Origin of the sequence: Peribacillus sp. R9-11 (assembly GCF_031345095.1) — a bacterium.
GTDB lineage: Bacteria > Bacillota > Bacilli > Bacillales > DSM-1321 > Peribacillus > Peribacillus butanolivorans.
Genome location: NZ_CP133763.1, coordinates 4,242,007 through 4,299,677, shown reverse-complemented (window position 1 = coordinate 4,299,677; position 57,671 = coordinate 4,242,007). Strand labels below are relative to the sequence as shown.

The 57,671-nt window shown below is 40.2% G+C and carries 55 protein-coding genes and 1 riboswitch (1 of these 56 running past the window's edge); of the genes, 47 read left to right on the top strand and 8 right to left on the bottom strand.

The window, feature by feature from the left end; genetic code table 11:
* Window positions 1-70: 70 nt before the first annotated feature.
* Window positions 71-180: riboswitch (TPP riboswitch) on the top strand.
* Between the two features lie 131 nt (window positions 181-311).
* From RE409_RS20925 to RE409_RS20905, 5 genes are read left to right on the top strand one after another with little or no spacing between them, the layout of a single operon-like run.
* On the top strand, window positions 312-1,316 hold the full coding sequence (locus tag RE409_RS20925; protein ID WP_309558004.1) for an ABC transporter substrate-binding protein: 1,005 nt from the start codon (window positions 312-314) through the stop codon (window positions 1,314-1,316).
* Window positions 1,317-1,327: 11 nt separating this feature from the next.
* On the top strand, window positions 1,328-1,612 hold the full coding sequence (locus tag RE409_RS20920) for a thiamine-binding protein (protein ID WP_053347303.1): 285 nt from the start codon (window positions 1,328-1,330) through the stop codon (window positions 1,610-1,612).
* Window positions 1,609-2,391: an ABC transporter permease gene (locus tag RE409_RS20915; RefSeq protein ID WP_201186194.1), complete on the top strand. Its 783-nt coding sequence runs from the start codon at window positions 1,609-1,611 to the stop codon at window positions 2,389-2,391. The genes RE409_RS20920 and RE409_RS20915 overlap by 4 nt, the downstream gene beginning before the upstream one ends.
* A complete protein-coding gene (locus RE409_RS20910) occupies window positions 2,375-3,118 on the top strand; it encodes an ABC transporter ATP-binding protein (protein WP_057219336.1) in 744 nt (247 codons plus the stop codon). Before RE409_RS20915 ends, RE409_RS20910 begins: the two co-directional genes overlap by 17 nt.
* Window positions 3,119-3,136: 18 nt before the next feature.
* Window positions 3,137-3,907, top strand: a complete 771-nt coding sequence (locus RE409_RS20905) for a TatD family hydrolase (RefSeq protein ID WP_309558003.1) — start codon at window positions 3,137-3,139, stop codon at window positions 3,905-3,907.
* A 41-nt stretch (window positions 3,908-3,948) separates the two neighbouring features.
* On the opposite strand, the gene RE409_RS20900 is transcribed toward RE409_RS20905, so the two are convergent.
* Window positions 3,949-4,749, bottom strand: a complete 801-nt coding sequence (locus RE409_RS20900; RefSeq protein WP_056529366.1) for an NAD kinase — start codon at window positions 4,747-4,749, stop codon at window positions 3,949-3,951.
* Window positions 4,750-4,954: 205 nt separating this feature from the next.
* Between RE409_RS20900 and sppA the strand changes: the two genes are divergently transcribed.
* From sppA to RE409_RS20855, 9 genes are all read left to right on the top strand, one after another.
* A complete protein-coding gene (gene sppA, locus RE409_RS20895) occupies window positions 4,955-5,956 on the top strand; it encodes a signal peptide peptidase SppA (protein WP_201186191.1) in 1,002 nt (333 codons plus the stop codon).
* A 12-nt stretch (window positions 5,957-5,968) separates the two neighbouring features.
* On the top strand, window positions 5,969-6,511 hold the full coding sequence (locus RE409_RS20890) for an RDD family protein (RefSeq protein ID WP_201250579.1): 543 nt from the start codon (window positions 5,969-5,971) through the stop codon (window positions 6,509-6,511).
* A 100-nt stretch (window positions 6,512-6,611) separates the two neighbouring features.
* Complete coding sequence (locus RE409_RS20885; RefSeq protein ID WP_201250580.1) at window positions 6,612-7,304, top strand: DUF2953 domain-containing protein; 693 nt, start codon at window positions 6,612-6,614, stop codon at window positions 7,302-7,304.
* 15 nt (window positions 7,305-7,319) lie between these two features.
* Window positions 7,320-7,784 carry a GerW family sporulation protein gene (gene ytfJ / locus RE409_RS20880; protein WP_201186188.1) on the top strand — a complete coding sequence of 155 codons (465 nt, stop codon included), beginning with the start codon at window positions 7,320-7,322 and terminating at the stop codon, window positions 7,782-7,784.
* A gap of 182 nt (window positions 7,785-7,966) precedes the next feature.
* Window positions 7,967-8,467 carry a thiol peroxidase gene (tpx, locus tag RE409_RS20875; protein WP_053347295.1) on the top strand — a complete coding sequence of 167 codons (501 nt, stop codon included), beginning with the start codon at window positions 7,967-7,969 and terminating at the stop codon, window positions 8,465-8,467.
* A 411-nt stretch (window positions 8,468-8,878) separates the two neighbouring features.
* Complete coding sequence (locus RE409_RS20870; protein ID WP_053347294.1) at window positions 8,879-9,865, top strand: class I SAM-dependent methyltransferase; 987 nt, start codon at window positions 8,879-8,881, stop codon at window positions 9,863-9,865.
* Between the two features lie 180 nt (window positions 9,866-10,045).
* Window positions 10,046-11,260 (top strand): acetate kinase, encoded by a 1,215-nt coding sequence (locus RE409_RS20865; RefSeq protein ID WP_201223399.1) that lies wholly within the window; start codon window positions 10,046-10,048, stop codon window positions 11,258-11,260.
* 257 nt (window positions 11,261-11,517) lie between these two features.
* Window positions 11,518-12,360: an EcsC family protein gene (locus RE409_RS20860; RefSeq protein ID WP_201186184.1), complete on the top strand. Its 843-nt coding sequence runs from the start codon at window positions 11,518-11,520 to the stop codon at window positions 12,358-12,360.
* A complete protein-coding gene (locus tag RE409_RS20855) occupies window positions 12,357-12,869 on the top strand; it encodes a MogA/MoaB family molybdenum cofactor biosynthesis protein (protein WP_201223401.1) in 513 nt (170 codons plus the stop codon). The genes RE409_RS20860 and RE409_RS20855 overlap by 4 nt, the downstream gene beginning before the upstream one ends.
* A 57-nt stretch (window positions 12,870-12,926) precedes the next feature.
* Here the strand turns inward: RE409_RS20855 and RE409_RS20850 are convergent, their stop codons facing one another.
* Window positions 12,927-13,241, bottom strand: coding sequence for a hypothetical protein (locus RE409_RS20850; protein WP_201223402.1), 315 nt, complete (start codon window positions 13,239-13,241; stop codon window positions 12,927-12,929).
* 214 nt (window positions 13,242-13,455) lie between these two features.
* Here RE409_RS20850 and RE409_RS20845 point away from each other — a divergent pair, with 214 nt between their 5' ends.
* Both RE409_RS20845 and argH read left to right on the top strand, forming a co-directional pair.
* Window positions 13,456-14,661: an argininosuccinate synthase gene (locus tag RE409_RS20845; protein WP_201186181.1), complete on the top strand. Its 1,206-nt coding sequence runs from the start codon at window positions 13,456-13,458 to the stop codon at window positions 14,659-14,661.
* Window positions 14,658-16,037 (top strand): argininosuccinate lyase, encoded by a 1,380-nt coding sequence (argH, locus tag RE409_RS20840; protein ID WP_056529342.1) that lies wholly within the window; start codon window positions 14,658-14,660, stop codon window positions 16,035-16,037. Before RE409_RS20845 ends, argH begins: the two co-directional genes overlap by 4 nt.
* 51 nt (window positions 16,038-16,088) lie before the next feature.
* On the opposite strand, the gene RE409_RS20835 is transcribed toward argH, so the two are convergent.
* Both RE409_RS20835 and RE409_RS20830 read right to left on the bottom strand, forming a co-directional pair.
* Complete coding sequence (locus RE409_RS20835) at window positions 16,089-16,544, bottom strand: universal stress protein (RefSeq protein ID WP_056529338.1); 456 nt, start codon at window positions 16,542-16,544, stop codon at window positions 16,089-16,091.
* 96 nt (window positions 16,545-16,640) lie between these two features.
* Complete coding sequence (locus RE409_RS20830) at window positions 16,641-17,738, bottom strand: M24 family metallopeptidase (protein WP_201186179.1); 1,098 nt, start codon at window positions 17,736-17,738, stop codon at window positions 16,641-16,643.
* Window positions 17,739-17,858: 120 nt separating this feature from the next.
* Here RE409_RS20830 and RE409_RS20825 point away from each other — a divergent pair, with 120 nt between their 5' ends.
* The 3 genes from RE409_RS20825 (at window position 17,859) to RE409_RS20815 (ending at window position 20,448) form a co-directional block, all read left to right on the top strand.
* Window positions 17,859-18,539 carry a metal-dependent hydrolase gene (locus RE409_RS20825; protein ID WP_057219329.1) on the top strand — a complete coding sequence of 227 codons (681 nt, stop codon included), beginning with the start codon at window positions 17,859-17,861 and terminating at the stop codon, window positions 18,537-18,539.
* Window positions 18,540-18,832: 293 nt separating this feature from the next.
* Window positions 18,833-19,057 carry a hypothetical protein gene (locus RE409_RS20820; protein WP_201223405.1) on the top strand — a complete coding sequence of 75 codons (225 nt, stop codon included), beginning with the start codon at window positions 18,833-18,835 and terminating at the stop codon, window positions 19,055-19,057.
* Window positions 19,058-19,128: 71 nt separating this feature from the next.
* Window positions 19,129-20,448 (top strand): DRTGG domain-containing protein, encoded by a 1,320-nt coding sequence (locus RE409_RS20815; RefSeq protein ID WP_201186175.1) that lies wholly within the window; start codon window positions 19,129-19,131, stop codon window positions 20,446-20,448.
* 32 nt (window positions 20,449-20,480) lie between these two features.
* Here the strand turns inward: RE409_RS20815 and RE409_RS20810 are convergent, their stop codons facing one another.
* Window positions 20,481-20,783, bottom strand: a complete 303-nt coding sequence (locus RE409_RS20810; RefSeq protein ID WP_201186172.1) for a YtpI family protein — start codon at window positions 20,781-20,783, stop codon at window positions 20,481-20,483.
* A 169-nt stretch (window positions 20,784-20,952) separates the two neighbouring features.
* Between RE409_RS20810 and RE409_RS20805 the strand changes: the two genes are divergently transcribed.
* Entirely contained in the window at window positions 20,953-21,891 is a 939-nt protein-coding gene (locus RE409_RS20805; protein ID WP_201186170.1) for a DHH family phosphoesterase, read from the top strand.
* A 154-nt stretch (window positions 21,892-22,045) separates the two neighbouring features.
* On the opposite strand, the gene ytrI is transcribed toward RE409_RS20805, so the two are convergent.
* Together ytrI and RE409_RS20795 are read right to left on the bottom strand one after the other, a co-directional pair.
* Entirely contained in the window at window positions 22,046-22,549 is a 504-nt protein-coding gene (gene ytrI / locus RE409_RS20800; protein ID WP_201186169.1) for a sporulation membrane protein YtrI, read from the bottom strand.
* The gene (locus RE409_RS20795) at window positions 22,546-22,881 is read right to left on the bottom strand and encodes a sporulation membrane protein YtrH (protein WP_053347281.1); all 336 of its coding nucleotides are present in this window, start codon (window positions 22,879-22,881) and stop codon (window positions 22,546-22,548) included. The genes ytrI and RE409_RS20795 overlap by 4 nt, the downstream gene beginning before the upstream one ends.
* A gap of 181 nt (window positions 22,882-23,062) precedes the next feature.
* On the opposite strand from RE409_RS20795, the gene dnaE reads away from it, so the two are divergent.
* The 10 genes from dnaE (at window position 23,063) to aceA (ending at window position 37,312) form a co-directional block, all read left to right on the top strand.
* Complete coding sequence (gene dnaE / locus RE409_RS20790) at window positions 23,063-26,422, top strand: DNA polymerase III subunit alpha (protein ID WP_397444131.1); 3,360 nt, start codon at window positions 23,063-23,065, stop codon at window positions 26,420-26,422.
* A 112-nt stretch (window positions 26,423-26,534) separates the two neighbouring features.
* A complete protein-coding gene (locus tag RE409_RS20785) occupies window positions 26,535-27,776 on the top strand; it encodes an NADP-dependent malic enzyme (RefSeq protein WP_201186167.1) in 1,242 nt (413 codons plus the stop codon).
* A 5-nt stretch (window positions 27,777-27,781) separates the two neighbouring features.
* A complete protein-coding gene (locus tag RE409_RS20780; protein ID WP_309558001.1) occupies window positions 27,782-28,411 on the top strand; it encodes a FadR/GntR family transcriptional regulator in 630 nt (209 codons plus the stop codon).
* Between the two features lie 90 nt (window positions 28,412-28,501).
* Window positions 28,502-29,365 (top strand): acetyl-CoA carboxylase, carboxyltransferase subunit beta, encoded by an 864-nt coding sequence (gene accD, locus RE409_RS20775; RefSeq protein ID WP_201186165.1) that lies wholly within the window; start codon window positions 28,502-28,504, stop codon window positions 29,363-29,365.
* Window positions 29,362-30,360 carry an acetyl-CoA carboxylase carboxyl transferase subunit alpha gene (accA, locus tag RE409_RS20770; RefSeq protein WP_309558000.1) on the top strand — a complete coding sequence of 333 codons (999 nt, stop codon included), beginning with the start codon at window positions 29,362-29,364 and terminating at the stop codon, window positions 30,358-30,360. The genes accD and accA overlap by 4 nt, the downstream gene beginning before the upstream one ends.
* Window positions 30,361-30,636: 276 nt before the next feature.
* The gene (gene pfkA, locus RE409_RS20765; protein ID WP_057219326.1) at window positions 30,637-31,596 is read left to right on the top strand and encodes a 6-phosphofructokinase; all 960 of its coding nucleotides are present in this window, start codon (window positions 30,637-30,639) and stop codon (window positions 31,594-31,596) included.
* A 133-nt stretch (window positions 31,597-31,729) separates the two neighbouring features.
* Window positions 31,730-33,490 (top strand): pyruvate kinase, encoded by a 1,761-nt coding sequence (pyk, locus tag RE409_RS20760; protein WP_056529314.1) that lies wholly within the window; start codon window positions 31,730-31,732, stop codon window positions 33,488-33,490.
* 81 nt (window positions 33,491-33,571) lie between these two features.
* Window positions 33,572-33,964: an FxsA family protein gene (locus RE409_RS20755; RefSeq protein ID WP_309557999.1), complete on the top strand. Its 393-nt coding sequence runs from the start codon at window positions 33,572-33,574 to the stop codon at window positions 33,962-33,964.
* 426 nt (window positions 33,965-34,390) lie between these two features.
* On the top strand, window positions 34,391-35,983 hold the full coding sequence (aceB, locus tag RE409_RS20750) for a malate synthase A (protein ID WP_201186161.1): 1,593 nt from the start codon (window positions 34,391-34,393) through the stop codon (window positions 35,981-35,983).
* Between the two features lie 45 nt (window positions 35,984-36,028).
* A complete protein-coding gene (aceA, locus tag RE409_RS20745) occupies window positions 36,029-37,312 on the top strand; it encodes an isocitrate lyase (protein WP_053347272.1) in 1,284 nt (427 codons plus the stop codon).
* A gap of 89 nt (window positions 37,313-37,401) precedes the next feature.
* On the opposite strand, the gene ytvI is transcribed toward aceA, so the two are convergent.
* The gene (gene ytvI, locus RE409_RS20740; protein WP_201186159.1) at window positions 37,402-38,529 is read right to left on the bottom strand and encodes a sporulation integral membrane protein YtvI; all 1,128 of its coding nucleotides are present in this window, start codon (window positions 38,527-38,529) and stop codon (window positions 37,402-37,404) included.
* Between the two features lie 188 nt (window positions 38,530-38,717).
* Between ytvI and RE409_RS20735 the strand changes: the two genes are divergently transcribed.
* The 17 genes from RE409_RS20735 to dnaI all read left to right on the top strand — a co-directional run.
* Window positions 38,718-39,179 carry a DUF441 domain-containing protein gene (locus tag RE409_RS20735; protein ID WP_201253820.1) on the top strand — a complete coding sequence of 154 codons (462 nt, stop codon included), beginning with the start codon at window positions 38,718-38,720 and terminating at the stop codon, window positions 39,177-39,179.
* Between the two features lie 537 nt (window positions 39,180-39,716).
* Window positions 39,717-40,832: a citrate synthase gene (gene citZ / locus RE409_RS20730; protein ID WP_201186157.1), complete on the top strand. Its 1,116-nt coding sequence runs from the start codon at window positions 39,717-39,719 to the stop codon at window positions 40,830-40,832.
* Window positions 40,833-40,981: 149 nt separating this feature from the next.
* Window positions 40,982-42,253 (top strand): NADP-dependent isocitrate dehydrogenase, encoded by a 1,272-nt coding sequence (icd, locus tag RE409_RS20725; RefSeq protein WP_053347268.1) that lies wholly within the window; start codon window positions 40,982-40,984, stop codon window positions 42,251-42,253.
* 125 nt (window positions 42,254-42,378) lie between these two features.
* Window positions 42,379-43,314, top strand: a complete 936-nt coding sequence (gene mdh / locus RE409_RS20720) for a malate dehydrogenase (protein ID WP_201186156.1) — start codon at window positions 42,379-42,381, stop codon at window positions 43,312-43,314.
* A gap of 291 nt (window positions 43,315-43,605) precedes the next feature.
* The gene (locus RE409_RS20715) at window positions 43,606-44,337 is read left to right on the top strand and encodes a response regulator transcription factor (protein ID WP_201186155.1); all 732 of its coding nucleotides are present in this window, start codon (window positions 43,606-43,608) and stop codon (window positions 44,335-44,337) included.
* The gene (gene pnpS / locus RE409_RS20710; RefSeq protein WP_201253819.1) at window positions 44,321-46,099 is read left to right on the top strand and encodes a two-component system histidine kinase PnpS; all 1,779 of its coding nucleotides are present in this window, start codon (window positions 44,321-44,323) and stop codon (window positions 46,097-46,099) included. Before RE409_RS20715 ends, pnpS begins: the two co-directional genes overlap by 17 nt.
* Window positions 46,100-46,353: 254 nt before the next feature.
* The gene (gene hflK, locus RE409_RS20705) at window positions 46,354-47,370 is read left to right on the top strand and encodes an FtsH protease activity modulator HflK (RefSeq protein WP_201187983.1); all 1,017 of its coding nucleotides are present in this window, start codon (window positions 46,354-46,356) and stop codon (window positions 47,368-47,370) included.
* A complete protein-coding gene (gene hflC, locus RE409_RS20700) occupies window positions 47,367-48,299 on the top strand; it encodes a protease modulator HflC (protein WP_201186152.1) in 933 nt (310 codons plus the stop codon). Before hflK ends, hflC begins: the two co-directional genes overlap by 4 nt.
* Window positions 48,300-48,425: 126 nt before the next feature.
* Window positions 48,426-51,050, top strand: coding sequence for a DNA polymerase I (gene polA, locus RE409_RS20695; protein WP_201186151.1), 2,625 nt, complete (start codon window positions 48,426-48,428; stop codon window positions 51,048-51,050).
* Window positions 51,051-51,070: 20 nt separating this feature from the next.
* Window positions 51,071-51,901 carry a DNA-formamidopyrimidine glycosylase gene (gene mutM, locus RE409_RS20690; RefSeq protein WP_201250583.1) on the top strand — a complete coding sequence of 277 codons (831 nt, stop codon included), beginning with the start codon at window positions 51,071-51,073 and terminating at the stop codon, window positions 51,899-51,901.
* A gap of 80 nt (window positions 51,902-51,981) precedes the next feature.
* On the top strand, window positions 51,982-52,614 hold the full coding sequence (gene ytaF, locus RE409_RS20685) for a sporulation membrane protein YtaF (RefSeq protein ID WP_201186149.1): 633 nt from the start codon (window positions 51,982-51,984) through the stop codon (window positions 52,612-52,614).
* A gap of 24 nt (window positions 52,615-52,638) precedes the next feature.
* Window positions 52,639-53,238: a dephospho-CoA kinase gene (gene coaE, locus RE409_RS20680; RefSeq protein ID WP_309557997.1), complete on the top strand. Its 600-nt coding sequence runs from the start codon at window positions 52,639-52,641 to the stop codon at window positions 53,236-53,238.
* A 159-nt stretch (window positions 53,239-53,397) separates the two neighbouring features.
* Window positions 53,398-54,435, top strand: coding sequence for a glyceraldehyde-3-phosphate dehydrogenase (locus RE409_RS20675; protein ID WP_201223413.1), 1,038 nt, complete (start codon window positions 53,398-53,400; stop codon window positions 54,433-54,435).
* A 390-nt stretch (window positions 54,436-54,825) separates the two neighbouring features.
* Window positions 54,826-55,206: an adenosylmethionine decarboxylase gene (speD, locus tag RE409_RS20670; RefSeq protein ID WP_053348147.1), complete on the top strand. Its 381-nt coding sequence runs from the start codon at window positions 54,826-54,828 to the stop codon at window positions 55,204-55,206.
* A 259-nt stretch (window positions 55,207-55,465) separates the two neighbouring features.
* Window positions 55,466-55,927, top strand: coding sequence for a transcriptional regulator NrdR (nrdR, locus tag RE409_RS20665; RefSeq protein WP_053347258.1), 462 nt, complete (start codon window positions 55,466-55,468; stop codon window positions 55,925-55,927).
* 58 nt (window positions 55,928-55,985) lie between these two features.
* Window positions 55,986-57,404 carry a replication initiation and membrane attachment family protein gene (locus RE409_RS20660; protein ID WP_190271063.1) on the top strand — a complete coding sequence of 473 codons (1,419 nt, stop codon included), beginning with the start codon at window positions 55,986-55,988 and terminating at the stop codon, window positions 57,402-57,404.
* A protein-coding gene (dnaI, locus tag RE409_RS20655; RefSeq protein ID WP_053347256.1) for a primosomal protein DnaI crosses the window boundary here: on the top strand, window positions 57,391-57,671 show its start. Its footprint extends 658 nt past the window's final position; the window shows 281 of its 939 coding nt (coding positions 1-281); its start codon is at window positions 57,391-57,393; its stop codon lies off the right edge, out of view. Before RE409_RS20660 ends, dnaI begins: the two co-directional genes overlap by 14 nt.

Genomic DNA, 57,671 nt, shown 5'->3' with positions numbered 1-57,671 from the left:
TTAGAAGAAGCAAATTAGTATTCCCTTTTCTGTATGAATTGATATAATGAGAGAGAAAAGTTCATATGTGCAAGAAATGTAGGGGAGCCGGTATTGCTGGCTGAGATTGCGTCCTTAAGATGCTGACTCTTTGAACCTGATCTGGATGATGCCAGCGGAGGGAACATATTATGACTGACTTTCTGTTTTGTATGTTAACGTCCGAATTCATCCTCGGGCGTTTTTGTTTTTTAATCTATTATTTGGATGGGGACTGGCACCCAATAAAGTTTCGGCATATGGACCTTATATAATGTGTAGGAGGAAAAATAGTGAATAAATTATTGCCACTGATAACTTTGTTATTCCTTTTAGCTGGATGTGGTGCTGGCGGCACTACTGAAAAGGAAGAAGCAGGTAAAAATGAAGACAATAAAGAATTAAAAAAGGTTTCGGTTGTTCTCGATTGGACACCGAATACAAACCATACAGGATTGTATGTAGCGAAGGAAAAAGGGTATTTTAAAGAACAAGGCCTGGATGTAGAAATTATCATGCCAGGTGAGGCAGGAGCTGATAAGCTTGTGGCTTCAGGGAAATCAGAATTTGGCGTGAGCTACCAGGAGGGCATTACACAGGCTCGTGTGCAAGGCGTGCCGATTGTTTCGTTAGCGGCTGTCATCCAGCATAATACCTCAGGATTCGCTTCTCCTGTGGCTAAAAATATTAAAACACCTAAGGATTTTGAAGGGAAAACGTATGGTGGCTGGGGGTCTCCAGTTGAAAAGGCTATCATCGAATCTCTCATGACAAAAGATAATGCGGATGTAAATAAAGTGGAAATAGTAAATACAGGCGACTCGGATTTTTTCACTTCAGTGAAAAGAGATATTGATTTCGCTTGGATTTATTATGGATGGACAGGTATTGAGGCTGAATTGCGAAATGAAAAGCTGAATATGGTTTACTTAACTGATTACTCAGATAAGCTCGATTACTATACGCCTGTTTTGACCACAAATGAAAAGATGATTAAAGAGGATCCAGATACTGTTAAAGCGTTCGTAGAGGCAACTTCGAAAGGGTACCAGTTTGCGATTAAGAATCCTGATGATGCGGCAGACATTTTAATCAAGGCTGCACCAGATCTAGATAAAAAGCTAGTGAAGAAAAGCCAGAAGTGGCTTGCATCTAAGTATCAGGATGATGCTCCTAGATGGGGTGAACAAAAGCTTGAAATTTGGAAGAATTATAGTGAGTGGATGACTGAAAATAATCTTCTTGAAGGTGATTTCGATCCTGAGAAAGCATTTACCAATGAATTTTTACCACAATAGGAGGAACTACAATGGCAAACTCATTAATTAGTATACAAATTATTCCTAAAGGGGAAAATGTCATCCCCTTAGTCGATGAAGCGATCAAAATCATCGATGAATCAGGTGTCAAGTACGAGGTGCACCCGCTTGAAACAACAATGGAAGGTGAGCTTTCTGAGCTTCTGGCCGTTATAGAAAAAATGAATGTGAGAATGATTGAAATAGGTTCGCCGAATGTCATTTCCCAAGTGAAAATATTGTACCAGCCTAGCGGAATCACGATGGATACGTTAACGGAGAAATATCGGCCATGAGCGGAAGAAAGATTTGGAAGAAGGGGGCTCCCTTCTTTCTTTTATTATTGTTGCTAATAGTGTGGGAGTTAGCAACAGGCTTATTAAAGGTTGAAAAATGGCTACTTCCTGCTCCATCAGCCATTTTTATCGAGGGAATAGAGTCGTTTCATAGCCTTTTTGGACACCTTATATCAACTACTAACCTTGCATTATCTGGTTTTTTTATTGGAAGCTGTATTGGCTTAGTAATTGCTGCTCTCTTACACCTTTTTCCTGGTGTAAAAGATGCGGTTTATCCGCTTCTCATTCTATCACAAAATATTCCTATCATCGTTTTGGCGCCGCTTCTAGTCATCTGGTTTGGCTTTGGTATGCTGCCGAAGCTGATTGTGATTTCTCTCGTATGTTTTTTCCCTCTCGCTGTTGCTTCATTGGACGGTTTTCGCCAGACTCCTTATGAACTTAAGCATTATTTCAAGATGATGGGAGCAGGGAAAATGCAACTATTTTGGAAGCTAGAACTTCCTCACTCGATTCCGTTCATTTTCTCTGGACTGAAAATTTCGGCCACTTACAGTGTAATGGGGGCGGTTATTTCGGAGTGGCTTGGGGCTAAATCGGGGATAGGTGTTTATATGACGCTCGCATCCTCTTCATTTAGGACAGATCGGGTGTTTGTTTCCATTTTTATCATTATGGGACTGAGTCTTCTCTTTTTTGGAATCATTACCATACTTGAAAGATACTTTGTTTCATGGAAGAGAAAGGAGGGTGAAAAGGATGAAGCTGCAAATTAAAGATGTCTCCTATTCTTTCGATGGTAAACAGAATATTTTAGAGAATATAAATTTCTATGTGGATGATGGAGAGTTTGTAACCATCCTTGGGCCATCTGGCAGTGGGAAAAGTACATTGTTTCACCTAATCGGGGGCATTTTGAAGCCGCATCATGGCATCATTTCACTGGACAGTAAAAAAATAAATGGCTTAAAGGGTCATATAAGCTATATGCCTCAGCAGCCATCCCTTTTACCTTGGAGAACGGTATTAGAAAATGTTTTGCTAGGAAGCGAGCTTTCGGGGGTTAAAGATAAAGAAATGGCAAAAGCTCTATTGATGAAAGCCGGATTAGAAGAGTACGAGAAAGCATATCCGCACGAATTATCTGGCGGCATGAAGCAAAGAGCTGCGTTTATTCGAAGTATTTTAAGTCCACAGGAATTGATGTGCTTGGACGAACCCTTTTCTGCCTTGGATGAACTGACAAGATTGCAAATGCAAAAATGGCTGATGTCTGTTTGGGAAGAAAATCGGAGGTCGGTGCTTTTTGTTACGCATAGCATTGATGAAGCGGTTTTCCTTTCCGATAGAATATACGTGTTATCAGCAAAACCAGCAACTGTCATCAAAGAAGTTGTAGTTCCATTTCCAAGGCCAAGAAGTGAGGAACAGCTTCTTAGTGATGAATTTTTCAATTTGAAGAGAGAATTATATGCCGCACTAAAGCCAACTTTTACTACTTAAGTTAGGAGGGAATATAAAATGAAAATCATCGACAGCCATATCCATTTGGATAGGTATGATGAAAGTAAGCAGAAGCAGATTCTCACTGATATGGAAAAGGCACAAGTGGAATCCTTGCTAACTGTTTCCATGAATTTGACCTCGTCCATAAAAAATTATCAGCTTTCCATCAAAGATTCACGTATTAAGCCTGCCTTTGGTTTTCATCCTGAGCAGTCCCTCCCAAGTGAAGAAGAAGTGAATGATTTATTGAGTTGGATGCGGGGACATAGGCACAATATGTTTGCTGTAGGTGAGGTAGGGCTGCCATATTACTTAAGGCAAGAAAATCCCATTATAGATACGTCAGAGTACATAGAGATACTTGATAGGTTCCTTGCTTTTGCGAAAGAGTTTGAAAAACCAGTTATTCTTCATGCGGTCTATGATGATGCGCCTGTTGTTTGCGACCTATTAGAGAAAAATCAAATTACAAAGGCCCATTTTCATTGGTTTAAAGGGGATATCCAGACAGTAGAAAGAATGGTCAAAAACGGGTACCACATTTCCATCACACCTGATGTTTGTTACGAAGAAGAAATACAGGAGTTAGTTTCGGTTTATCCGCTTAAGCTGATGATGCTTGAAACGGATGGCCCATGGCCGTTTGAAGGGGTTTTCAAAGGGGAATGGACCCATCCGGGCATGATGCATGACAGTGCACGTCAAATTGCGTCAATTAAAAACTTACCAATTGAGATTGTATATGAAACCCTTTATCAAAATACCAAAGATTTTTATCGTATCTAAAAAGGTACCAGATATTATATCTGGTACCTTTTTAGGGAGTTTTATAAAAAAGTCCGTTTTACTTTTTCCCAAAAGGAGTTGTCTTTCAGCTTAACGGTTTTGATGACTTTACCGCTTAATCGGATCTTGACCTTTTCTACATAACTAATGCTCAAGGCTTCATTGTCCAGGCCAATGATTGGATAGCTTGGTCCGTTTTGTTCAAGGTGAACAGTCAATGTTTTATCGCCGCTTAGGATGAATGAAGAACCCAAGGTCCGATAGGTATTGTTATTGATTGAAGCGAGCTCACTTACCTGAAAGCATGGGAGAAGCGGGTCCACAACGGCCCCATTGACCGATTTATTATAGGCTGTGCTTCCGGTCGGTGTCGCTATAATGATTCCGTCCCCACGGAAGGTTTCAAAATGGATTTGATCAATGAAAATATCCATGATGAACGTTTTGATGATAGAAGTGCGGATACTGAGTTCGTTGAGGGCATAAAAGGAAGGTTGGTCATCTAGTTGAATATCAATAGTTGGGTATTTGCGCACCTCGATTTGCTCTCTAGTCATGGCATCAATCATTTTGTTTGTATCTTCTAGGTGGAAATCACAATACATATTCAAATTTCCTGTGGTGGAAACGCCAGCATATAAACAATCTTCTCTGAATCCGGTTTTACGGACTGCCTGCAAAAAGGTGCCGTCATCACCAATACTTACGATAATGTTGGCTTTTGTGAAGTCTTGGACGATTTCATACGAATATTGCTTTGCTAACTCGGCTAGACGTTCGACCTTGTTTAGCATCTCTGCATTTGAAGCATGGAAAAAATAAATATTTTTTCGAGTGTTCATCATGATCCCCCTAGTATGTATAGTGATGAAAGGGCTTTCTTTTTTTCTGTATAAGGGAAAGCCGATATTACAAAGTGTACCTTCTCATTTCCAATTAGAGGATTATTTGCTACAATTTTATATGTCTTAGTTTATCATGGATTGAAACATTTTTGTATGCAGTTCGTATGGTAAGAAGGATATATATATTTAAGGGGGAACACAGATGAATGGAAAGCGTTGGGCAGCACTTGGAATCGCAGCCGTTTTATTTTTTGTCTCTATTATTGTAGGGACGGCTACGACTGTATTTACAGCTGATACGGAAAATATTATTGATGAATTATTTGCTTCCGACAGCGAGTTTTACGAAGAAGTTATAGAAGGCGAAGATTTCTCAAATGTTATTGCGGTATTTGATGTAGAAGGTACAATCCAAGATACTGGAGAAGCTTCATTACTTAGTTCAGCAACATATAATCACAGAGCCTTCATGGATAAGTTGAAAATGGCTGAAGAAAATGACGATATTAAAGGAATTATCTTGCGTGTAAATTCTCCTGGCGGCGGTGTTGTGGAAAGTGCTGAGATTTATGATAAGATCCTTGATATTAAAAAGGTGAAAAAACCAGTTTATGTTTCTATGGGTTCAATGGCAGCTTCTGGCGGATATTATATTTCTGCTCCAGCTGATAAGATTTATGCTAGTCCAGAAACAATGACGGGTTCACTTGGGGTCATTATGCATGGGTATAATTACGAGAAACTAGCTAAAAAGTATGGAGTTGAGTTTGAAACAATCAAAAGCGGTCCACACAAAGATATTATGAGTCCGTCTCGGGAAATGACTGATGAAGAACGCGAAATCCTCCAAAATATGATTGATAATTCTTATGATCAATTTGTTAAAATCATTGCCGACGGGCGCGGTATGACAGAGAAGGAAGTACGTAAAATAGCTGATGGCCGGATTTATGATGGACGTCAGGCGAAAGAAAACCATTTAATTGATGATTTCGGCCATTTGGATGATGTAATTGCCGCGATGAAAACGGATATCGGTAAAAAAGACGCGCAAGTAATCCGTTATACAGATGAGGCAGGTTTCGGTTCATTATTCAGTATGGGAGCGCAAAAAATGTTGGGCAATGATGTGGAAACGGCTGTTTTGACAAAAATCCTTTCCTCTTCAAATTCTCCACGCTTAATGTATTTGTATGCGGAATAGGGGGGCTGAAGGATGACGGAACGAAATGAAAACAATGAACAAATCGATTCATCCAATCTAAATACAAAGCAAGAAGAAGAAATCGTTCAGCAAGAGCTTTTACCAGCACAGGCAATCGTGGATGATGGCGAAGTGAAGGTAGTTTACTTTGCTGGTTTTTGGTTGAGATTTTGGGCATATTTAGCGGATTTGTTGATTATCGGGAGCTTAAACCGGATTTTGATTCATCCCATTTTTAAGTTTTATAATGGTACAGACGATCTTTGGTTTTCGGCAGAGGCTTTCTTAACGGGGCTTGTATTCTTTATTTACTTCGTATTGATGACCAAATACTTAAACCAGACGTTGGGTAAGATGATTTTTGGACTGAAAGTTGTGGCATTGAAAGAAGAGAAAGAGGCTATTTCTTGGGGTACAGTATTGTTCAGGGAGCTGATTGGCCGCTATATTTCAAAAGTCACGTGGGTTGGCTATGTGTTGGCGGGCCTTTTACCAAAGAAACAGGCTTTGCATGATGTCTTTGCAGACACAAGTGTTGTTTTAGTTAGAAGATAATTTGTTTTAATTATGAACCTGTAAGAGCGTAATTTTCGCTTTTGCAGGTTTATTTTTTTTTGCCCAAGCCGATAATGATAGGCTGAAAGGGCGTGGATGTATGAAGTGGCTTTTGCTAATTTTGACTATTCTCATTGTGGTGCTGCTTCTTCTTGTTTTTACGAAAATAAGAGTGCACTTTGACTACAAACGTGTTCATAAAAATGACATAATTCATATAAAAGCATCAGCATGGTATGGACTTTTTCATTATACCTTCAAGGTACCTGTCATCAAGAAGGACGATGACTCGGCATCGATAGTAGTAAAGAAAGAAAAAGGAATGAAGGAAGAAACTAAAAAAGAAGGATTAGATAAAATTACACCGGAAGATTTACGGGATGGAATGGCTGACATGAAGACACTGCTTCAACATATAGTCAATTTTCATCGGGTCATTCGTCATTTCTTAGGCAAAGTTCAAGTTATAGAATTTGCCTGGCATAGTATGGTCGGTACTAAAAATGCCGCACACACCGGGGTCTTAACAGGTGGCTGCTGGGCGCTTAAAGGTTCCATCATTGGCATATTAACAACCTATTTAAATTTTAAAATCATGCCCTCTTATTCAATTACACCTGACTTTCAGAGGAAGCAGGCTAATACGTCGATTTCCTGCATATTACAATTTAGAATCGGGCAAGCTATGGTGACTGGAATAAAACTGCTTCGATACTGGAAAGGCGGAAGAGTGAAGTTTAAGTCTAAGAAATTAGCGAAGCTGTCAGGTGATTCCAACAAACAATCGTTTTAGAGTGGAGGAATTTAGATGTCAGATCATCCGATCCAAGGGTTGATGAAAGAGGCAATGGAAAATCTGAAAGAAATGGTTGATGTGAATACGATTATCGGAGATCCGGTGGAAACTCCAGATGGTAGTGTCATATTAACCGTATCCAAAGTTGGGTTTGGGTTTGCAGCTGGTGGCAGCGAATTTGTGATTGACGAAAACCATCAAGGCCAGCAGGGCGCTTCCAAGCAGCCTTTTGGGGGAGGTAGCGGTGGTGGAGTATCCATTACACCAATTGCCTTTCTGATTGTCGGTTCACATGGCGTGAAAATGATTCATCTGGATGAAGGGACGCATCTTCTTGAAAAAATGATGGATTTAGCGCCACAAGTAGTCGATAAGATTCAGTCCATGCTTTCTAAAAAAGACAGTAATCAAAAGCAAGGCAGCAGTCAACAATCTACAACGAAATATCAAGAGCCTAAACAGAATTTAGATTTCTAACTGCGACTCGGCATCCGCCGAGTTTTCTTTTTGCGTATATTTTACAAAATTATTGAAAGGCTTGGAACGTTTAAGTTTAACGCATAGGGATTTTCACTTTTCTCAATTCAATTAATTGCAAAATTCCGGTAAAACAAATATTATTAGGCTTGTACATAAAGCAGAAAAAGGAGGAATTTTTAATGGCTTCAGTTACATTTAAAAACAACCCGGTCACTTTAGTAGGACCAGAACTAAAAGTGGGGGACAAAGCTCCTGATTTTACCGTATTGGCTAATGATTTATCACCCGTTACATTAAGCGACTCTAAAGGGTCTGTCCGCATTATCAGTGTAGTTCCATCTGTCGATACAGGTGTATGTGATGCACAAACACGTAAATTCAATGAAGAAGCTGCAAAATTGGATAATGTGAAAGTACTGACGATCAGTAATGATCTTCCTTTCGCACAAAAGCGCTGGTGTGCTGCAAGTGGATTGGACAATGTTCAAGTACTTTCCGATCACCGCGACCTTTCATTCGGTGAAGCTTACGGTGTCGTTATGCAAGAACTTCGTCTATTGGCGCGCTCTGTATTCGTTGTGAACAGCAACGATGAAATCACATTCGTTGAATATGTTAGTGAGGGTACAACTCATCCAAATTACGAAGGTGCAATCGAAGCAGCTAAAGCAGCAAAATAAGATACGAATTCATAGAAACCGGGCTCATTGTGCCCGGTTTTTTGTTTTAAAGTTTAAAAGGAGGAAATTGTTCATAGGTTTTTAAATTCTAACCATCCAAGTGAAATCACAAAGATAATCCATAGAACAGTAAGTAGTCCGTATAGACAAATAAAAACATAAAATCCCCACTTTAGAATCATCAAAAAAATACAACCCCTCCAGTCATCAACACTATTAAATTAACATATTTACCTTATATTTACTAAGGGTGAAAAAAAGGATGGCTCGCGCGAGATTCCTTATATGCGGACTTTCAAATAGGAAAACAGTACGTTAAACAAGCGAAGAATGATAAGCAGGACGTACGACTTGTATCTCTTTCTTCTTACCTATAAAATAGGGACAGAAGCAAACAGGAGGAATAAATAAGTGAAGTCTACCCCAGTTGAACAATTATTTTATGAATTTGATGAAACAGCCCAAATATTGCAAAGTGAACTATCATGTACATATCTGGATGCCTTAGGAGAAACCGGAGAGAATTTCTTCCAAGGGAAAGTACTACAAGAGGAAATTAGTGAAGTATCGAAGAAAAGGTTAGCAAAGCAATATGCGGATTTTTCACCGGAGAAATATGAAAAGGAAGCCATTCGTAAAGCGTACCAGCTAGCAATATTAAAAGGTATGCAGCAGAGCGTACAGCCGAATCACCATATGACGCCGGATGCAGTAGGTATGTTTGTCAGCTATTTAGTTGGTAAATTTACGAAGAATCAAAAAGAGTTAGTCATGCTTGATCCTGCCGTCGGAACGGGTAACTTACTATTTGCGATTTTGAACCAACTAACGGACAAAGCCATCGCGTCATATGGTGTTGAGATTGATGAAACCTTGATTAGGCTTGCTTATGCAGGTGCCAATCTACAAGAACACCCGCTGCAATTTTTCAATCAGGACAGCTTAGAGCCGCTCTTCATTGATCCTTCAGATGTTGTGGTCAGTGACTTGCCGATTGGTTATTATCCGAATGATGTTCGTGCAACTGAATATGAGTTGAAGGCTGAAAACGGACATTCTTATGCGCATCATTTATTTATCGAGCAAAGTGTTAAGCATGTGAAGGATGGCGGATATTTATTCTTCATTGTTCCGAATAACTTATTTGTCTCGGAAGAAGCCCCTAAGCTCAATGATTTCTTGAAAAAACATACACATATCCAAGGGATGGTTCAGCTACCGCTTTCCATGTTTAAAAATGAAGAGGCTGCGAAAAGCATTCTTATTCTTCAAAAGAAAAAAGAGGATATCGAAGCACCGAAGAAGGCCCTTCTCGTACAACTTCCGAAGTTATCGGATTTCGAAGCGACAAGGTCTGTTATGCAACAGATGGATGATTGGTTTAAAGAGGAAAAATAGATAATAAAAGCTGGTGCCACAGGCATTGGCTTTTATTTTTAGGGAAAAGTGATTATTTTAAATTTTTAAATTTTTATTGGTTGTATCCGCTTACCATGATAAGATTATACAATATACTGCACGTTTCGTAGTGATGATCATAGGAATTGTAGACTAGCTTAGAGTAAAGGAGCAGGATGGATGTCTAAAATTATGGCTATTAATGCAGGCAGCTCTTCTTTGAAGTTTCAGCTTTTTGAGATGCCGAGTGAACAAGTAATTACAAAAGGTCTTGTAGAAAGGATCGGCTTGAAAAATTCCACGTTTACTTTAAGCGTTGAAGGCAAAAAGGTTTCTGAAACGCTGCACATACCCAATCATGAAGTAGCTGTCGGGCTTTTATTAGAAAAACTGATTCACCATCGCATCATAGGCTCATTTGAAGAGATAGATGGTGTAGGGCATCGTGTTGTGCATGGTGGTGAGGTGTTTAGTGACTCAGTCTTGATTACAGAGGATGTAATAGAGGAGATTGAGAAGCTTTCAGATTTAGCTCCCCTTCATAATCCTGCTAATAGCACTGGAATTAAGGCATTCCGGCAAATACTAAGCGAAGTTCCAGCAGTAGCTGTATTCGACACTGCTTTTCATCAAACCATGTCAGCAGGTTCATATATGTATAGCTTACCATTTGAATATTATGAAAAATATGGAATCAGGAAGTATGGGTTTCATGGTACTTCACATAAATATGTGTCCCAGCGTGCCGCAGAAATGATTGGTCGGCCGATTGAACAGCTCCGATTAATATCCTGCCATTTAGGAAATGGTGCAAGCATTACGGCGATTAAGGGCGGAAAGTCGATTGATACATCGATGGGGTTTACTCCATTGGCCGGAGTTACAATGGGCACGCGTTCAGGCAACATTGACCCTGCATTGATTCCTTATATCATGGAAAAAACAGGGAAAACAGCTGATGAAGTGCTGGATGTCTTGAATAAGAAAAGCGGCATTCTAGCTCTTTCTGGCTTTTCCAGCGATTTGCGCGACATCCAAGTGGAAGCAGATAAAGGCAATGAGCGTGCGGAACTCGCACTTGAAGTGTTTGCTGATCGGATCCACAAGTACATAGGTTCCTATACAGCGAAAATGGGAGGTGTGGACGGCATCATTTTTACAGCGGGTATCGGTGAAAACAGTCAAACCATTCGGGGAAGAATCTTGGATGGCCTCGAATTTATGGGCGTATACTGGGATGAGGATCTCAATCGTACCTTGGGTGAGGAAGCGTTTATTAACGCACCGTATTCCCCGGTGAAAGTGATGGTCATTCCAACCAATGAAGAAATCATGATTGTTAGAGATACTGTAAAAATAGCTTTGAGTGAAAGCATTGAAAACGTGACTTCTTGAATCATAGAAAATCTCCTTACCTATTAATTTTTCGGGTAAGGAGATTTTTCTATGATTGCAATCAACCTATTTGTTAAAAGGTGATTCAATAGATTTGAATCCTCACATGGACCTTCGTATAACTTTTTGATATCTTATCAGTTAACATATCCGCGAGTACTGAATCCTCATACCAATCATCTAAAGGTTCTTGAAAAGTCTACCTATGGTATAATTAAGGGAGAATCCACCAATTCTGTACATAGGAGGCTTGATGCATGGAATTCACGAATCGGGAAATAACAATTTGGAATGAAATTAGTGAATGGCAGGAAAACCTTTATCAATATGAGCCAACAGACCTGGCAGCATTGTATGATAAATGGCTAGAGCAGGGTTTTTCACTGCTCCCAGAAAACGTCCAACAGCAGTTTTTTGAAAAGCTTGATACCTGGCTTTTTCATCTGCATGCCATGGTTCAGAGCTCACAAGTTCAAATAGATGCAAGAGAGCAGATTTTAGCATCAGCACGGATGTTTAATGAAGATATCGAGACACTTAATGACCTAAATCTCTTGACGATCGATCAGTTGAATTACATAGCGAATCAGCATATTGCTAAGCACCGCTTATATTCTTTTGCACAAGGCGGAATAAGCGGGTCCGGCGGGCTACTTTTACTTGGAAGTGATATCCCGGCCATGACAGTCATCAATGTCAGGACTGTACAGTTGATTGCGATGTCCTATGGTTTTGAAGTGAATACGCCCTTTGAAATGATGCTGGCTTTAAAGGTATTTAATGCAGGAGCAATGCCGAAGAGGCTTCGAGGAACAGCTTGGGAAGAATTGATTCGGGAAGTTCAGACTGCAGAAGATGACTATTTTTATTTGGGAATTGAAGAACTTACAAATCCGACCTGGATGGAACAGCCACTTAAGCAGCTGCTGAAGGCCGTATCTATTACTATTTTTCGAAAAAAACTAGTTCGGGGCATCCCATTTATCAGCATGGCCATCGGGGCTGGGTCCAATTATCAAATGACCCGCAATGTAAGTGAATTTGCCCAAAAGTTCTATCAGTATCGGTATTTACAGAAAAAGAAGGCTGATGAAGAATGAGTGTCAAGGAACACAAAAAAGCCATCACGGAGGCGATTCGCTGTAAGGTGATAACCGTTAGTGATACACGTAATAAAGAGACTGATAAAAGCGGCGCTCTAATGATTGAATTATTGAAATTAAAAGGGCATGAAGTGACGGAATATGAAATTGTCAAAGATGAACGTGGTGCGATTCAAGGGGCGATTACTGCTGGCTGTGAAAACAGCCAGGTAGATGTCATCCTAACTAACGGAGGCACTGGCATTGCCAAAAGAGATGTAACAATCGAGGCAGTTAAAGAATTGATGACAAAAGAAATCCCTGGTTTTGGTGAATTGTTCCGGATGCTTAGTTATCAAGAGGACATTGGTTCGGCGGCCATTTTATCGAGGGCCATTGCCGGAGTAGTGAACAACAAGGCAGTTTTTTCCACACCCGGATCTTCGGGTGCGGTTCGGCTGGCGATGAATAAATTGATTCTACCGGAATTGGGACATGTCGTTGGTGAACTTCGGAAGGATATATAAGAAAAATGTAAAAAAGCCTCAGCTTTCAAAGCTGTGGCTTTTTGCATGGAATCGGCCTTAATTATGCATCTTTTCACTCACGCCTTGATTAGCTCGATACCAAAGCCATAAGTCATTGATGATAGAAGCAAGTTCGGCAATTTCAGAATTGAGATGGCAGGATAATACGAAATTACTTTCGTCAGAGAGCTGTAGCTGTTTCCGGTTAATGAAGGATTCTAGTTCCTTAATGCGATCTGGGATGTTGCCCCGGATATTTTCCCATTGCACGAGTATTTGCTGTTGCTCGCTTTTCGTATATTCATCCCACTCCCGGGACAGGTCAGGAATGGAGATGCCAAGCCGTTCATCATACGTAAATAGCTCTTTCATATTTCCCCCCCTTTTCGAATTTTCATACTTCTAGTTTACTATATTTTAGCGGATGCATCCATTATGTGTGGGCCTTAAAATATTAACAAATTATTTAGCAGAATCTTTAAAATACCCCTTGTATTCCGTTTGTAAAAATGATAAAGTACTAATCATAGATTGAATAAAAATAACAACGAATGAATTTTTATTCATACGAAAGGGACGATAAAATATGGGAAATCAAAAAGTTGTATTAGCATATTCCGGAGGACTAGATACTTCCGTTGCAATTAAATGGTTACAAGATCAAGGATACGAAGTTGTGGCATGTTGCTTGGATGTCGGTGAAGGAAAAGATTTAGATTTCATTAAAGAAAAAGCAATCACTGTTGGTGCGGTAAGTTCATATGTGATTGATGCGAAAGATGAATTCGCTGATGAATTCGCATTAACGGCTCTTCAAGCCCATACTTTATATGAAGGAAAATATCCATTAGTATCAGCTCTATCACGTCCACTAATCGCTAAGAAACTAGTAGAAGTGGCTGAAGCAGAAAATGCGGTAGCAGTTGCGCACGGTTGTACGGGAAAAGGAAATGACCAAGTGCGTTTCGAAGTATCCATCTCAGCTTTAAACCCTAATTTAAAAGTTCTTGCACCTGTTCGTGACTGGAAATGGTCTCGTGAAGAGGAAATTGAATATGCAGCGAAAAATGGCATTCCGGTTCCAATCGGCTTAGCAAGTCCATTCTCGATTGACCAAAACCTTTGGGGAAGAAGTAACGAATGCGGAATCCTAGAAGACCCATGGGCAGCTCCGCCAGAAGAGGCTTATGATCTGACAACTAGCCTTGAAAATACGCCAGATACTGCTGACATCATTGAAATTGGTTTTGAGCAAGGTGTACCGGTTACATTGAATGACAAAAATTATAAATTGGCTGACTTGATTGTTGAATTGAATCAAATCGCTGGTAAACACGGGGTCGGACGTATCGATCACGTAGAAAATAGATTAGTAGGAATCAAATCTCGTGAAGTATACGAAGCTCCAGGTGCTATGACATTAATCGCTGCACATAAAGAGCTTGAAGATATCACACTTGTAAAAGAATTGGCTCACTTCAAACCAGTAATCGAGAAGAAAATGACTGAATTGATTTATGAAGGTCTTTGGTTCTCTCCACTTCAAAAAGCATTGGCTGCATTCTTGAAAGAAACGCAAGTGAATGTAACAGGTACAGTTCGTGTGAAACTTTTTAAAGGCCATGCGATTGTTGAAGGAAGAAAATCTGAGTACTCTCTATATGACGAAAAATTAGCGACCTATACAAAAGCAGACGAATTCGATCATGATGCAGCAGTTGGATTCATTAAATTATGGGGACTTCCAACGAAAGTGAACAGCATGGTCAATAACAAGAAGGTGACAGTGTGAGCAGCAAGCTTTGGGGAGGAAGATTCACAAAGTCTGCAGAAGAATGGGTAGACGAGTTTGGAGCTTCTATTTCCTTTGACCAGGAACTTGTCCTTGAAGATCTTCAAGGCAGTCTGGCTCATGTAACCATGTTAAAGCAGTGCAGCATTTTACCCGAAGAAGATGCAGATCAGATTATTTCAGGTCTGAAAAGTTTACAGGAAAAAGCAGAAAAGGGCGAATTAACTTTTAAGGTTGAGATGGAGGATATCCATCTTAACCTAGAAAGTATGCTTATTAACGAAATTGGACCAGTTGGCGGAAAGCTGCATACAGGCAGAAGCCGTAATGACCAAGTTGCAACAGATCTTCATTTATACATGCGTAACCAAACGAAAGTCATTGTGGAACTCATTAATGACCTGCAAGAAGCGATTTTGGAACAAGCTAAGAAAAATGTGGAAACACTTATTCCAGGTTATACACATCTACAACGGGCACAGCCGATTTCATTTGCACATCATTTAATGGCCTATTTTTGGATGCTTGAGCGGGATAAGCAGCGCTTTACAGAAAGCTACAAAAGAATAAATATTTCACCATTAGGTGCAGGGGCGCTTGCTGGGACAACTTTCCCTATTGACCGCGCTCTAAGTGCCGAGCTACTGGGCTTTGATGGTATCTATGAAAACAGTCTGGATGCTGTGAGTGACCGTGACTTTGCCATCGAATTCATGAGTAACAGTGCGACTATGATGATGCATTTATCTCGTTTCAGCGAAGAAATCATTCTTTGGTCAAGCCAGGAATTCCAATTTGTTGAATTAGACGATGCGTTCTCGACGGGAAGCAGTATCATGCCACAAAAGAAAAACCCTGATATGGCGGAATTGATTCGTGGTAAAACAGGACGGGTTTATGGGAATTTAACAGGATTATTGACAGTATTAAAAGGACTGCCGCTTGCTTATAACAAAGATATGCAAGAAGATAAAGAAGGCGTTTTTGATACGGTTAAAACTACTGTTGGCTCACTGAAAATTTTTGCAGGTATGATTTCGACAATGAAAGTGAAAACAGATGTCATGGAAAAAGCAACAAAAAATGACTTCTCTAATGCAACGGAATTGGCCGATTACCTTGCTTCAAAGGGTATGCCTTTCCGTAAAGCGCATGAAGTTGTCGGCAAACTTGTATTATTCTGTGTCCAAAATGGCTGCTATTTGGTAGACCTTAGCATAGAACAATTTAAGGAAGCTTCAGAGTTGTTTGAAAATGATATTTACGATGCATTAAATCCTTACGAAGCAGTTAAACGTCGTAATAGCGCTGGTGGTACAGGCTTTGCGCAAGTACAGCTGGCGATTGAAAAAGCGGAAAAACTGGTTAGTAAATAACATCAAAAAAAGCTCGTTCACCAATTTCGGTGAACGAGCTTTTTTTGACTATTATTTTTTATCAATATTCGTACGCACGACGATTACATCGCAGTTTGAATGGCGAACGATGCCTTCAGACACACTGCCGATCAAGAAACGTTCGACAGCATTAAGACCTGTTGCACCGCATACAATCAAATCGATTGTATGTTTTTTCGCTAAATCTCTTGGAATTTGAACTTTAGGAGAACCATATGCCACTTCAGTTTTTACGTTGGCAATCCCGGATGCAATGGCTTCCGTTTTATACTTTTCCAATAATTCATTGGCAAAGGTTTCAGAGTGATCACGGATAGTCATATCATAAGCTTCAATAGTAGGGAAATTCCTTGTGTCCACGATATGTGCAAGCACAAGGGTCGCGTCACTGAGTTTTGCTAAATAGATTGCCTTTTTTAAGGCCCACTCTGCTTCTTCCGAACCGTCCACTGCTACTAGAATATTTTTATAATCTATACTATTCATAGTGAATCTCCTCCTTCTATTTCATTCCTATTATATAATGATTTACCAGGTGCATCCTGTCTCAATTGTAACAAATTAGCGAATGTTTCAATCGTACTATCTTAAGATTTGCAGACTCTTTGGATATTTCGTCAAAACTTCACAGCCTGTATCGGTGATATACAGATCATCTTCAATCCTGACCCCTGCAACATTTGGTACATATATACCTGGTTCAATCGTATAAACCATTCCTGCTTGCAGTTCGAGTGAATTTGTTTCCGTTAAGGACGGGTATTCATGGATACTGATGCCGAGTCCGTGACCAAGGCGGTGCGGGAAGTATTCACCGTATCCTTGATTTCTGATAATATTTCTGGCTGTCAAGTCAATCTCCGAACAGGAAACACCAGGTTTACTGGCTGTAACCGCAGCCTCTTGAGCTTTTCTTACCGTTTCATAGATATCTGCTTGTTTATCATTGATGTCACCGTAAGCAACAGTTCTAGTGATGTCAGAGCAGTATCCTTCAAAGACGACGCCTAAGTCAAAGAGGACAAGGTCGCCACGCTGAACTTTCGTAATACCTGGTGTACCATGAGGAGAAGCGCCATTTTTACCTGTCAGGACCATGGTAGAGAATGACATTTGGCTCACTCCAGCCTTTTTCATTTCGAATTCAATAGCTGCGAGAATCTCCATTTCCGTTTTACCCTCATGGATTTCATTGACACCCACTTCAATTGCAACGTCAGCGAGACGACATGCTTCACGGATTTTGACCATTTCCCCTTCTGACTTGATCATCCTCATCCTTTGAAGTTTTTCTTCAGCTGAAACGAGTTTTGGTGCAGCAAAGTAGTGCTGAACTTTTTCATAGCGTTCTACATTCATATGTTCTTTTTCAATGGCCATTTTTTTCATGGTTAGTCCACGTTTGCTAACTGCTTGCTGAACTTTTTCCCATGGATTTTCAATATCGGTGTATCCAATGATGTCTCCATTCCATCCAGCTTGTTTAGCATCCGGAACTTCCATTTGCGGACAGACCAGGAATGGTTCGGCGTTGCCAAAAATGGCAAGTGCAAGAAGTCTTTCATGCGGATCGCTTAAAAAACCGCTGCAATAGAAGATGCTATCTGGAGATGTAAGCAAGGCTGCTTCAATTTCATTGGTTTGCAGCCAATTTTGTAATTCATTCAAACGTTCATTCATGACTATACCTCCATTAATAAGATATAATTACCTTAGCAATATATGAAAAAATAGTAAATGGCAAAGCCTTAAGAACTTATTGATTAATAAAATAATGGGTATCAGAAGGGAGCATCAGAAATGAAAGTATCTTTTCATGGACATGCAATTGTAAAAGTTGAAACGAAAGGAAAAACAATTTTATTTGATCCGTTTATTACAGGAAATGAATTAACTGATTTGAAGGTAGAAGATGTGAAACCGGATGTGATTATCTTAACACATGGTCATAATGACCACGTTGGTGACACGGTTGAATTGGCGAAGAAGCATGATGCACTTGTCATCGGCATTGCCGAAATTGCCGACTATTTAGGAGCTCAAGGCGTTCGGACCCACGGAATGAGCATCGGTGGTGCATTCGAGTTTGAATTTGGAAAAGTGAAGCTGACACCAGCGTTTCATGGAACAGGTTTCACTACAGAAGACGGCCAAATTATCTATTTAGGGATGCCAGCCGGCGTGTTACTTACTGCAGAAGGAAAAACAATCTATCATGCAGGTGATACAGCAGTGTATTCTGACATGAAACTGATAGGCAAACGACATCCAATTGACTTGGCATTTCTGCCAATCGGCGACAATTATACCATGGGACCGGAGGATGCAGCACTTGCAGCGGAATTCCTTAAGGCCAAGCAAGTAGTGCCGATTCATTACAATACGTTCCCTGTCATTAAACAGGATCCGAACAAATTCATTGACTTGCTTGAAGAGGAAAATGGACTAGTCATGAAAGTCGGAGATGAAATCGAATTATAAGAGGAACGGGAGCCCGAAGGGGCTCCCGTTTTTATATGTGTGAAAATTAGCCGAATGGATGGTGGAGGAATTAGGTTTAGATAATATCGGTAACAAAAAAGGAGCTAGAGAGAATTATCTGACAATTAACTGGAAGTGGTCAGGATGTTTTTTCATAATAATAATAATTTTATATTTTGAGCAGAAGTCATGAACATAAGGAGAAAATAAATCTAGTTCATTCATATATGAGTCAAGATTCTTTTTTTCTTTTGTAGGCATAAAATGAATAGATGGAAAAAAGGAGGGATTGGATGAAACAGAGGTTATTTTTGTGCTTGCTTTTGTGCGGGGTGATGCTGTATTATGCAGTGCCGCGTCTGTCGCTGGAAAGCGGCGGATTGGAGAGCTTGTTTGCTGGATCTTGGTTGTTGTTTGCGTTATTGGCGGTAGCCGGAAACTTGACGGGGATTCTATATTCTCCTAAGAAACACAAAGTCAAACGGAAGGTGGAATACAAAAGGTTGCGTCAATATTAGTAGTTGTTTGATAAACTAGGCTCTTTGACCTTATAATGGAGAATAGGAATACCGTGAAAAGGGTGAAGCGCTTGGCTACAAAGCATGAACAAATATTAAAACATATCGATGGACTGCCTGTTGGGGAGAAGATTTCCGTCCGCCAAATTGCTAAAGCATTGAATGTAAGTGAAGGTACGGCGTATCGAGCAATTAAAGAGGCAGAGAATCAAGGCTATGTAAGTTCCATTGAGCGGGTTGGTACGATTCGTATTGAGAAAAAGAAAAAAGAGAATATTGAAAAGCTCACGTTCGCTGAGGTAGTTAATATTGTAGACGGACAAGTTCTAGGTGGGAAAACGGGTCTTCATAAGACATTAAATAAATTTGTTATTGGGGCTATGAAGCTAGATGCCATGATGAGATATACAGGTGCAGGAAATCTACTGATTGTAGGGAACCGTACCCAGGCCCATGAGCACGCGTTAAAAGCGGGTGCCGCGGTGCTGATTACCGGTGGTTTCGATACTGAAGATCCTGTTAAAAAATTAGCCGATGAATTGGAAATGCCAGTCATTTCTACGAGTTACGATACATTTACCGTAGCAACCATGATCAACAGGGCGATTTATGACCAATTGATTAAAAAGGAAATTTTGTTGGTAGAGGATATTTTGACTCCTGTTCAAGAAACGACCTTTTTAACAGTAGGTGACCGGGTTCAGACTTGGCATGAACTTAATCAGGAATCAGGGCACAGCCGTTTCCCTGTTGTGGATGAGAATATGAAGGTTCAAGGTATGGTCACATCAAAAGATATTATGGGTCAGGAAGAGTTAACGCTCATTGAAAAGGTGATGACGAAAAATCCGATGACCGTAGGCGATAAGATGAGTGTCGCGTCTTCTGCCCATATGATGGTGTGGGAAGGCATCGAGTTGATTCCAGTCGTAAACGACAGTCATATTCTAAAGGGAATAGTGAGCAGGCAGGATGTACTGAAGGCACTGCAAATGAGTCAAAGGCAGCCGCAGGTGGGCGAAACGATTGACGATACAATTACGAGTCAGCTTGTTATGACTTCGAATCGCGGGAAGGGCGAGGAAGTGTATAACTATGGCGTCACTCCTCAAATGACCAATTATCTTGGTACCATTTCAAGCGGGGTTTTCACGACTTTGGTTACCGATTCAGCAAACCGGGCACTTAGAAGCTATAAGCGTGGTGACTTAGTCGTTGAAAATATGACAATTTACTTCATCAAGCCAGTCCAGATCGACAGTACGCTTGAAATCCATCCGCGAGTGCTTGATGTGGGACGTAAATTCGGAAAAGTAGATGTCGAGGTGTTTAACCAAGGCAAACTTGTCGGTAAGGCGATGCTTACTTGCCAATTGCTCGATCGTTCGTAAAAAACTAAATCAAAAAGGATAATCGAATTCGATTATCCTTTTTGATTTGCAGCTTCTTCAATCGCATGTGGAAGGTAAAATTTATACATTTTATAGCCTCCCCAGATGCTGAATACTCCAACGAAGATGAAAACGGCAGAAATGATATAAGTTGTTGTCGTGTGGAATAGAAAAAGCTGATTGACTCCGAATAGAGAGACAAAAGCACCGAGGGCAATGGAAGACTTTCCAGAAATCCACTTTTTCTCCATCGGCATTTTTGTACGCACCGATTTAATTTTATAAAAGAAATAGACTCCTAGTGAAAGAACAATCAAGGTGACAAGAATAGGCATTGTTAATAATTCCCCCAATTTAACATATGTACCTTATTATTGTAGCGGGAAACTTAGAAGAATGCCACCGTAAACAAGATGACTCTTCCTATTTCTCCAATTTTTTGATTAAATAAAATATATCATCTTTATATTAAGCACGATAATACATATATAGAAGGAGAATTATATGAAAGCTGAGATTTTAGCAGATATTAAGCGTTACGATACTATTATTATCCATCGTCATGTCCGTCCGGATCCGGATGCTTATGGTTCCCAAGGGGGACTGGCGGAAATTCTGAAAGCATCTTTCCCTGAAAAACAAATTTTCACGGTTGGGAAAGAAGAACCATCATTGAATTATTTAAGAAGGCTCGATGTGATTTCAGATGAAACGTATCAAGGTGCTTTGGTCATCGTGTGTGATACCGCAAATACAGACCGGATTTGTGATAGACGTTACACGACGGGAGATAAATTAATTAAGATTGATCATCATCCTAACGAAGATCCATATGGCGATATGCGTTGGGTCGATACATCTTCAAGTTCTACGAGTGAAATGATTTATGAATTTTATCTGTTCGGCAAAGACCAAGGCTTGAAGATGAGTGATGAAGCAGCCCGTCTTTTGTATGCAGGCATCGTTGGCGATACAGGGCGTTTCCTATTCCAAAGCACGACTGAAAAAACATTTGCTTTTGCTAGTGAGCTTATTCACTATTCATTTTCCCGTCCGCAGTTATATCAGGAGATGTATGACGTTAATGAAAGTATCGTCCGGTTAAATGGCTACGTGCTGCAGCATTTCGAAATCCTGCCATATGGCACAGGGAAAATGATCATCACGAAAGATATCCTTGAAAAATTTCATGCGTCGACTTCTGAAGCATCTCAGCTTGTCTCCTCACTTGGTTCAATTAAAAATGTGAAATCATGGGTCTTTTTCATTGAGGAGGAAAATGAAATTCGGGTTCGTTTCCGCTCTAAAGGGCCAATCATCAATACGATTGCCCGGAAATATAACGGCGGAGGCCATCCGCTTGCAGCAGGGGCTTCCATCTATTCTTGGGATGAAGTGGACAATATCCTTGCTGATTTAGAAGAGTTGAATAAAGCAGAATAAAAAAAAGTAAATAGTTTTGTAGTGCAAAGCAATAATTGAATAATATTTTAAGACCAAATCACATATGGATTTGGTCTTTTATTTTGGTGGATATTTAATATTGGATTCATCATTCACCTACCAAACAGACGTACAGAATTATTTCGTCTTCCTATTAAGAAGTAGTCCTCTTTAGTTTGATTTCAATATTCATTTTCGTATAAAACATGATTTCCACGACTTCAAGCTTATAACGCTTTTTATTGATGTCCACGATTTTATTTTCTATTGATTTTTTTAGTAGCATTTTTCCGTTATATACGCTTACGATATCCTTGGCGAGAAGGGAGGAAAGGTCGTCCTCTATCACATCCTCTGCTTCAGCGATACTCAGCCGATCGAGACTGTATTTTCCATTCGTAATCGTTACTTCCACTTCTTGAATCGTTAAAATCTCTTCGTTTTGCTGGTTTAATTTTTTATATTCCTGCTCCCAAATCGCAATTTCTTCGTTCAGATCCTTGATCTCTTCTCTTTGGTCGTGAATGATTCTAATCTGTGTTTCTTGCTGGACCCCATACATATAAAAGAAAATCACCCAGCTGATCAATCCGCCAAGTGCAGCCCCGGCAAAAAAACGCTGCCAGGTGGGGGACCGGTGAAATGGAGGAATCCTCATGAGGATATATGCTCCTGAGTGAACCAGTTGATGATCAGCGCTCCTGTCTGTGCTCCGCCAAGAGCAGAAATAATTAGTAGAACCTGTTTGACAATATCTTTCGTTTCCCCGTGGAAAATACCGCGTTCGAAATTATAGACCATATCAAAAGTACCTCCGATGGCAGCAACAATCGCCCAAATACGCAGGCTGTCTGATAATCGAAACACAGTCGTCATCGGGGCTTGTCCCGTGAAAAAAGCAGCTAGCCCTCCGATAATCGACCCGCCAAGCAAAACTCCAAGCGATATGAAAAAACTGTTGATAAATGCCGGAACAAAGGCTTCATTCATGTATCATCATCCTTTTGGCTTTATATTCTTCTACTCTATTTATATGGGAAGTACAGAGGTAATATGATAGTGGGGCAAAATCATGGGATAAAAAGATACTGGCAATGAGAACATATTTTCTTTTTTTGAAATAAACACTATAATGAAAAGAAACATGCCTTACAAAGGTGGGAGAAAAAACGTGTATACTCATCTCCATATTCAGAGCGGATACAGCCTGCTGACAAGTACGGTGAAAATCAGTGAACTAGTGGCCAAAGCGAAAGCGGATGGCTGTACAAGTCTTGCTTTAACCGATCGAAATGTTATGTACGGTTCAGTCTATTTTTATAAAGAATGTAAGAGACAGGGGATAAAGCCGATTATCGGTATTCTTGCAGATGTTCTTGATGAACAGGAAGCAGCACATCGCCTTCTTTTATTAGCAAAAAATCTTCAAGGATATCAAAATCTGCTTAAAATAAGCAGTGCCATAAAAACAAAATCTCCGTCAGGACTTCCAATGAACTGGCTTAAAGCCTATTCACGGGGATTGATAGCCATCTCTCCAGGAGCGGAGGGGCAAGTAGAAGCGCTTCTGAGGGAAGAAAAGCCGGAAGAGGCTCAAAAGGCAGCTGAACAATATCTGCAGATTTTTGGACATGATAACTTTTATTTTTCCCTTCAAAGACTTTCAATTGCAGAAGAAGAGAAACAAAACGAAGCCATCAGTCTGTTGGCGAAAGAATTAGAGATAAAGATTGTAGCGACGAATCCAGTCTATTATTTGAATGAAAGTGATGCCCTCGCTCAAGAAGTGCTGCTGGCCATCGGAAATGGTGACAAGCTGGCAGATGAGACACGGACGGTGCTTGCATCCAATCAGTATTATTTAAAAAGTCGAGCTGAGATGGCAGAATTATTCCATGACAGGCCGGATGCACTCGAAAATACGCTCCATATTGCCACGCAATGCAATCTCGATATTCCGTTTCATCGTTCCCTGCTGCCAAAGTACCCTACTGAAGCTGGAGTTACGGCTGAAGAAATGCTTGAAGCTGTCTGTTTCCAAGGATTAAAGAAAAGACTGTCTGAGCCATCCGCCGATTACGAAGAGCGCCTTCGGTATGAACTGGATATTATTAATAAGATGAAATTCAGCGATTACTTTTTAATCGTATGGGACTTCATGAAATTCGCCAAGGACAATCAGATTTTGACCGGCCCTGGAAGGGGATCTGCCGCAGGTTCGATGGTTGCTTACGTATTATCAATAACGGATGTCGATCCGATTGAACATTCCCTGCTGTTCGAGCGTTTTCTGAATCCGGAGCGAGTGTCGATGCCGGATATCGATATTGATTTTCCTGATAACCGTCGTGAAGAAGTGATTGCCTATGTCGCGAAAAAATATGGGGAATTTCATGTAGCACAAATCATTACATTCGGAACATTAGCTGCCAAAGCTGCGCTGCGTGACACTGGACGTGTGTTCGGCTTGAATCCGAAGGAACAGGAAGCTGTATCGAAAATGATTCCGAGTCGGCTTGGCATCACGCTTCCTGAAGCTTTCAAAGAATCCAAGTGTCTTCAGGAATTCGTTAATGAAAGTGACCTAAATCAGAAGCTATTTCAAACAGCATTACTGCTTGAAGGGCTGCCACGTCATACTTCGACCCATGCGGCCGGCGTTGTCATCAGTGACCAGGCTTTGACCGAGCATATCCCGATTCAAGGAGGGCATGAGGGCATCCACCTGACCCAATATCCGATGGACATCCTCGAGGAACTAGGTCTTCTTAAAATGGATTTTCTAGGACTTCGCAATTTAACGCTCATTGATAATATTTTAAAAAACATCAAAAAAGGAACTGGGAAAAAGCTGGATTTGGCCAACATACCGATGGATGATTCTGAGACGTTATCTCTGTTAGGACGAGGCGAAACAACGGGTGTATTTCAATTTGAATCTGATGGTATCCGGAAGGTTTTAATCAAGCTGAAACCGAACCGTTTTGAGGATATTGTCGCGGTCAATGCTTTGTACCGTCCAGGTCCAATGGAAAACATTCCGCTGTTTATCGAGCGGAAACATGGATTAACGCCAATTGACTACCTGCACCCGGATTTGCAGGATATCCTTGAACCTACATACGGAGTCATCGTTTATCAAGAACAAATTATGCAAATTGCATCTCGCCTTGCCGGATTCTCACTTGGGGAAGCTGACCTATTACGCCGGGCTGTCTCGAAGAAGAAGAAGGAAGTTCTAGACCAGGAGCGGCAGCATTTTGTAAGTGGTGCTTTGAGCCAAGGATATTCTGAGAAAACGGCTGAAGAAATTTATACGTTAATTGTTCGCTTTGCTAACTATGGATTCAACCGGAGTCATGCAGTGGCTTATAGTGTCATAGCCTATCAACTAGGTTACTTAAAAACCTATTATCCAGAATATTTTATGGCAGCCCTTATGACATCGGTCGTCGGGAATGATGAAAAGATTTCACAATATGCCCGTGAGGCTAAAAAGAAAGGGATTAAGGTTCTACCTCCTTCTATTAATCAAAGCGGCTTCCCGTTTTTACCAGAAAAGGAAGGGATCCGTTTTAGCCTTGGGGCCATCAAAGGAATAGGCGGTACAGTTTTAAAAGAAATATTTGCGGCCAGGCGCCAAAAGAAATTCGCTGATTTATTCGATTTCTGTTTGCGAGTTTCCGGGAAAATTGTCAATCGAAAAGTGTTGGAGGCGCTTGTCCATTCAGGTTCATTTGATGAATTTGGTGAAGACCGTGCTACATTATTAGCGAGTTTGGACGTAGCAATCAGCCATACCGAATTGGTTAATCCAGATGATGATTTATTTGATATGTTTTCGGATGGGGAGTTTTCACTCAAACCCAAATATAACCATGTCGACCCTATTCCCGTTGAAGACAAACTTTCCTTGGAAAAAAGTGTCCTGGGACTTTATCTTTCAAATCATCCAGTGACAAGCTACAGAGATCTTTTTCAGTATTTCGGTTGCTTAACCATTGACGAAGCAATTAATAAAAAAGAGTCAAAAGTCCTACTCGGAGTATATATAACGGCGGTTAAAACCATTAGAACAAAAAAAGGCGATGTTATGGCCTTTTTAACCGTTAGTGATGAAGAAGGGGACATTGAAGCAGTCGTATTCCCAAATGTGTATAAAAATCATTCTGCGGTCTTGAATCACGGGCAGCTTGTTATGCTTAAAGGGACATTGGAAGAGCGGGATGGGAAAACCCAGCTCATTATCCAGCATGTATACCCGCTTGAACAAGTGAAAAAGATGAAACAGGGGATAAATGGAACACTATTCTTGAAAATTGAAGCTGAAAAGCAAACAAAGGATACTCTTCAAAAAATAAAAAAAATTTTAATGCAACATAGTGGTGAAACGAAGGTCATGCTTTTTTATCAGCGGGAAAATCGCTATGTACAGCTATCTTATTGGGATTGGGTCAATCCTACAGACAGTCTAATTCAGGCATTAATTGACATGGTCGGAAAAGGGAATGTAGTCTTTAAGAGAGAATAACTGTTTTACAACTTTAATAGTTATGTTATATTGAAAATAGGCCGCTGTGGTCTGACCACTAGATTTCAGCATATATATTTCGGTTTGACCAATTCGTTCAAGGAGTGAAATTATGACGTTAAGAGAAGAAGCATTACATATGCATCGCTTGAATCAAGGAAAGTTAGAAACAGTTTCAAAGGTACCTGTTAGGAATGCCGAAGATTTAAGCTTGGCTTATTCTCCTGGTGTCGCGGAACCGTGTAAAGAAATTTACGAGAAGCCTGAGACTGTTTATGACTATACGATGAAAGGGAATACTGTGGCTGTCATTTCTGATGGAACGGCTGTGTTGGGACTAGGAAACATTGGACCAGAAGCTGCTTTGCCAGTTATGGAAGGTAAAGCCGTTTTATTTAAGAGTTTTGCAGGAGTTGACGCTTTTCCGATTTGTTTAAAAACGACAGAAGTGGATAAAATTGTAGAGACTGTTAAATTACTTGAGCCTACATTCGGCGGAGTGAACTTAGAGGACATTGCTGCACCGAATTGTTTTGAAATTGAAGAACGGCTTAAGAAAGAAATGAATATCCCTGTTTTTCATGATGATCAGCACGGGACAGCAATTGTAACTGTTGCCGGTCTTGTAAATGCTTTACGCCTTGTAAATAAATCAATATCAGAAATTAAAGTGGTAGCAAATGGAGCCGGTGCTGCTGGCATTGCAATCATTAAATTGCTTTATAGCTATGGAGTACGTGACATTATTATGTGTGACACGAAAGGTGCCATTTTTGAGGGCCGTCCGACAGGCATGAATGAGATAAAAGCACAAGTGGCCAAAGTAACCAATAGAAATAGGGTTGAAGGACCTCTAGAAGTAGTTATTAAAGATGCGGATGTCTTTATCGGTGTTTCTGCAGCTGGCGCGTTAACCAAAGAAATGGTTTCCACCATGAACCGGGATGCAATCATTTTCGCTATGGCTAATCCTGATCCGGAAATCATGCCGGAGGAAGCGAAAGCAGCTGGTGCCAAGGTAGTTGGGACAGGACGCTCCGATTTTCCGAACCAGGTCAATAACGTTCTTGCCTTCCCTGGGATCTTCCGTGGGGCTTTAGATGTACGTGCGACCCATATCAATGAAAAAATGAAGGTAGCTGCTGTTCAGGCAATTGCCGGTTTAATACAAGAACATGAGATTCACGAAGACTACGTTATTCCTGCTCCTTTTGATGAAAGAGTAGCACCTGCCGTTGCGGCGGCTGTGGCCAAGGCAGCGATGGAAACAGGAGTGGCTAGAATTAAAGTGGATCCAGAAGAAATTAAAGAAAAAACAAGAAAATTAGCGATCATTGGAAAAAGTGAGGAATAATTATTTTGGCGGATCGTACTTCTTCATCCAAAATTTATCTCGATGTTGTTGAGAGCCTACGTAGCATGATTGAAGTGGACAGCCTTTTACCAGGAGATAAAATTCCTTCTGAACGGGAGTTATCGGATCGACTGAATGTGGGACGTTCCTCTGTCCGTGAAGCATTGCGTGCCTTAGAGCTATTAGGATTGATAGAAACAAGACGTGGTGAAGGGACGTTTATCAGGGATTTCCAGGAGCATAAGTTAGTAGAGCTTCTGGGAACCTTTTTTTTGCAAGACAAAAAGGTACAAGAAGATTTAGCTGAGACGAAAAGATTGATTGAAATTGACTGTTTACGGATTGTAGCCTTTTTCGCTACAGCAGAAGACATTAAACAATTAATCGTCTGGGTCAAAGCTGAAGAGTTTCTTGATGATGATTTCTTCTTAAGAATTGCCATATTAAATCGCAATCGATTGCTTGAAAGAATTTGGCGCATTGTCAACAGTTATGCTAGAACATCAGAGTTGGTACTGGGTAATACAAAAAAGGAAGATTATCTTGCATTACTTACATATTTGCTCGAACGAGATGAAGAAAAAGCCATTGAAACGTATCTAATTAGAATTAGAAATATGTCGAAGGACGAGTGACACCTTTTTACACGATACTAATTTTATTTTTGATATAGTTTGGGCCAAGTATCATAATATAGATAATTGGTGGTAAAGGGAGGATTAAGCTTGCTTAAAGAGCTATTTGCGAAGTCTAAGAAGAAATATGCAACGGTTCCTTTAGATCGTGAGAAACAAGATGTACCAGAAGGAATTATGACTAAATGCCCCGGCTGTAAAAAAATCATGTATACAAAAGAATTAGTGAAAAACCAGAAAGTCTGTCTGCATTGCGGATTCCATCATTCAATGTCCTCTCATGAGCGGATTGAATATTTATTTGATGCCGGTAGTTTTAATGAATTTGATAAAGAAATGATTTCAGTTAACCCACTTCAGTTCCCAGATTATCTGGAGAAGCTGGAAAAGGATAAAAAGAAAGCCAAGATTAATGAGGCAGTGGTCACAGGGGTAGGAAACATTAATGGCTACCAAGTTTCCACGGCTATCATGGATTCCAATTTTAGGATGGGAAGCATGGGCTCTGTCGTTGGGGAAAAAATCACCCGGGCGATTGAACGGGCTGGAGAATTGAAGATTCCGTTTATCATATTTACAGCATCAGGCGGCGCGCGGATGCAGGAAGGTGTACTTAGCTTGATGCAGATGGCTAAGACCAGTGCTGCTCTAAAGATGTTCAGTAATGAAGGCGGTCTGATTATTTCGATGATGACACATCCTACTACAGGCGGAGTTTCAGCAAGTTTTGCGTCCCTTGGGGATATTAACCTTGCTGAACCTGGAGCCCTAATTGGCTTTGCGGGACGTCGAATCATTGAACAGACGATCCACGAAGACCTTCCAGAAGATTTCCAAACGTCTGAATTTTTGATGAAGCACGGGCAATTAGATGCGGTAGTTAAACGTACGGAATTAAAAGAAACCTTGACAACAATCCTTAAAATCCATGCCCCGGGTGGTGAATGGTTATGATTTACGAATTAGAATTTGAACGTCCTGTTACAGAGCTTCGAAGTAAGATTAAAGAGTTGAAGGAAATAACGAAGGATGCGGATGTAGACCTGACGGTTGAAATCGAAACTTTGGAAAAACGTCTCGAGAAGTTAGAAGTCGATATTTATAATCATTTAAAACCATGGGATCGTGTACAGATTGCTCGACATCCGGCTCGTCCAACAACGCTTGATTACATTCCGCTTTTATTTAATGACTTCATCGAGTTTCATGGTGATCGTTATTATGGAGATGATGAGGCAATTGTGGCTGGTATCGCCGAGTTTGAAGGACGAGCTGTGACCGTCATCGGTCATCAGCGTGGGAAGGATACAAAGGAAAATATCCGTCGTAACTTTGGTATGCCCCATCCAGAAGGCTATCGAAAAGCTTTGCGTCTAATGAAACAGGCTGAAAAATTTAATCGTCCGATTATTTGTTTCATAGATACGAAGGGGGCTTTCCCTGGTAAAGCGGCAGAAGAGCGCGGACAAAGTGAAGCCATCGCGAAAAACCTTTTTGAAATGGCAGGACTGAAGGTGCCAGTTATCAGTATTGTCATCGGTGAAGGGGGCAGTGGTGGTGCTTTGGCTCTAGGAGTTGGAGATCGAATTTTCATGTTAGAGAATTCAACGTACTCAGTAATCTCTCCTGAAGGGGCTGCTGCTTTGCTTTGGAAGGATGCTTCCCAGGCTAAACGGGCCGCGGAATCAATGCAAATCACGGCTCCTGACTTAAATCGCTTAGGGGTCATTGATGAGATTATTCCTGAAGTGAAAGGCGGCGCCCATCGAGATGCTAATGTACAGGCTGAAGCCATTAAGGATATTCTGAAATGTTCATTTAATGAGTTGCTTCCTTTGGATAGCGATGAACTGATCAATCAACGTTATATGAAATTTAAGAAAATTGGTGAATATGAATTTGAAAAACAACCAGAGGGGAAACCTATGGAAGTTGAACAGCATTCATAAGCATTTAGCAACTGGAAAAAACGTGCTGCCAAGGGCAACACGTTTTTTTCAGCCTTACTAGGGAAGCATACATACATATATATATCTGTTTGAGTGAAGAATCCAAACTTTTACGCCATTTTACTTCAATTTCTGAAGAGAATCGGTTAGGCTTAGAACATCAAGTAAGCAAAAGTGAAAAAGTGATTGCTTATTGAAGGTAGAAAAAGGGTACAATGTAATAACGAAAGTTAATGTGAGCTTAATTTTGATTAGTGCTGTAGAGAGGTGACAATAATGAAAAGAATAGGTGTATTAACCAGTGGAGGAGATTCTCCAGGTATGAACCCGGCAGTCCGAGCTGTTGTCCGGAAAGCGATTTTTCATGAGATGGAGGTCTTCGGAATTTATCATGGCTATCAAGGTCTGATAAATGGAGATATAAGGCAACTTGAACTTGGATCAGTCGGTGATATCATTCATCGCGGCGGTACAATGCTACATACGGCTCGCTGTCCGGAATTTAAGACTGAGGAAGGTCAGCTAAAAGCTATTGAACAATTGAATAAGTTTGGTATTGAGGGCATTGTTATTATAGGTGGAGATGGTTCCTACCGGGGAGCTAAGGCATTAACTGAAAGAGGCTTTCCATGTATCGGGGTTCCTGGAACGATTGATAATGATATTCCAGGTACAGATTTTACAATTGGTTTTGATACGGCTCTAAACACGGTAATCGATGCTATCGATAAAATTCGGGATACAGCAACTTCTCATGAAAGAACTTATGTGGTTGAAGTAATGGGAAGAAATGCGGGCGATATTGCTCTTTGGGCAGGTCTTGCTGGCGGAGCAGAAACGATTCTATGTCCTGAATATAAATACGATATGGAAGAGTTGATTGGTAAGTTGAACCGCGGACATGACCGGGGGAAAAAGCATAGTATCATTATTGTCGCTGAAGGTGTTGGAAGCGCCGTTGATATTTCCAGACAAATTGAAGCAAAAGCAGGTTTTGAAACGCGTGTTACAGTGCTTGGCCATGTTCAGCGCGGCGGATCTCCCTCAGCAATTGATCGAGTGTTGGCAAGCCGACTCGGAGCACGTGCTGTAGAATTGCTTCTTGAAGGCAAAGGCGGCAAGGCTGTCGGGATAGAACAAAATATACTAGTTGATTATGATATCATCGAAGCACTTGCGAAACAGCATACAATTGACAAGAAAATGTACGATCTATCCGCAGAGTTATCAATTTAATTGGTACTGGTTAATGAAAAAAATCAGTGCTGAGATAGTATTCAAATATTAGAAAAAATAAGCTTATAACTACTACGCCCTGTCTGCCAAAAGGTGGACAGTCGGCGAGTTTTTCTTAGAGGAGGTTGACACCATGCGAAAAACCAAGATTGTTTGTACAATTGGTCCCGCAAGTGAAAGTATAGAAAAGCTGGTTCAATTAATAGAAGCAGGAATGAATGTAGCTCGGCTGAATTTTTCTCATGGCAATCATGAGGAGCATGCCGCTAGAATCCGCAATATTAGGGAAGCGGGAGAGAAAGCAGGGAAACAGGTTGCTATCCTTTTAGATACAAAAGGTCCGGAAATAAGGACGAATAATATGGAGAACGATGCTATAGAGTTGACTGCTGGTGATGAAGTCAGTATTTCTATGAATGAAGTCCTTGGAACGCCTGAAAAATTTTCTATTACGTATGAGGGACTTCTCTATGATGTCCATCCGGGATCCAGAATTTTGTTAGATGATGGTTTAATTGGTCTTGAAGTGTTAAAGGTGGATGAAGTCAAAAAAGAAATCCATACGAAAATTTTAAACAGTGGAACACTTAAAAATAAAAAAGGTGTAAATGTGCCAGGTGTTTCAGTTAACCTACCAGGCATCACGGAAAAAGACGAACAGGACATCCTATTTGGAATTGAACAGGGAATTGACTTTGTTGCTGCCTCTTTTGTTCGTAGGGCATCTGACGTCCTAGAAGTGCGTGAACTTCTGCAACAGAATGGAGCGGAACATATTCAAATCATCCCTAAAATTGAAAATCAAGAAGGCGTCGACCGTCTTGATGAAATCCTGGAAGTGTCAGATGGTTTGATGGTAGCTCGTGGAGACCTAGGAGTGGAAATTCCTGCAGAAGAAGTGCCACTAGTCCAAAAACAAATGATCAAAAAATGTAACAATGCCGGGAAACCAGTTATTACAGCTACGCAAATGCTCGATTCGATGCAGCGTAACCCACGGCCAACCCGTGCAGAAGCAAGTGACGTGGCCAATGCCATTTTTGATGGAACTGATGCCATCATGCTTTCCGGTGAAACAGCAGCTGGGACGTACCCTGTTGAGGCCGTTCAAACGATGCATAACATTGCTTCTCGTGCAGAAACAGCCCTTGATTATCGGGAAATATTATCAGTAAGAAGCAAAGTGAATCGTCATAATGTCACTGATGCTATTGGCCAGTCTGTTGCCCATACGGCGCTTAATCTAAATGTCGGCGCAATCATTACGCCTACCGAGAGCGGTCATACGGCACGGATGATTTCTAAATATCGTCCTAAGGCACCGATTATCGCTGTTACATCTAATGATCATGTTTCAAGAAGACTTGCATTGGCCTGGGGAGTTTACCCGCAGATTGGACCAAAAGCGACGACCACGGATGAAATGCTCCAAACGGCAATCGATGAAAGCCTGCATTCCGGATTAGTATCCCATGGAGACTTAGTTGTCATTACAGCTGGTGTGCCCGTAGGTGAAACAGGAACGACTAACTTGATGAAAATTCATGTATTAGGAGAGGTTCTTTTGAAGGCTCAAGGAATCGGCAGGAAATCTGCGAAAGGTGAAGTGGTTATAGCTAGGAATTCCAAGGAAGCTTTGGAAAAAGTAACTGAAGGATCTGTATTAGTTACAATTGGTTCTGATCGGGATATGATGCCGGCAATTCAAAAGTGTGCTGCATTGATTACTGAAGAAGGCGGTTTGACAAGCCACGCAGCTGTTGTGGGAGTCACTTTGGGCATTCCGGTTATCGTTGGAGCAGAAGATGCGACCAAAATCTTTAAGGATAAACAAAGAATTACGGTCGATGCTAGTCGCGGAATCATTTATGATGGACATGCTAACGTTTTATAGAACGAAATTTTGGATGATTTCGGTCCAATGAGGTAAGATGAGTGTACCGCACCATACGTGGGCTGTGCAGGAGGAATGTAGATGAAATATTTTTTATTGTTTATCATTGCGATGCCGGTCATTGAGATTATTGTCTTATTGTTGTCAGGCAATGTGATTGGTTTTTGGCCAACACTGTTCCTGATTGTATCTACCGGTTTAATCGGTGCCTATTTGGCCAAGCGGCAAGGAATGGAAACATGGAAAAAGGCGCAGGAACAGATTCGATACGGAATGATGCCAGGAAATGAAATCATTGATGGAATCTGTATCTTTCTTGGAGCTGCATTGTTGCTGTCACCGGGACTTATCTCGGATATACTAGGATTAATCCTAGTATTTCCGCCAACCAGGAATCTCCTCAAACCGATCGTTATCCGGTTTATTATGAACAGGATGAATAAAGGAAAAGTAACGATTATTCGCCATAAATAGTAAGAGGCTGTCTAAAAGCTAAACTTTTTAGACAGCCTCTTTTGGTTAGAGAAATGAATTAACATTAGCATCCCCGGTATTTCTAAGGATGCTTTTTTGCGTTTTTACTGAAAAGGCTCTTGCATTGTTTAAGTTTTAAATTATTGAGGCCAAACATGAGAGAAGTTTTTGGGGTGAGATTTTGCCTGTTTCACTGATCAAGAATTGATTTTTGGAAGTAAAACTAGTATAAAATATCAGAATATTTTAATTATTTTTCAAGAGAAATGTTGTTATACCAGGCTTTTCCAAGTTAAATATTCTCTTTTTTAATTTTTTTTAGAAAAAACTGGTGACAAATTTACACAGTGTGTTATATAATACAATCAAGAAAAGAAACAACTGTATTATAACATAAAAGAGCTTGAAAGGATGTGGAGAAGCAACATGATTACTGAAGCAAAAGGCTTACAAATTACAGGTACTATTAAGCCTGGATATGAACAAATACTTACAACGGAAGCTCTTCAATTTATCGAAAGAATTGAACGGCATTTCGGTGAAAGAAGAAAAGAACTTTTAGAACAACGTAAAATCGTTCAAGAGGACCTAAATCAAGGCAAGCTACCTAATTTTCTTGAAGAAACGAAGCATATTCGTGAAAGTGATTGGACAATTGCGCCCCTCCCGAATGACTTGCAAGACCGCAGGGTTGAAATCACTGGACCGGTTGACCGTAAGATGATCATTAATGCTATGAACTCAGGTGCCAATGTTTTTATGGCTGACTTTGAAGATGCCAATTCACCCACTTGGGAAAATTGTATAGATGGTCAACTGAATCTACGCGATGCAATTCGCGGTACCATTTCATTTGAAAATCCAAATGGAAAAGTATACGCATTAAATGAAAAAACAGCTGTTTTAAAAGTAAGGCCTCGCGGCTGGCACTTAGAAGAAAAGCATGTTCTTTTAAATGGACAGCCAATATCAGCTAGCTTTTTCGACTTTGGACTATACTTTTATCACAACGCAAAAGCATTAATCGAAAAAGAAAGCGGTCCATACTTCTACTTACCGAAGATGGAAAGCCATATCGAAGCAAGATTATGGAATGATGTCTTTGTTTATGCACAAAACGATTTAAGAGTCCCGCAAGGAACTATAAAAGCAACTGTCTTGATTGAAACGATTCTTGCAGCATTCGAAATGGACGAAATTCTGTACGAGTTGAAAGATCATTCCGCAGGCCTGAACTGTGGCCGCTGGGATTATATCTTCAGCTTCCTGAAAAAATTCCGTCACTCGGATGATGTTATCTTCCCTGATAGGTTACAGGTTACGATGACTGTCCCGAACATGAGAGCGTATTCCTTATTAGCAATCAAAACATGCCACACTCGTAATGCTCCGGCAATAGGCGGGATGGCAGCACAAATTCCAGTCAAAAATGACCCGGTCAAAAATGACGAGGCGTTTGCTAAGGTACGCGCTGATAAAGAGCGCGAAGCGAGAGACGGTCATGATGGTACATGGGTAGCCCACCCAGGCATGGTAAGTACAGCAAAAGAGGTGTTTGACCTCCTTGTTCCAAAACCGAATCAAATCTATCGGAAACGTGAAGATGTTCAAGTATCAGCAGAAGAATTGCTAGAAGTACCAGAAGGAACGATAACAGAAGCTGGATTACGGACGAACATTAACGTAGGCATCCAGTATATTGCATCTTGGCTAAGTGGAAGAGGCGCTGCTCCTATTCATAACCTAATGGAAGATGCAGCAACAGCTGAAATCTCACGTGCTCAAGTTTGGCAGTGGATCCGTCATCCAAAAGGTATTTTAGAAGATGGTAGAAAAATCACCGAAGAATTATTCCATCAGATTAAAGAAGAAGAATTAGCAGTCATTAAATCAGAGGTAGGAGAAGAAGCTTTCAAATCAGGGAAATTTGAAGAGTCTACTAAACTATTTGAAGAACTGATTGCAGCAGATGACTTTGCGGATTTCTTAACAAATCCGGCATATGAACAATTATCTTAATATTTAGTTAATTAATATTTTAATATAAATTAGGAGGAAATTATAATGACTAATGAAAGAGCGCAACAACTACAACAAAGCTGGGAAAATGACGCACGCTGGACTGGAATTAAACGGCCTTATTCTGCTGAAGAAGTTATCAAATTAAGAGGTTCTATCGATATCGAGCAAACATTAGCTCGCCGAGGTTCTGAAAAACTATGGAACCTTTTAAATACAGAGGATTTCATTAACGCACTAGGAGCATTAACTGGTAACCAAGCAATGCAACAAGTAAAAGCTGGTTTAAAAGCAATCTACTTAAGTGGCTGGCAGGTAGCTGCTGATGCTAATATCGCTGGACAAATGTACCCTGACCAAAGCTTATACCCAGCTAACTCTGTACCACAGGTTGTTAAACGCATTAATCAAACACTGCAACGTGCTGACCAAATTAGCTTTGCTGAAGGAAAAGATGATATTGATTGGTTTGCTCCAATCGTAGCAGATGCTGAAGCAGGCTTCGGGGGTGCTCTTAACGTATTCGAACTAATGAAAGGTATGATTGAAGCTGGAGCTGCTGGCGTTCACTTTGAAGACCAACTATCTTCCGAGAAAAAATGTGGTCATTTAGGCGGTAAAGTTCTTCTTCCAACGCAAACGGCAGTACGTAACTTAGTATCAGCCCGTTTAGCAGCAGACGTAATGGGAACACCAACTATCTTAATTGCTCGTACTGATGCAGATGCTGCAGACTTGATCACGGATGATATCGATCCGGTTGATGCACCTTTCATCACAGGTGAACGGACTCCAGAAGGATTCTACCGTACAAACGCAGGTCTTGACCAAGCGATTGCACGTGGTCTAGCATATGCACCATATGCTGATCTTATCTGGTGCGAGACTTCTGAACCAAACCTAGCAGATGCTCGCCGATTTGCTGAAGCGATTCATGCAGAGTTCCCTGGTAAACTACTTGCTTACAACTGTTCACCATCATTTAACTGGAAAGCAAAATTAAGTGATGAAGAAATTGCTAGCTACCAGGTTGAATTGGGTAAATTGGGTTATAAATTCCAGTTCGTAACGCTTGCAGGTTTCCACTCATTGAATCACAGCATGTTCAACCTTGCTCTTGGTTATAAAGACCGTGGAATGGCTGCATACTCAGAACTTCAACAAGCAGAATTCGCTAGTGAAATTGACGGCTATACTGCAACTCGTCACCAACGTGAAGTTGGAACTGGTTACTTTGATGAAGTAGCACAAGTAGTTTCTGGTGGAACATCATCTACAACAGCACTTGCTGGCTCTACTGAAGCAGAACAATTTGAGACTTCAAAATAATAGATAGACTATAAAAAAATCCGCCTCAAACTCGAGGCGGACTTTTTATAGGAACGAGAGATTTCTGATTAAAAGTTAACTCTAAAGCTTTAGGTGGTCTTATTTGTATCCGCTCCGATAATAAATGCCCATATGGCCTTAAAGACATGGGCGCGCTGAAGTGTATTAAATATGACAAGGACCACTGGCCCTGCAATCAGTCCCAGAAAACCGATTAATTTGAAACCGATGAATAAAGCAACGAGAGTAGCAAGTGGATCCAATCCGATACTAGAAGAAAGAACTTTGGGCTCAATTAATTGACGCTGGACAACTACGATAATGTAAAGCACAGACAAACCAATTGCAAGGCTAGTATTCCCTGTAATGAATTCAAAAATAATCCATGGAATAAATATGGTCCCGGTACCCAAATAGGGAATGATATCAACCAATCCGCAAATTAATGCAATGGTAATTGAATAGTTCACTCCTAAAATAAGTAAACCAATCAAGATCGTAACCGTTGTCAATGAAACAAGTGTGAATTGTGCCCGGATAAACCCGAATAAAGCTCGTTTTAAATCCCGGAATAAACGCTTGGCACCTGCAAAAATCTTATCAGGTAAAAACTTTCCCGTTATGCGGCCGAAGTGATCCCAATCTTTACTAATGAAGAAAGTGCCCAGTAGGGTAAAGAGGAGTGCTGTTGCTGTAGTTGGAAACCAGCCGATGATTGCGGGAATATTTTTTAAGAACGCTTGAATAAAACTACTGACACCGGTAGTGATGGATTCGCCAATATTCTGGATATTCTTGAGGACGGTGTCTTGCTGCTCGATATCTAAATTATTGAACATAGCGGTTGTTTGATTATATAAAGGGATGATAGTGGTCGCGATGTATGTTTCGATATAATCTACTATAGTTTCAATATGTTGAGGTATGACACCAGCAAGGTAATTGGTACCTGAAATAATTTCAGTAACCAGCAGGGTAATGAGTCCTGCAAATAAAAGAAAAATGAGTAAAAGGGAAACGAACACAGCCAATCCTCTTGGTAACCGGCCTTTCTTTTCAAAAAAAGTAACCAGAGGGTTCATCAAGAAAGCAATAATCATGGCAATAATGAATGGATATGTATATTTAGATAAATAGAACAAGGCAATTCCACCTAAAATTATGCCTCCGATGACCAGTAAAGAACGAATGAAACGATAAATATAAACAGGATTCAAGACATCCCCTCCTTCTAACATAAACTTTGTATTATAATTGTAACGACGTTGGAAAAGAAAGGAAAGATTCTTTCGTCTTTCTGCTTAATTTTTTTCCGTTTTAGTATCGTTTTATAAATCAATCTCCTATTGAGAAAGAGTGGAGGTTGTTATGTTAAAATAACAAAAAGAAAGAAGGTGAAGGGAGAATGATAAACGGTCCTGTCGTATTTTTAATTTTACTTGCAGTTATCGGTTGGGTTGGAAAAAACACATCACTGATTGGGGCTGCGGGTTTTCTTTTACTCATGAAACTCATCGGCCTTGATACAAAAGTGTTTCCATATTTAGAAGCGAAAGGGATCAACTTAGGCGTCACCATCATTACGATTTCAGTGCTAATCCCCATTGCAAATGGAGCGATTGGTTTCAAGGAACTGGGTGACGCCATAAAGTCACCTTATGCCTGGATTGCGCTCGCATCTGGAATAGCTGTTGCACTTATAGCGAAAAATGGAATTACCCTCCTTTCACATGATCCTCATATTACAACGGCTCTTGTTTTTGGGACGATTCTTGCGGTCGCATTATTCAAAGGTGTCGCTGTTGGACCGTTAATAGGGGCAGGAATTGCTTATCTATGCATGCAAATCTTTGATTTTTTCAAATGAGCAAAATGGTAAATGATAGAATGGATTGTAAGAGCGGAAATGAAAAAATTCTATTTAATGTTTCGATTATTCTGCTTTGTAACAAATTTTCAAAAAAACGTTTGGAATCCCATTAAAAAAAGCAAGAGAATATGTAGCTAATTTTTCTAATAAAATAATAATTTTTTCACATTTTAGGTGCTTTTGATTCCCAAAAAAGTGTTTATTGTTTATAATAATCATGTAACTGCTCTGGTTTATTAAAAATGGGATTCAGAATATCATTGATATTTTTGAGGAATCTTAAAAAGAGATGTAGTTATTGAGCAAGCGCTCACTAGGAATAGCTACAAGCATTATTTTTAGAATTTCGTATAAAGGATTATCGTACATTTTACTATTGTTGGGGTCATATTCTGTGAACGCTTCCAATACAAGATGTATGTCTTCTGCTAAAAAATAGATGGTTGTATTCAATAGCTAATTTCATGGAAGCGCTATATTTATACGCAATAAGCAAGGGCATAGGGGAATACTTAGGAAAAGGAGAGATTTAGTATGACAGCAACAAAAGGTCTTGAAGGTGTGGTAGCAACAACTTCATCAGTAAGCTCTATTATCGATGATACGTTAACGTATGTAGGTTATGATATCGATGATTTAGCTGTAAACGCAACATTCGAGGAAGTAATCTATCTTTTATGGCATGGAGCTCTTCCAAACAAAAGCCAATTAGAAGAATTAACTAAACTACTTGCTGAAAATGCTGCAATTCCAGCTGAAGTGGTTAATCATTTCAAAACATACCCAATTGATAAAGTACATCCAATGGGAGCTCTTCGTACAGCAGTATCTCTTCTTGGTCTTTATGATGAAGAAGCAGATGTAATGAGTGAAGACGCTAACTATCGTAAAGCAATCCGCATCCAAGCAAAAATCCCTACACTGGTAACAACTTTCGCTCGTATCCGTCAAGGAAAAGAAGCGGTTGCACCACGTACTGATCTAAGCTTTGCTGCTAACTTCTTATATATGTTAAGCGGTAATGAACCAACAGCAATCGAAGAAGAAGCATTCAACAAAGCATTAGTTCTACATGCTGACCATGAATTAAACGCTTCTACATTCACTGCACGTGTTTGTGTGGCTACATTATCTGATATCTATTCTGGCGTGACTTCTGCTATCGGCGCATTAAAAGGCCCTCTTCACGGCGGAGCTAACGAACAAGTTATGAAAATGCTTACAGAAATTGGTTCTGTAGAAAACGTTGAGCCTTATATCAACGAAAAATTAGCTAATAAAGAAAAAATCATGGGCTTTGGCCACCGTGTATACCGTAAAGGTGATCCACGTGCTAAACACCTTAAAGAAATGTCTCAAAAATTGACTGAACTTACTGGTCAACCACAATACTACGATATGTCTATCAAAATTCATGAAATTGTAACTGGTCAAAAAAATCTTCCACCAAACGTTGATTTCTACTCTGCTTCTGTATACCACAGTTTAGGTATCGAGCATGACCTATTTACACCAATCTTTGCTGTAAGCCGTGCTTCAGGCTGGATTGCTCATATCCTAGAGCAATATTCAAACAACCGTCTGATCCGTCCACGTGCAGAGTATGTTGGACCAGGTATGCAAAAATACGTACCGATTGAAAACCGATAATTTTTGAATAGTTAAAAGTTTTTTCGAAATTTTATTTTTTATTTCATCGATTTTGTAGTAAATTAATAGATGTGAGTAAAAAAGGTTAGTGGTTCAGCTTAAATTAAGCGGCCAGCTAACCTTTGAATTTGAATCGGAGGTAAAGAGACATGACACAAAGCCAAAAAATCACAGTTACTAACGGTGCTCTTAACGTACCAAACAACCCAATCGTTCCTTATATTGAGGGAGACGGAATCGGTCCTGATATCTGGGCAGCAGCTTCACGCGTTTTAGACGCAGCTGTTGAAAAAGCATACAATGGCGAAAAGAAAATCGAATGGAAAGAAGTTTTAGCTGGACAAAAAGCATTTGACCAAACAGGCGAATGGCTTCCACAAGAAACTCTTGATGTCATTAATGAATATCTAATCGCTATTAAAGGACCTCTTACAACACCAATCGGTGGCGGAATCCGCTCATTGAACGTTGCATTACGTCAAGTATTAGACTTATTCGTATGTCTACGTCCAGTACGTTACTTTGATGGTGTACCTTCACCAGTTAAACGTCCTGAAGACACTGACATGGTTATCTTCCGTGAAAACACTGAAGACATCTATGCTGGTATCGAATATGCAAAAGGTTCTGACGAAGCGAAAAAATTAATCGATTTCCTACAAAATGAATTCGGTGTTAAAAATATTCGTTTCCCTGAAACTTCTGGTATTGGTATTAAACCAATTTCTGAAGAAGGAACAAAACGTCTTGTTCGCTCTGCCCTTAACTATGCGATCAAAGAAGGCCGTAAATCATTAACTCTTGTTCATAAAGGTAACATCATGAAATTTACAGAAGGCGCATTCAAAACTTGGGGTTATGAAGTTGCAGAACAAGAATTCGCTGAGAAAGTATTCACTTGGAACCAATATGATCAAATTAAAGAAGCTGAAGGCACTGAAGCTGCTAACAAAGCACAATCTGCTGCTGAAGCTGAAGGCAAAATCATCGTTAAAGATTCTATTGCTGATATCTTCTTACAACAAATCCTAACTCGTCCTAAAGAGTTTGATGTTGTTGCAACAATGAACTTAAACGGAGATTACATTTCTGATGCACTTGCTGCACAAGTTGGCGGAATTGGTATTGCTCCAGGAGCAAACATCAACTACGAAACTGGACATGCTATCTTCGAAGCAACTCATGGAACAGCTCCTAAATACGCTGGTCTTGATAAAGTTAACCCATCTTCAGTTCTTCTTTCAGGCGTTCTTTTACTTGAACACCTTGGTTGGAACGAAGCTGCAGACAGCATCACAAAATCAGTAGAACAAACAATTGCTTCTAAAGTTGTAACATATGACTTTGCCCGCCTAATGGAAGGTGCAACAGAAGTTAAATGCTCTGAGTTCGCTGACGAACTTATCAAAAACCTTAAATAATTACTTATGATGCTTTCTGGAAAAGAGCCGATACGGTCTTCTTTTTCAGGGAGCTTTATATATATGTGTGGATAAAGACGTTAAAAGTTTCCAAAAATATTTACATATTTTAAGGAGGAAATAACATGTCTAAACGCAAAAAAATTACAGTAGTTGGTGCTGGTTTCACTGGAGCAACAGCAGCATTCCTAGCAGCTCAAAAAGAACTTGGTGATATCGTTTTAGTTGATATTCCACAAGCAGAAAACCCAACAAAAGGTAAAGCACTTGATATGGCGGAAGCAGCTCCAGTTCAAGGTTTTGACGCTAACATCATCGGTACTTCAAACTATGCAGATACAGCTGATTCTGACGTAGTTATCATCACTGCTGGTATCGCTCGTAAACCTGGTATGAGCCGTGACGACTTAGTTCAAACTAACCAAAAAGTTATGAAATCTGTAACTAAAGAAGTGGTTAAATATTCTCCAAATACAACCATCATCGTTTTAACAAACCCAGTAGACGCAATGACATACACTGTTTATAAAGAATCAGGTTTCCCTAAAGAACGCGTAATTGGACAATCTGGTGTACTTGATACAGCTCGTTTCCGTACTTTCGTAGCTCAAGAATTAAACCTATCTGTTAAAGATGTAACTGGTTTCGTTCTTGGTGGACACGGTGACGATATGGTTCCTCTAGTACGTTACTCATACGCTGGCGGAATTCCTTTGGAAACATTGATTCCTCAAGATCGTTTAGAAGCAATCGTTGCTCGTACACGTACTGGTGGCGGAGAAATCGTTAACCTTCTTGGAAACGGAAGTGCATATTATGCACCGGCTGCAGCTCTAGTAGAAATGGCTGAAGCTATCCTTAAAGACCAACGTCGCGTTCTACCTTCTATCGCTTACCTTGAAGGCGAATACGGATTCGAAGGAATCTACCTTGGCGTGCCAACTGTACTAGGTGCAAATGGTATCGAACAAATTATCGAACTTGAATTAACTGAAGACGAAAAAGCATCACTTTCTAAATCAGTTGAATCAGTTAAAGCAGTAATGCAAGTTTTACAATAAGAGACATTGAAAGCATCTTAATAAGACTGCCCGGAAGAATGAAAGGGAAGGCTAAGCTAAGGCCATATCCTCCCATCCAACCGGGTAGTTTTTTTCTGTCCGTTTCTTAACCGGGACTTAATTAATCCATGTTTAATAACCATAAAGGAGACGATGATCCCTGCTAATGGTAGGATTACTTTTCAATGATGTTTTTTTTATGTGTAAATTTCATATAATATTCTTTATAATAGAGTTGGATGAGTAGACTGAAAAAAGTCTCAGGGGTAATACATAATTCAGGAGGATCTAATGTCAAAGAAAATTCTCGTAGTGGATGATGAACAATCAATAGTTACCTTACTTCAGTATAATTTAGAACAGGCAGGCTATTCAGTAGTTACAGCTTTAGATGGGGAAGAAGGTCTGCAGGCTGCTGTGGATATACGACCGGATTTAGTCGTATTGGATCTGATGTTGCCTAAAATGGATGGGCTTGAAGTGTGTAAACAGCTTCGTCAGCAAAAAATCAATATACCAATTTTGATGCTGACAGCTAAGGACGATGAATTTGACAAAGTGCTTGGTCTTGAACTAGGGGCGGATGATTACTTAACCAAACCTTTTAGTCCACGTGAGGTGGTTGCCCGAATTAAGGCAATACTAAGAAGATCCCAGCTTCAATCGAATGGTAGTGAAACAAATCTTGATCAGGAAGATGGGTTCCTAAAATTAGGCGGCTTGAAAGTCTATCCTGAACGTTACGAAGCATTCTTTGATGAACAACAATTAGAATTAACTCCAAAGGAATTTGAATTACTTTTATACCTTGCAAAGAATAAAGGAAGAGTTTTAACGAGAGATCAGCTCTTAAGTGCGGTTTGGAATTACGATTTTGCAGGAGATTCGCGAATCGTTGATGTCCATATTAGCCACCTTCGTGAAAAAATAGAGCAAGATACAAGAAAACCTCTTTATATCAAAACGATCAGGGGCTTGGGTTATAAGCTTGAGGAGCCAAAAAAGAATGACCACCTATCGTAAAAAGCTTCTTTATACTCTCATCATGTTGGTGATGGTCGTCATGATGGCCGTGGGCTTTTTATTGGGACATTTGTTCAAAAGCTATTATATTAAAACATTTAATGAGCGTATACAGAACGAAACATTTTTCATTTCTACATATATTCAGGAGCATGGGGGGATCACATCCTTTTTGAAAGAAGGGAAAACGGCAAAATTAACACCCCTGTTAGATTCCAACTTAACCATCCTCTCAGCGAGTGGAGAGATTTTATACGATTCAACATCGTCAAATGAGCTACATAAAAACCATGCCAATATCCTTCGAAAGATCATCTTGGAAAAAGGTCTTAAGCAAGAAGAAGGATATGAAGTTATCGAGGGAGAATCGGATCTCCATTATTATTGGAAAACGGTTGAAAAGGATGGAGAAATTGAAGGCTTTGTCGTTCATAGCAACGAAATAGAGGCCATCCACCAAGTTAATAAGCAAATGTGGCAAATATTGATCATTTGTTTAGGGGTAGCCTTGATCATTATCCTCATGCTTGCGAGTAAAATCACTTCTTATTATACCCGGCCGATTGAGGAAGCAACGATGGCAGCCATTGAATTGGCAAAGGGGAATTATAGAACTCGGACATTCGAGCAGCATTCTGATGAAACAGGGATGCTCACGACTTCGCTAAACATATTAGCGAGGAATTTACAGGAAACAGAAACGGCGAGGGAAATGAATCAGGATCGTTTGGAAACACTGGTTGAAAATATCGGTAGTGGTGTCCTATTAATCGACAGTAAAGGCTATACGACCTTAATTAACCGGGAATTCAAAAAAAGCTTCGGTGTAAACTCGGCTACGTTTTTGTTTCAAGTATTTTACTCGGTCATTAAAGATCAAGAAGTCATTTCTATAATAGAAGAAATTTTCCGGACGGAAAAGACAATAAAACGCCAAGTGAAAATACCACTTGCTATTGAACGTAAGCATTTTGAGATATACGGGGCTCCGATTATCGGTACTCATGACGAATGGAAGGGGATTCTCCTCATTTTCCATGATATTACCGAATTGAAAAGGCTCGAGCAAATGCGGAAGGATTTTGTGGCCAATGTATCCCATGAACTGAGAACACCGATTACTTCTATCAAGGGCTTTTCAGAAACGTTGCTCGATGGGGCTTTAAAAGACGAAAAAACATTGAAGCACTTTTTATCCATTATCTTGAAAGAAAGTGATCGGCTGCAAGAACTCATTCAGGAACTTCTTAATTTATCAAAAATGGAGCAACAGGAATTTGTTTTAAAAACAGGCGTCGTGGATATTACAAATGTTCTTGGTGATATACAAGAGATGCTTATTGGTAAATTGAAGGAAAAAGAAGTTTCTCTTGAGATAAAAGCTTCTTCGGAACCTGTTTTTATTGAAGGGGAATCAGACAGGATCAAACAGGTTTTCATTAATTTGATTACTAACGCGTTGACATATACACCAAATGGAGGGTGGGTCACCGTGAACGTCACTGAAAATGAACAAACGGTGGATATTATAGTCCAAGATAGCGGTATCGGTATTGAAGAAAAAGAACTTCCAAGAATATTTGAACGGTTTTATCGCATTGATAAGGCAAGGAGTCGTGATTCAGGAGGAACAGGCATCGGACTCGCTATCGTCAAGCATATTATAGAAGTCCATAAAGGTAAAATCAAAGTAGAAAGTACGCCGGGATCGGGTACGACTTTTACGGTAACGTTAAATAAAAGCTTAAAAGGAAAAGTGTAGGAATTGTGTGAATTTACATGTCCTTTACAATTTATTTAAACTGACTTCATAATGGAGGGTTAAAATGGTTGTACAACCCCTCATCCAAGGAGTTAGGCGAAGACAGAGACACTAAGTCTCTGTCTTTTCTTTTGACTATATTCCTCTTTACCTACCTTCTATACTATTTTCATTAGGAAAATATTTGATTTTTATGAAACTTTAGACCCTTCCTTGCGTAAATAAGATATAACGGCAAATAAGGGGTGATACATATCGTCAGTTTAAAAAGGATATATACAATCACAGGACTAGTATTTCTTATTTTAATTTTTGGTGTTGTTGCGATATCGACCTGGTACACGGTAGATGAATCCGATCAGGCTGTCATTATGACGTTTGGTAAGGTAGAGCAGACGATTACAGAACCAGGCCTTCACTTTAAGCTGCCTTGGCCGATTCAGTCGGTTGAAAAACTATCGAAAGAAACATTCAGTCTTAAATTTGGATACAAGGAGGAGAATGGAGAGGTAACAGATTATCCGAGGGAGACCAAGATGATTACGGGGGATGAAAATATTGTTCTTGCTGACCTAGTGGTTCAATGGAAAATCACAGACCCTCCAAAATACCTGTACAATGCAGATGATCCAGAGAAAATTTTATATGACACGACTTCCGCTGCTTTAAGAAGTATTATCGGAAGCACGAAAATTGATGATGCACTTACTTCCGGTAAAGCACAAATTGAAGCAGATGTCCGGGAACTGCTATCACAGTTAATGGAGAAATATGATGTAGGCATATCAATATCTGCGGTTAAGCTCCAGGATGTGGAGTTACCGAATGAAGAAGTGCGGAAAGCCTTTACGAATGTCACAGATGCTAGAGAAACGGCGAATACGAAAAGCAATGAAGCGGATAAATATGAAAACAAACGTATTAATGAAGCTGAAGGGGAAAAAGACGCCATTATCTCACAAGCAAATGGTGATAAAGCCGCTCGTACGGAGGCTGCTCGTGGGGATGTAGCGGTCTTTGAAAAATTATATAGTGAATATAAAGGCAATAAGGGTATAACAAAAGACCGTCTTATTATTGAAACGCTTGAAGAAGTATTGCCGAATGCAGAGATTTATATCATGAATGATGATGGAAATACAATGAAGTACTTACCACTTCGCTCACTAGAAAAAGAGGAAACGAAAAAAACCCCTATTCCTGAAGAAGAAACGAAGAAGGAGTCTGTACCTGAAGAAAAAGCGACAGGGGAAGGAGGCACCAAACAATGAGCGGAAAAGTAATTGATTTTAATGAGATGAGGAAAGGTAATTTTCACTGGGGAGGCTATGTTAAAATAGGGATTTTCCTCATTATATTTATCGTGTTGCTGCTGATTATCTTCACCAATGTGTATATCGTCAAGGAGGGTGAATATAAAGTCGTCCGCCAATTCGGTGAGGTGGTTAGAATCGATAAAACCCCAGGATTAAAGGCGAAGGTACCATTCATTCAAAGTGTGGTTACCCTGCCAAAATATCAAATGAGTTCTGATGTGTCAGAGGCGGAAATCAATACAAAAGATAAAAAGCGGATGCTCATCGATAACTATGCGGTCTGGAGGATAGAGGACCCAAAAAAATTGATCACCAATGCAAGGACACTCGAGAATGCGGAAACGAGAATGGAAGAGTTCATCTATTCGGCAGTACGTTCAGAGTTGGGTCAGTTGAATTATGATGAAATTATTAATGATGAGAAGTCATCGAGGGGAAGCTTGAACGACCGTATTACGGAGAAAGTTAACGAACTGCTACAAAAAGACAGTTACGGAATCAGCCTAACTGATGTCCGGATAAAACGGACGGATCTGCCTGCGGAAAATGAAGAATCCGTCTTTAAAAGGATGATTTCCGAGCGCGAATCGAAAGCGCAAGAGTACCTATCCAAAGGAGATGCGAAGAAAAACCGAATTATTGCGGATACTGATCGAAAGGTAAAAGAATTGCTTTCGACTGCAGAGGCAGATGCAGAAGTGATTCGGGCTGAGGGAGAAGGGGAAGCAGCGAAAATTTATAATAAGTCGTTTTCCAAAGATCCTGATTTCTATAAACTATACCGTACGCTTGAATCTTATAAAAAAACGATTGGTGATCAAACGGTCATCGTTCTGCCATCAGATTCACCGTACGCTAGCTTGTTAATGGGAAATACAAAATAGCATAGTCGCCGTCATTTTTCTTTCCACTTCTACTCATGGTAGAATAGAGAAAGAAAATGCACGGCTTTTTGCGTTTATAAATAGAAGCTGAACTACATAACCCTGTGTGACTGGAGGAAGACGAATTTGGATAAAAAGTTAGTACTCATAGATGGAAATAGTATTGCTTACCGCGCATTTTTTGCGCTTCCGCTCTTGAATAATGATAAGGGTGTACATACGAATTCGGTGTACGGATTTACCATGATGCTTAACCGCATTCTTGAAGAAGAAAAGCCAACGCATATTCTTGTGGCTTTTGATGCCGGTAAAACGACATTCAGACATGAGACATTTAAAGAATACAAGGGTGGACGCCAGAAAACGCCGCCTGAATTATCCGAGCAATTCCCCTTTATCCGCGAGTTGCTCGACTGTTTCCAAATAAAAAGGTATGAATTGGAAAATTACGAAGCCGATGATATTATCGGTACGCTGTCTCTACAGGCGGAAAGAGATGGTTTTGAGGTAAAAGTCATTTCCGGTGATAAAGATTTAACCCAATTATCTTCCCCGAGTACGACGGTTTCAATCACGAAAAAGGGAATCACTGAAATTGAGGAATATACACCAAAGCATATACATGAAAAATACGGCCTTTCACCCCTGCAAATCATTGATTTAAAAGGGTTGATGGGTGATGCTTCCGATAATATTCCTGGCATACCGGGAGTTGGTGAAAAAACGGCACTTAAATTATTACACCAATTTGAAACGGTTGAGAACCTGCTAAGTTCGATTGATGAGGTAAGCGGTCAAAAATTGAAGGAAAAAATTGAAGAACATAAAGACCTTGCTTTGTTAAGCAAAGAGCTTGCGACGATTACAAGGGAAGCGCCAATTCAAGTTATGGTCAATGAGACCGAGTACAACGGAATGGACCAGGAAAGGGTTATTTCATTTTATAAAGAGCTTGGTTTTTCCACGCTGCTCGATAAATTGGATGTTTCAGAAAGTGTACCGATTGAACAAGAAAAAATTGAGGTTCACACTTCGGAAATGACTGCAGAGTTGTTTGCTGATGGAAGTGCTTTATATGTTGAAATCTTAGAAGATAATTATCATCATGCAGACATTCTTGGAATAGCCGTCAGCAATGAAAATGGCCATTTTTACTTCCATGGTGAGACGGCACTGACTTCAGATATATTTAAATCTTGGGCAGAAGATGAAACAAAAAAGAAAACGGTTTTTGACGCAAAGCGCACGGTTGTAGCACTGCGCCATCGAGGAGTTGAAATAAAAGGCATTGATTTTGATGTGTTTCTAGCATCATATATCTTAGATCCTGCAGAGTCAGTGGATGAAGTGGCCGAAATCACGAAAACTCAAGGAACCATACGTCTTGAAACCGATGATGTTTTTTATGGAAAAGGTGCAAAACGCAAGGTACCCGAAGAATCTGAATTGAGAGATCATATCGCCAGAAAAGCGAAGGCTATCTTTTCTTTAAAAGAACCTATGGTTGAAAAGCTGCAGGAGTTTGAGCAATACCATTTGTTAACGGAACTTGAGCTGCCTTTGTCCATTATCTTGGCTAATATGGAGTGGCAGGGTGTTAAGGTAGATATTGGACGACTGAAAAACATGGGGCAGGAATTAGCTATTCGATTAAAAACCATCGAAGGGCGAGTTTTTGATCTGGCTGGAGAGGCTTTCAATATCAATTCACCGAAACAACTTGGGGTAATTCTTTTTGAAAAGTTGGAGCTTCCAGTATTGAAGAAAACTAAAACAGGCTATTCTACGTCAGCTGATGTGCTGGAAAAATTGGAGAGCCAGCATAATATTGTGAAAGAAATTTTACTTTACCGTCAGCTTGGTAAGTTGCAATCCACCTATATTGAAGGCTTGCTCAAAGTAGTCAATCGGAAAACAGATAAGGTACACACTCGTTTCAACCAAGCATTAACCCAGACCGGCCGATTAAGCTCGACAGACCCTAACCTTCAAAACATCCCAATCAGGCTAGAGGAAGGCCGGAAAATCAGGCAGGCGTTTATCCCTTCTGAAAAGGATTGGATTGTTTTTGCTGCTGACTATTCTCAGATCGAGTTACGAGTGCTTGCACATATCGCCAATGATAGCGGCCTAGTTGAAGCGTTTCAGGCAGGGATGGATATCCATACAAAAACAGCGATGGATGTTTTCCATGTATCAGCAGAGGAAGTCACTTCGAACATGAGACGCCAAGCAAAAGCGGTTAACTTTGGGATTGTCTATGGTATAAGTGACTACGGACTTTCACAAAGCCTTGGCATTACTAGAAAAGAAGCGGGAGAGTTCATTGAGAAGTATTTAAGAAGCTTTCCTGGTGTACAGGAATATATGGAAGAAAGCATACATGAAGCTCGTCAAAAAGGATATAGTACGACTTTGCTGCAAAGAAGGCGTTATATTCCTGAGATTACAAGCCGTAATTTCAACATTAGAAGTTTTGCCGAACGGACAGCCATGAACACGCCAATTCAAGGCAGTGCAGCAGATATCATCAAACTTGCCATGATTAATATGAATAAGCGTCTGAAAAAAGAGGGGCTAAAAACGAGAATGCTTCTGCAGGTGCATGATGAATTAATTTTTGAGACACCTCCGGAAGAACTCGAAATCCTTAAGAAAATCGTACCAGAGGAAATGGAGAATGCTATTGAATTAAATGTGCCTCTCAAAGTGGATTATGCTTACGGGCCAACATGGTTTGATGCCAAATAATAAAAGATAGGTGATTAGTAATGCCAGAACTTCCTGAAGTAGAAACAGTCAGAAGAACGTTAGAGCAGCTCGTACTTGGAAAAGAAATCAAGGAAGTGTCCGTCTTCTGGCCTAAGATTATTAAAGCACCTGAACCTGTCGAACAGTTTCAGGATGCTTTAAGAGGGCAGACAATTCAGCGAATAGGCCGTCGAGGCAAGTTCCTCATTTTCACACTGGATGATTATGCATTGGTTTCGCATTTAAGGATGGAAGGGAAATACGGAGTGCATCCAAAAGAAGAGCCGTATGATAAGCACACTCATGTTATTTTTACTTTTACGGATGACAGTGAACTTAGGTACCGGGATGTCCGGAAGTTCGGGACGATGCATTTATTTACAAAAGGGGAAGAACTTGAGCAATTGCCATTATCGCATTTAGGTCCTGAACCGCTATCAGAAGAGTTTACAGTCGAGGGGCTTAGTGCGAAGCTGGCAAGAACCAGTAGGAAGATTAAGCCAGTTCTTCTAGATCAAACTGTTGTCGTTGGAATTGGAAATATATATGTGGACGAGTCTTTATTCCGTTCCGGGATTCATCCAGAGAGAATAGCTTCTTCACTTACGTTAGAGGAAATTAAAAAGCTGCATTCCGAAATCATAGCAACATTAGGTGAAGCGGTGGAAAAAGGGGGAAGTACGATTCGTTCGTACATTAACTCTCAAGGGCAAATCGGCATGTTTCAGTTAGAACTTAATGTTTACGGACGTAAAGGAGAGAACTGCAAAACGTGCGGTACACCACTTGAAAAGCTAGTTGTAGCCGGACGCGGCACACATATATGCCCGTTGTGTCAGCGACTTAACTAGTCAATGTCTTTTCAAACACATCGGATGGGCTCCTTCCATATACTAGGGTAGCAACGAGAAGGGAAGGAGTAATAATTCCGATGTGGCTACAAATTATTTTTCTTGCTTTTGCAGTAAGTATTGACGGTTTTGGCGTAGGTTTGACATTTGGTATGCGAAAGATGAAAATCCCCTTAAAGTCAATAGCGGTCATTTCATTTTGTTCGGCACTGAGTTTAGGCATTGCGATGGTCATCGGGCAGTTCATCAGTCAGCTTATTTCTGTCGGAGCGGCTGAAAAAACTGGGGGCATCATTCTCATTTTTCTTGGTGCCTGGATGGTATACCAGTATTTTAAGCCTGATAAGGAATTGAACGACGAGAGATATCATGAAAAAATCATCTTTAACTTTGAAATTAAATCACTTGGAGTAGTCATAAATATTTTACAAAAACCATTGAATGCCGATTTTGACAAATCAGGAACAATTACTGGTGTTGAAGCACTTGTTCTCGGGTTTGCACTTTCGCTTGATGCGTTCGGAGCTGGAGTTGGAGCAGCTATGATCGGGATTTCTCCGATTATTCTCGCAATATGTATCGCTGTAATGAGTTCAATCTTCATTTGGAGCGGACTTCAAAGCGGGAAATTGCTTTCAAATAATAAAATTGTGCAGCAGTTAACCTTTCTTCCGGGCGTGCTATTGATTTTAATTGGTGTATTCAAGTTATAATAATTGATTTAAAAGGGGGAGCTTATGGGACAAATCATTGGAATCACCGGGGGGATTGCAAGCGGGAAAAGCAGCGTCAGCCTTTATATACAGGAACTCGGTTTCACGATTGTAGATGCAGATGTGGCCTCCCGCGCAGTCGTAGAGCCAGGTGAAGAAGCCTACCATCAAGTAGTAAAAGCTTTTGGTGAAAATATTTTATTGGTGGATGGCAATATTGATCGGGTGAAATTAGGGTCTATTATATTTCATGATCAAGAAAAGAGATTGCTTTTAAATAGTATCGTGCACCCTGCTGTTAGGAATTGGATGCGTCTAAAAACGGAAAAGGCACTCGCTGCAGGAGAAGAAACGGTATTTATGGATATTCCGCTCCTATTCGAAAGTAAGTTAACATTCATGGTTGAAAAGACTCTATTGGTATATGTAGATGAGCGCGTTCAATTGGAACGCTTAATGAACCGGAATGGATTATCAGAGACAGATGCACTTGCAAGAATTCAATCACAGATGCCGTTAGCTGATAAAAAAGTTTTAGCGGATGCGGTCATTGATAATAATGGGAATCTTGAGGAAACAAAGAAGCAGGTTAAAACCGTACTTTGCAATTGGAATGTCTTATAAATGAGAAAAAAGGGAGAAGCCTTATGGTTTCTTCCTTTTATTTTGAAAAAATAACAACAATCCGCATTTTTATTAGCACAATTGCACTCAATTATGTTATACTAATTACATATGAGAGGTAATAAGTATAACATTAATATTTTCAGGAGGGTCCGAACAATGAATTCAAGAATAGCGATTAACGGATTTGGGAGAATTGGAAGAATGGTTTTCCGAAAGGCCATATTAGATGAGAGTTTGGACATTGTTGCCATTAATGCAAGCTATCCTGCTGAAACTTTAGCCCACTTACTAAAATATGATACGATCCATGGTAAATTCGACGGTATAATTGTAGCGGAAGATGATTCACTTGTAGTGAATGGCCGCCGTGTACAACTAATAAATAACCGCGATCCAAAGCAATTGCCTTGGAAAGAGATGAACATAGATATTGTAATCGAAGCTACGGGCAAATTCAATGATCGTTCTAAAGCGGCTCTTCATTTAGATGCAGGGGCAAAAAGAGTTATTTTATCCGCTCCGGGTAAAAATGAAGACGTTACCATTGTAATGGGCGTCAATCAGGAAGCGCTAGAAATTGACAAGCATTTTGTTATATCCAATGCATCTTGTACAACTAACTGCCTTGGACCAGTTGCGAAAGTGCTCGATGAAAAATTCGGCATTGACAACGGTTTAATGACAACGATTCATTCTTATACAAATGACCAAAATAATATCGATAACCCGCACAAAGACTTAAGACGTGCTCGTGCAGCTGCAGAAAGTATCATTCCTACGACAACAGGAGCGGCTAAAGCCATCTCTCTAGTTTTGCCTCAATTAAAAGGCAAGCTTCACGGTATGGCGATACGTGTACCAACACCTAACGTTTCTTTAGTCGATCTTGTTGTGGACTTAAATCATGATGTAACGATTGATGAAGTGAACCAAGCATTCATTGACGCATCAGAAAATGAACTTAAAGGGATTATGGAATTCACGACAGAACCTCTTGTTTCGAGTGACTTCAAAACTAATCCGCACTCTGCAATCATCGATGGTCTATCAACGATGATGATTGGGAATAGAAAAGTGAAAGTCCTTGCTTGGTATGATAACGAGTGGGGTTACTCAAACCGTGTAGTGGATCTTGTAAATTTAGTAGCTTCCGAGTTGAAAAAAACTTCAGAAGTTCAATTATCTGCTAATTAGTTGAATAAACCCGAGTCTGCTGAGTCTTTTAGCGGGCTCGGGTTTATTTTTAGCGAATTTTTAATTCTATTTTTAGCGGTTTAATGTGAAATTTTTTTTGCGAAGTGATAAACTGCTATGAAATGATTCAAAGGGCAAGGACTTCATTAAGAAAGCCCTTACATTTTTTTGTATAAACATTATCTTGCCGAAAATTCAAAATGGCAGTTGCAAAAAAATTTCAAACAATATATACTATGAATCGTGAACTTCTTCAAAAGAGAGTTTGCACGATGGCTACTTAAAGGGTTAGGACCTCTTTGGACTAACTTTCCCCCGTGGTAGTTGTTAGAAGTTATGTAATTTTTAATCATGGTAAGGGGGAAGCTTAAAATGGAAACAGCTTACACTATGGAAACAATGGGTAGACATGTCATTTCTGAACTTTGGGGTTGTGACTTTGAAAAACTGAACAATATTGATTTGATTGAAAAGATTTTTGTTGATGCTGCATTGAAGTCAGGTGCAGAGGTTCGCGAAGTAGCCTTCCACAAGTTTGCTCCACAAGGAGTAAGTGGGGTTGTCATCATTTCTGAATCACATTTAACGATTCACAGTTTTCCAGAACACGGCTATGCAAGCATTGATGTCTATACATGTGGTAATTTGGATCCGAATATTGCGGCAAACTATATTGCTGAAGCTTTGAATGCGCAAACACGTGAAAACATTGAACTTCCACGTGGATTAGGTCCGGTACAAATGAAAAAAGCCAATATAAGTGCCCTATAAAAAACGTATACACAGAGATGCCATGGGTGCATCTCTTTTTTAATGCAATAAATTAGCAAGCCCGCTTTAAACTAAAGATTGTGACTAGTAAAAAGCATAAAGACTCTGATAACGCTCCTTCAAAAAAGTGCCTACTGTTGGAAGTTACACTTTTTACTTGTACTGGTTGTTCCTTTTAATATAAGATTGAGATAGAAGAGTAAATCCTTGGGGAACATTTAGATAGGGGAGTCCTACATAAAATACGGAGCTGATAATGATGAAATGCCCATCATGTCAATATAATGGAACAAGAGTGCTCGATTCCAGGCCAGTCGATGAAAGTAAATCGATTCGACGACGCCGTGAATGTGAGGCATGTGGTTTTCGATTCACGACATTTGAAAAGGTAGAGGAAACGCCGCTGATTGTAGTGAAAAAAGGCGGGACACGGGAAGAGTTCAGTCGTGATAAAATCCTACGTGGCTTAATCAGGGCCTGCGAAAAACGTCCAGTTCCACTAAAGGAATTGGAGCAAATTACCAGTTATGTAGAAAAGGAATTGCGCAACCAGGGCATCGCAGAAGTGAAAAGTGACAATGTCGGCGAAATGGTGATGGACAAACTGGCAGAAGTCGATGAGGTTGCCTATGTTAGATTCGCTTCCGTATATCGACAATTTAAAGATATTAATGTCTTTATTGATGAATTGAAAGATTTAATAAATAAAGAAAGAAAGTAGAGCTGAAGATTTACTTTGGCTCTTTTTTCACTACATCTTTTGAAAGGTTTGAATGGAGATGTCAATGCATTGGCAAGAATTGCTCCCAGCGGATTCATACTTGGTTTCATCTGCGGGGCTGCTTCATGATTATGATCGGAAAATACTAACCCGACTATATCAACCTCTTATTGGACCGATCTGTATTAGCCTATACATGACGTTATGGAGTGAGTTAGAGGAAAATCGGCTCTGGTCGGAAGCTTCCTCACATTATCAATTAATGAATACAATTGGCCTTAAATTAGGCGATATTTACGAAGCACGCCTTTTGCTTGAGGGAATCGGACTGCTGAATGTGTATAAGAAATCGAAAGAAGATACGAAGGAATTTATTTACGAATTGAATTCGCCGCTGTCACCTCAACAGTTTTTCACTGATGGTATGCTGAATATATACTTATACAAAAAAATTGGCAAAGTACAATTTAACCGGTTAAAGAGATTCTTTTGCGATGATCACATTTTAACGGATCAGTATGAAAGTGTGACAAAATCTTTTGCAGAGGTGTTTTCATCAGATCATTTGGACTCCTTATATGTAACAGATGAAGCGAAAAACGAATGGAAACCTTTGCCCGAACAGCAATATATCAATCGAGCGGATGGAGTCGAGCCATCGGGATTTGACGGCTTATTTGATTTTGACCTTTTGTTAGCCGGAATAAAATCATCAATCGTGCCGAAAAAGGCCTTTACTCCGAAAATAAAAAGTACGATTGCCAAACTTGCCTTTTTATATGGCATTGATCCGCTTGAAATGCAAAAACTAGTTATGGATGCCGTTTCATTGGATGATGAGATCGACGAGGAAATATTAAGAAAGGCGGCAAGGGACTGGTACCAAATCGAGCGACAGGCCGATATGCCTTCCCTTGTCAATCGCGTGCAGCCGATACGTGAACGAACACAAAAAGAAGAACCGAAAACGCAGGAACAAGAGCTAATCCGTCATTTGGAGACGATTTCCCCGCGCGACCGTCTGATGCAGTTGTCAGGCGGTGCAGAGCCATCCAGCGGTGATTTGAAAGTGGTAGAAGGTGTGATGATCAACCAAAAGCTAAATCCGGGGGTCGTCAATGTCTTAATTGAATATGTTATGCTCAAAACAGATATGAAATTCACAAAGGGCTATGTGGAAAAACTGGCGGGCCATTGGGCACGTCTGAAGGTGTCTACTGTCATCGAAGCGATGGAACTAGCTAAAAAAGAGCACCGGAAATATCAGGATTGGGCTCAGGGAAGCAGAAACGTTGCAAAAGGCGGCCGGAAAAAGACGATTCGGGAAGAAGTGGTTCCCGAATGGCTTGAGAAAAAAGAAGAAACACAGCAGGAGCAGAAAGTGGATCAGCCTGAATTGAATGAACAGAAACGCGAGCTTCAGGAGAAATGGAAGCAGTGGAAAGCAGGAGGTGAAATGAACGATGGAAAAGATTAATAGTTCCCTTAATAAATTGGCTAATACAAACCAATTTCAGGAGCGTTATGAAAAGTTAAAACAGGAAATTTTTGAAGACGAACAGGTGCGGCTATTTTTGAATGCCAATAGTTCGACTGTTACGAAGGAAATGATAGATAAAAACTTAGGGAAGCTTTATGAATTTACTTCGCAAAGTAATAAGTGTGATAAATGTCCAAGTTTGGATGGCTGTATCAATATGATGCATGGCTATTATCCCAAACTGGTTGTTCAAGGGAAGGCACT

Bases quoted from the DNA above. Each gene is read 5' to 3' on its own strand.
- RE409_RS20920 (WP_053347303.1), top strand. From the start codon at position 1,328: ATGGCAAACTCATTAATTAGTATACAAATTATTCCTAAAGGGGAAAAT.
- RE409_RS20915 (WP_201186194.1), top strand. From the start codon at position 1,609: ATGAGCGGAAGAAAGATTTGGAAGAAGGGGGCTCCCTTCTTTCTTTTA.
- RE409_RS20910 (WP_057219336.1), top strand. From the start codon at position 2,375: ATGAAGCTGCAAATTAAAGATGTCTCCTATTCTTTCGATGGTAAACAG.
- RE409_RS20905 (WP_309558003.1), top strand. From the start codon at position 3,137: ATGAAAATCATCGACAGCCATATCCATTTGGATAGGTATGATGAAAGT.
- RE409_RS20900 (WP_056529366.1), bottom strand. From the start codon at position 4,749: ATGAACACTCGAAAAAATATTTATTTTTTCCATGCTTCAAATGCAGAG.
- sppA (WP_201186191.1), top strand. From the start codon at position 4,955: ATGAATGGAAAGCGTTGGGCAGCACTTGGAATCGCAGCCGTTTTATTT.
- RE409_RS20890 (WP_201250579.1), top strand. From the start codon at position 5,969: ATGACGGAACGAAATGAAAACAATGAACAAATCGATTCATCCAATCTA.
- RE409_RS20885 (WP_201250580.1), top strand. From the start codon at position 6,612: ATGAAGTGGCTTTTGCTAATTTTGACTATTCTCATTGTGGTGCTGCTT.
- ytfJ (WP_201186188.1), top strand. From the start codon at position 7,320: ATGTCAGATCATCCGATCCAAGGGTTGATGAAAGAGGCAATGGAAAAT.
- tpx (WP_053347295.1), top strand. From the start codon at position 7,967: ATGGCTTCAGTTACATTTAAAAACAACCCGGTCACTTTAGTAGGACCA.
- RE409_RS20865 (WP_201223399.1), top strand. From the start codon at position 10,046: ATGTCTAAAATTATGGCTATTAATGCAGGCAGCTCTTCTTTGAAGTTT.
- RE409_RS20860 (WP_201186184.1), top strand. From the start codon at position 11,518: ATGGAATTCACGAATCGGGAAATAACAATTTGGAATGAAATTAGTGAA.
- RE409_RS20855 (WP_201223401.1), top strand. From the start codon at position 12,357: ATGAGTGTCAAGGAACACAAAAAAGCCATCACGGAGGCGATTCGCTGT.
- RE409_RS20850 (WP_201223402.1), bottom strand. From the start codon at position 13,241: ATGAAAGAGCTATTTACGTATGATGAACGGCTTGGCATCTCCATTCCT.
- RE409_RS20845 (WP_201186181.1), top strand. From the start codon at position 13,456: ATGGGAAATCAAAAAGTTGTATTAGCATATTCCGGAGGACTAGATACT.
- RE409_RS20835 (WP_056529338.1), bottom strand. From the start codon at position 16,544: ATGAATAGTATAGATTATAAAAATATTCTAGTAGCAGTGGACGGTTCG.
- RE409_RS20830 (WP_201186179.1), bottom strand. From the start codon at position 17,738: ATGAATGAACGTTTGAATGAATTACAAAATTGGCTGCAAACCAATGAA.
- RE409_RS20825 (WP_057219329.1), top strand. From the start codon at position 17,859: ATGAAAGTATCTTTTCATGGACATGCAATTGTAAAAGTTGAAACGAAA.
- RE409_RS20820 (WP_201223405.1), top strand. From the start codon at position 18,833: ATGAAACAGAGGTTATTTTTGTGCTTGCTTTTGTGCGGGGTGATGCTG.
- RE409_RS20810 (WP_201186172.1), bottom strand. From the start codon at position 20,783: ATGCCTATTCTTGTCACCTTGATTGTTCTTTCACTAGGAGTCTATTTC.
- RE409_RS20805 (WP_201186170.1), top strand. From the start codon at position 20,953: ATGAAAGCTGAGATTTTAGCAGATATTAAGCGTTACGATACTATTATT.
- ytrI (WP_201186169.1), bottom strand. From the start codon at position 22,549: ATGAGGATTCCTCCATTTCACCGGTCCCCCACCTGGCAGCGTTTTTTT.
- RE409_RS20795 (WP_053347281.1), bottom strand. From the start codon at position 22,881: ATGAATGAAGCCTTTGTTCCGGCATTTATCAACAGTTTTTTCATATCG.
- RE409_RS20785 (WP_201186167.1), top strand. From the start codon at position 26,535: ATGACGTTAAGAGAAGAAGCATTACATATGCATCGCTTGAATCAAGGA.
- accA (WP_309558000.1), top strand. From the start codon at position 29,362: ATGATTTACGAATTAGAATTTGAACGTCCTGTTACAGAGCTTCGAAGT.
- pfkA (WP_057219326.1), top strand. From the start codon at position 30,637: ATGAAAAGAATAGGTGTATTAACCAGTGGAGGAGATTCTCCAGGTATG.
- pyk (WP_056529314.1), top strand. From the start codon at position 31,730: ATGCGAAAAACCAAGATTGTTTGTACAATTGGTCCCGCAAGTGAAAGT.
- RE409_RS20755 (WP_309557999.1), top strand. From the start codon at position 33,572: ATGAAATATTTTTTATTGTTTATCATTGCGATGCCGGTCATTGAGATT.
- aceB (WP_201186161.1), top strand. From the start codon at position 34,391: ATGATTACTGAAGCAAAAGGCTTACAAATTACAGGTACTATTAAGCCT.
- aceA (WP_053347272.1), top strand. From the start codon at position 36,029: ATGACTAATGAAAGAGCGCAACAACTACAACAAAGCTGGGAAAATGAC.
- RE409_RS20735 (WP_201253820.1), top strand. From the start codon at position 38,718: ATGATAAACGGTCCTGTCGTATTTTTAATTTTACTTGCAGTTATCGGT.
- citZ (WP_201186157.1), top strand. From the start codon at position 39,717: ATGACAGCAACAAAAGGTCTTGAAGGTGTGGTAGCAACAACTTCATCA.
- icd (WP_053347268.1), top strand. From the start codon at position 40,982: ATGACACAAAGCCAAAAAATCACAGTTACTAACGGTGCTCTTAACGTA.
- mdh (WP_201186156.1), top strand. From the start codon at position 42,379: ATGTCTAAACGCAAAAAAATTACAGTAGTTGGTGCTGGTTTCACTGGA.
- RE409_RS20715 (WP_201186155.1), top strand. From the start codon at position 43,606: ATGTCAAAGAAAATTCTCGTAGTGGATGATGAACAATCAATAGTTACC.
- pnpS (WP_201253819.1), top strand. From the start codon at position 44,321: ATGACCACCTATCGTAAAAAGCTTCTTTATACTCTCATCATGTTGGTG.
- hflC (WP_201186152.1), top strand. From the start codon at position 47,367: ATGAGCGGAAAAGTAATTGATTTTAATGAGATGAGGAAAGGTAATTTT.
- mutM (WP_201250583.1), top strand. From the start codon at position 51,071: ATGCCAGAACTTCCTGAAGTAGAAACAGTCAGAAGAACGTTAGAGCAG.
- ytaF (WP_201186149.1), top strand. From the start codon at position 51,982: ATGTGGCTACAAATTATTTTTCTTGCTTTTGCAGTAAGTATTGACGGT.
- coaE (WP_309557997.1), top strand. From the start codon at position 52,639: ATGGGACAAATCATTGGAATCACCGGGGGGATTGCAAGCGGGAAAAGC.
- RE409_RS20675 (WP_201223413.1), top strand. From the start codon at position 53,398: ATGAATTCAAGAATAGCGATTAACGGATTTGGGAGAATTGGAAGAATG.
- speD (WP_053348147.1), top strand. From the start codon at position 54,826: ATGGAAACAATGGGTAGACATGTCATTTCTGAACTTTGGGGTTGTGAC.
- nrdR (WP_053347258.1), top strand. From the start codon at position 55,466: ATGAAATGCCCATCATGTCAATATAATGGAACAAGAGTGCTCGATTCC.
- RE409_RS20660 (WP_190271063.1), top strand. From the start codon at position 55,986: ATGTCAATGCATTGGCAAGAATTGCTCCCAGCGGATTCATACTTGGTT.